This window comes from Pseudomonas sp. NPDC089569, assembly GCF_050280625.1.
Lineage (GTDB): Bacteria > Pseudomonadota > Gammaproteobacteria > Pseudomonadales > Pseudomonadaceae > Aquipseudomonas.
Genome location: NZ_JBNNVQ010000012.1, coordinates 57,672 through 106,456 on the forward strand (window position 1 = coordinate 57,672; position 48,785 = coordinate 106,456).

Below are 48,785 nucleotides of genomic sequence, written 5' to 3' on the forward strand. Positions count from 1 at the left end.
TTGCGATCTGTGCAATGGACATCGTGTGTCCTGGTGTAGCGGTGTAATAGTCGAGCAGAGTGTCTTGTAGTGATCGAGCGCGCTCCAAGTCGCCGGTTACCAATAGGTTGACCAAGCGTTCCTGTAAAACATCCATGTAAATGGCATTGTCCGTGTCATGAAGCAAGTTCAGGCTCTTGCCTATGGCCGGCCCATCGTTGGCGCGGGCTGCGAGCACTGCGATGTTTTTCAGGGCAAATAGCTTGGCTTCAGGCTCGTTAATCGACGCAGCGCTGTCGATTGCAGACATGAATTTATGAGCACGGGCACTCTCCACCGCCTTACCCGCATCAACGTATGCTTCCTCAGGTTTAAGGCACATTGTCGTCTCCAACTTGGCTCGGAGATCTGTCAGCGCCTTTGGATCGGGTACTCCTGCACCAGCCATAACCGCCCGGGTCATTTTCAAAGCCTGGTCACGCTCAGGTCCTGGCTGTACCTCCGTAACATTTTTTGCGATGAGATCGCCCAGACAGGATTTGTCAGCCTTGGAATAGCACATCGCTGTTGGTGTTGCCGTAACCCACTGTGGCTGTGAGGCACAGCCGGAGAGAATCAATACTAAGGGGCTCAGCTTCACCAGAAGGGCTTTCATTGGGCAGACCATTGTATGCGGTGGCTTGGCTTTCCTGTGGCCGAAGCCATTTCCAACACCGATACCGCAAATTCGGAATCTGATTGTTCAGAAGCACTGATTGCGAAGACGTGCGTGCCTTTGGCTAATGCATTGGCAGCCACTTGCTCTATCTTGACGCCGGACAAGCTAAACAAGCGGGCAGGAATGTATCGTTGAATGCAATACTGCTCAGCAAGCCGGGAAACACCTTCCTCCGCAGCAAGATAGATTTCATCAGGACGCCGATTTGCGAAAATCTGATCGAACAAAGCGAAGATCGATTCATCGCATACTGAACAGTCGCCAGTAAGGACAACGCGGCGTAACTGTTCGCCTTCCTCGTGACTGGCTTTGTGGAGTCGGTTATAGATCTGCTCGGCGATTTGGGTGACCAACTGAATGGTTGTCTTGCAACCTGGCTGCAACAACGAGTTGGCAAGTGCCTCCTGATTTTGAACCAACTGCATCCACATCCCCGCGCGGATCATTGGAGCTTTGATCGTCTCCCAGTCACCCCGGCGGCTTCCTTGAACAACTCCAGCAGTTTCAAACATGAAGTCATCCTGATCCGTAACCGTGAGGAGATATCGCCGGTACGAATCATCCACCCCTCTGTGCTTCTCGGACTCGATAAAGTGCATCAGGGACGGATATGTCTCAGGTAGATGACTTTCTGGACTGCGGTACCCATGGAAAGGGAGAGTCGCATACGGGTCATAAATGGCGGTGTTCATCGTCGATAACCTAACCGAGTATTCGGGCCAAACGCTCATTCAACTGAACAAGTCCAAGAGCATTTGGGCTTTCAATCGCGATATCTTGTCCTTGTTTGCGCAGGTGTGCCAGCCGATCTGGGGTCTGGAAATTCCCGGCAGCTTTGTTTTGAAAGTGCCTTGTCAGAACCTCGCGCTCACTAACACTCAACAGCTCTGGTTTGGTCCTTCCAAGTAGACGGCCTCCAAGTTCTCGAAACCTACCTTCAATGCCGCTGGCAATAATCGAAGGCCACTGGTCAATGGGCTGCTCGTGAAGGCGCTGCATCCGTAACAGGTCAGCCTGGTTGAAGTCACCTGCCCACATCCGGTGGTCAACATCTGCCGGTTGCGCGGCGAGTTCCAAAATGGGTTCATCCCTCAGCCGTGCGGCGAGATGGTCGGCAGCGCGAAGATATTCAATATTGGCCAGCACCGTTCGGATATCAACGGCTAACCGGGAAGCGTCCTTAGGCCGCACGACGCCGATTGCTGCGCAAAAGGGGGCACGGCTAAGGCTGACTCGGATTAAGGGCTTGTGAAGGTCTGTGGGGTTCACCCTGACCAGTGCCTGAAGCGACTCAACGTTAGGGTCGCTTAGAGACGACAGGTCACTTTCCAGATCTGCGACATACACAATGTCCGGGTAGGTGATGTCCACCGCCAGTGGCAAGGCCAGGATTGCGCCCCTGGGATGGGGAATCAACGGATGAACCATCAAGCACGGCTTCACACTTCGCAAATCAGAAACCTCTCCACCATCCAATCCGAGGCACGTCTTGATCGCTTCGATAGAGGAAGTCCTAATTGCGTGCTCGATGAGCTTGGGTGACGCAGCTGCCAGTTTTTCCAGCGTTTCCTTTACCAGGATCGCCCTGTTTGTTCCGTTCACTTCCGCTTCCCACATCAGGAAATGATGCATCGCGGTCATGGGCAGCGTTCGTACACTCTCCGGCCAAGGAAAATCGTCTGGGCGTAAAAGCGCGACCGCACGCAGGAGTGTCTCCACATCAAGGAAATGACTGCCCTCAGGTAACCCAATGCACGGGTAGGGGAGCAAGTTGCGGTACATCCCATACCGAATATAGGGGTCGAGCCTGGTTGAGTTTCCAAAGCCAACATGCAAGCAATCCTTCGTCATGAAATGCTTGAATCCGGTTCTGGCCCACTCAAGCTCGGTCTCGCCCAGCATCAAGTCGAGGAGCGCCAGCTCACCTTTGGCCGCTTCCTTTGGATCGACATACACGTCATCCCGAAGCTTGATAGCACTCATTAGGATTTCAGGCGCGACATCGTCAGAAACGAAAATCGAGTGGTAGCGAACAAGCTGACCCTCGGCCGCGTGTTTACCAGCTGTGATTGCGTCGTAAAAATGGATTGCGGGCATAGGAATTCCTCTACCACTAATAGTGGCGACCGAGTGATCCATTTATGCATTTTCGACTGACGACTTCGGGTGAAAAAGAAGAGGCAATTTTGAGAGGAAGCGTCGAGGGCGGTCGTTATACTCAGACCAGGATCTCGGAAGTGAACAGCGAATTGACCCAGCAACCTCTCATCCTCAACAGCCCGAGTGCAGACACTCTTGTGATGCTGGTCAGGAACAAGCGTGCTCACCTCGCTCTATTGCAGTCCGGCACATGCCCTGATGTGAACCTGTCGCTGTGTGGGGTGCAAATCGGCGGAGAGGTCTTGGGCGTGGTGGACAGTGCAGACCTGCCAACGCTACAGGAACTAGCCCTTTGCCCAGCCTGCTTAGCCGACTTCATGACCAATCATCGGGATCGGCTGCTGTCCCAGCAAACCATTACGCCTGAGCAGTCGGCCTTCGGCTGCGGCATCAGCCGCGCCTTGGCCAATCAGATGTCTCTGTTTTAAGCCTCGGGAAACATATGGGTTTGCTGTTCGCCCGATTCCAAGCTCATCAGAATCCAGTGCTTGGAAGTGGACCCACTGCGGATCAACTCCCACAACAGGCTCATCGCAGCAGTCGCCACTGTCCGATTCACCAAGCAATCCTGTGAGTTGATCGACTCAGCCGCCGAACATGATTTGGTGGTGCTGTCAGCTAATTCAGCAACCTCTGGATACACGTCGAGCACGCAGGGGAAGCGCTTACGCATAACCTCAGTCAGCCCACCAAACACTACTTGGCCGTGCCGCTGGCCGTTGCCCATATCCATCCACATAGCGTCTTTGCGCAATTTGCCCTGATAGTTGGCCAGCGCAACTCGTGCGGAGTTGACGTCTACACACGAAATGACCAAATCAGCGTTCGCCAGTGGGAAGATCGTTTGCTCACCTGGGAAACGATAAGGCAATGCCTTCCACTGAGTACCGAGGTTCAGGTTGTAGCGATTGACCAGACAGATCGACTTGTACTGGTCGATATCACAGGGCCAGAAGCGCTGACGCACAAGATTCGATTCGCGCACTACAGCATCATCAATCACCGTCACATTCAGTCCGCGTGGGTGGCCCAGTTTCAACAGCGTGAAATGGAACGTTGCGAGGCAATCAACGACTTCGCTGCCATTACCACCGGCACCGAGAACAACAACGTTGATAGCCTGATCCAGCCAGCGCTCAGGAGCAGTGAAGCGAACTTCCTTCGATTGAATTTGGGCAATCATTCTGCGCGCGCCCCTTTGTTCACTGCGACTTTCAAGGTGAATTTCGTACCGTAGTCAGCCGGGACAGGAACCAGCTTTGCAGCAGGAAACGCCTTGGCATTGCTCTCATTCAGTTTTTTATAGAGCGCTTGCAAGCCTTCATAGCTTGAGTTTCCACTGAGCACCTTTGTTCCGCCAGAGTGGGTGTTCGTACACTGGAGAACGAACTGTTCCCAACCCGGGATGCTGCCTATGGAGTTGTCCTTCGGCAACGTCACGTTGCCGACGCAAAACGTGCCATCCCTGTACATATTCCCCATAGGGACATAAAACAGCGGGGTTTCAGGTGTTGGTCGCGCCTTCCCCTTGAAGGCGTAGCAGCGTAGCGGCTTGCCCAACTGTGCGATGTATACAAGGCCCGGGATCGGGGCGTTGTACATGGCTTCTTTGAATAGAACGTCGATGCGCTGCGGCGGGGTATACCAGACCAGATGGGTTCGGCTTTTGATCAGGATTTTGGTATCCAGGAACTCTAGCGTCGATTCAGTGTTCAGCAGTATATCTACCAGTGCCTCTTTGTCGTGCTCGCTAAATGCACGCCCTGCCCCGAGCGTGTAGCGACCATCGTCCGGCGCAGCCATCACTTCATGGCTGGTCATGTCCAGTCGGCCAGACTTCGTGTTGCGATAGATCAGCAGTGCTGATGCTTCGACTTCTTGGTTAAGCATTTGGTGTCCCCTCAAGAGAAAGTTGGATCTGGCGCAAGTGCGCAAGACATTGCTGCGTTCTCTTAATTATCGGGACTGTGGTTTGTGCCACCACCTCCCGGGACTCCAAAGGCAACGCTGTGTAGATTTCCGCGCAATTCTCGGCGTAGGAGTTAAACCCTTCCTCGGCTTCATCGAACAGGCTGCTCATCCGATCATCAACGACAACCAAGATTGTCTCGAATAGTCCAATCCCCTCAGACTCCGAACCTTCAAATTGCTGACCACCGATGAAGAAATGCCGGTCAGAAAGATCAATACAGGTTTCCAACGCATCGGCCAGAGCGACCAACAGACGGCTATGTGCCGAGCCATTGTCGATTAACTCCTGAACCTGGGAGCGCATTGCTTGCATTTCGACCTTGCGATGAGCCTCGTTAGATCCTTCGCTGTAATCAAGGCGAAACGAAAAATGAGTGGCGAGTTCCGCGCTTTCAAGCAGTAGGTCACACGCTCGCTCTACTATGTCTTCATCGTGCGGGCCTTGACCTTCCATACCCAATGCATACGTTTCAAATTTGGCTTCATCGCAATCCAGATCCATGAGGTAGTCAAAAAGCTCTTCGCGGCTATAGTTTTGAATCCGTTCTTTGAGTTCCGCGTAGACCTCCCCAAGGGTATGGGTGTAGACCCCGTCCTTGCCCATCCAGCTTGCTGGCGTATGGAATGGAACGCAGTAGTGAGATAGCGCGTCTAGAGTTTTGAACAGCAGGACGTTCACTTCAACGAAGTCGCCTTCGATAGTTTCTGGCAGATTCAAATGGAAGAAATTCATCCCTGTACTTTGGATCTGGAAGGTTTGCCCAACAATCGAGGTGTGCAAGACCACATCGGTGTAGCCCACACCGTTCTCTATGACCCGCGCCAGACGTTGTTCCTTAGCGAGAAGTGAGCCAAGGGTTTCATTGCAGGTGGACAGCAGTTCAAAACCACAGTCTGTGCCTTGCGCTACAAGCGGCGCGACAGCAGATTCGTGGAGCAAACCTAACTCGATGCAAGCCAGTGTCAGGTTCGCTGCAAACGGTATGTCCACCAGTGGCTTTGCTAGCGTTACGACGCGATCCGCCGCGTCTGGGACAGCCTGTGCCAAGTTAATGTCAATTCGGCCAGCAGAGCGATTGGCCGCACGGGAGGTGACGATGTGCAACCCATAACCGTTTGGGTACAGGTTGAGTTGATTGAGGTCGGATTCGTGGAGCAATCCTCCCTTATGCGCTTCCAGACAGAACGCGCTATGTCCAACGAAGTCGACCAAATAGCCCCTGTTTTTCATGAAGTCACGGGCAACAAAGTCCTGCACTGCCTCTGAAACCAGAGGCACCGTCATTGGGCTTAGCGGGGGAGTTCCGAACCGGAAAGGAGTCCGGGTATGCTGGATTTGCGCAAGAGATTCCACAATCGCACCTGTTGGTTATGGTCTAAACAGTTGACTGGCTCGTTGTTCGGGTTGGCAGGGGCGACATCGCCGCCCGCCCAAGCCTTGAGAATTTCGAGGGGGTTAGCCCCGGTCGCCGAAGCTGGCTTGTCGAAACTCGTAGACATGCTTGTCGCCCTCCGTCACAGGCTCGATTACTTTGGCCCCAAGCAACTTGGGGAATTGACGACCGTAGTGCTTGAGCACCTGCTCAGGGGTCATCGTCGGATCGGGATCAGCCATGTCGCGGCCAGCCATGCGGAAAACGCGGGTAAGTTCCAGAATTACTGCCATGACGCTCTCCTTAGAAATGGGCCAGCGATTTCGAGCCGGTTTCAGCCGGAGCATCATCACCCGCTACTGGAGCCGAATTGCCTCCGTTGTGCGTGTCATCGTCTGAGTCCAAATCGTCATCATCGAGGCCACCGCCTTCATCATCAGAGGCAGACACAACCGGGGCAGCGACCGGCGCTTTTGCCTTGGCTGTCGCAAGTGCCGCAGCGCCGATCCGTTCGATCTCATCGAGAATGCTCAAACCCCGGGTGACGACAGCGGCTTTCTTCTTGATGTGCTCACCAAAGGCGTCCTCAACCTCATCAGCGGGGCCAGCGACCACCATTGGCTTACAGATCGCCGCACGCAAGCTCACAACCTCATCACTCGCATTGTGCGGTGTCGGTCCCAGGTTGGGCGTGTAGATCACTTTGATCTGGCCATCGCCAAGACCTTGGACTTCGATGGTCGCGCTGGTGTTAACGCTAAGAACGGACGCTACTGCCTGAAAAAATGTTGCTTTCATGGTTACTGCTCCTTGGGTCGATGGATAAATTATTGGTGCAGGGCGGTCGTGCCAGAACCGTCATGGCATTCAATTTTCATCGTGTCCGGGAGGTAACCTTCCCAACTGAACTCCGTGAACGCGAGGATCGCTTTCATGAGTTCGTCAGCCTTGCCGCCAGCGAGCTTGGCGAACTCTTTGTCACCCTTGACCTCGTCGTATTTCTTGTCGAATCCGCTGGCTTTACAGTCTGCGATTACACCGGCCTTCGTCAGCGACTTGAGATAGGACTCAGTCATCTTGAAGTACTCAACAGGGTTCATGCCTGTCGCCTTGATGGCGCACAGGGACTGCGCGCCTGCAAGGGATTTCTGGAACTGGTCTGCGCTGTCCTTGCGGAATACCGAGCACGCCGCCAGTTGAACCAAAAATGCATCCAGCTTCTCAACTGGCAACTTCGCCAGCTCAGCTTCAAAAGGTGCCCGGGAGTAGCTGGCCAGCCCATCAGGGAAGCCAACGGTTTTCTTCATGCGGTCATTGAGTTCGGCAGGCAACTCGCTGCGCATATCGAGGTACAAACTGACAATGCTGATCGCCAGCACAAATCGCTTGTCATTTTGAATTGCCACCGCCCCCATACGGGCAAACATATCGAAGGCTTCCCGGCGAATCGCACGCTTCATTTCTGGAGCCTTAGCGGACGACTTGGCGGTTGCCTTCTTGCCAGCGGCTGGAGCTGCCCCCGAAGCTGCCGGTTGCCTAGCATGCTGACTGCCAGTCGAAGTTGTGAGGGCCTTGGCACCACTGGTTTGCGAAATCAGTTCCTGGTAGTCAGCTTGACGTTCGCTGTTGCAGTTGCGGTCAAAGCAGTGGCCACCGACCGTGTGACCTTCCAGTCCCTGCTTCGTACTGACAACTGCACCATAGTTTTTGCACGACAGGCACGCAGTAATCTGCGCCGCACCAACACCGTTCTTGCCGGTCTCTTCCAGAAGGACATAGCCGTCCTTAGGCAGACTTGCATCGGTATGCACAACGCCGTAATCGGCCTGCGCCTCAATGATGCGGACTTCGATGAGTTGCGCAGTTTTTGCTTCCCAGCAAGATTGCTTCTGGCATTTGGCTCCGCCCAAACTGGCTTGGAACATGTCACCGTACAGCGCGCTGTTGGATGGACAACGCTGGCATTCGGTTGTATCGAAACGGGCGGTGCTGATATCCGAAAACATCTCAGAAAGGCGCTTCTTGGTGTCGATGACCGACATACCACGCTCAATGATTTTCCCGCAGATCAACTCCTGCTCACTATCCGTCATCGGGGCCAGAAGCTCCGCATGGCCGATCTTGATCTGGCCCTGAGTGAGGGCCTCGGCAACGACAGAGCAGCACTTGGAAAGCAACACCCGGCTATCAAGGCGAGGACGGTTCCAGCCGAGAATGCGACAGACCTCATCGTGATCGTTGGCATGATCGGCCAGCATCGTTACAGCGTGCTGTGCTTCATCGATGGGTGTGAGGTTGGAACGCTTGAGGTTTTCGATAGCAGCAGCAGAGCGCGCTTCAGCATCGGTCAATTCACGGATGATTACCGGGATGTCGTAGTGGCCCACATCAATGGAAGCCTCAAAACGAGTATTTCCCGCGACTACCTCATACGGTACGTCAGCACCTGGAATCGGGCGGATGAGGATAGATTGCATGACGCCATTGACGCGGATGCTCTCACGGATGTCATGGTAGTCAGAACGGTTACGGCTCTTGCGTGGGTCGATTTTCGGGTTGCGGCGAATCTGCGACAGCGGCACGCGCTGCTCACCACCTACGGTGGTCTCTGGCGCAACTTGAACTTGAGAAAGGTCGGTCATGGCTAAGCCTCGGGCTGTTTGGAATGAGCTAATGCTCAGGCCGAGAACCCTGTGCCAGAACCGATCAATCAAAAATTATGCAAATTCTTAGCGCCCCAGGTGAGGACTTAAATGCGTCATGTGAAAGGCTATGGCTTGCGCCCGGAACCCATGAAATCAGGGACGACAACACCGTCGAAAATCGTTACGTCAAGATGTGGAAACCCGTGGATTTTCTTCCTGACGTTGGCGAACCATTTGTTGATTCCCTCAATTTGGGTCGGAGTTAAAGCCCACCGAGCATGGAGTTTGGAAATCATCGCCTCCAAAAAATCCCGGCGGTCTTCGGCGATGTGTTGGAGCGCCTCAGAAAGCCAGTAATTGAGGCCAATGCAATGTTTGATGTTCCGCTCGCTGAAAACATTCTTCTGCTGGGCGGCGCTGCGCATTGATCCAGCTACACGCTTGCGGATAACGTCATCCAGTTCGCCGCTGGCCTGAAATGCCTCATAGGCTTCGGTAAGCAATGCTGAACGTTGGTAACGAAACCCAGACATCGCTTCATACCTCAGTCTGAGGTATTGAATTACCGCATCCAACGGAGGGAGAGGAGGGCGGGCTGGGGTAGGTGTGGAGTGGGTTGGAATCGGTTCAAAACCTGACCTCGGAGATGAATCCGACCCCGGCTCCGGCGTTGCGATGACAGAGGGATTATCTGGATCAACATCGGACACCACCAGCAGAGCCAGCCTGGCGACGTCCAGAAGACGCTCATCTGGAGGGCCAAGGTGTTTCTTTGCGCAGTTTGGCCCTGCATATGCCTCCTCGGTTCCGTCAGTGATGACGATCCCTTTTTGGCTTTTAAGCAGCCGGCCACAAAAAATGCAGCTAGCCCCAGCCCCCAGATGATCTACACGCGCGTAATGCCAATCCATTGAACAGCCCTCGTCTTGAGGCCATTGATGTTATTGGACCTTTACCATGATCGTGTAACTGCCGTCGATGGCAACAACCTTGGTTCTATCCTTTTCCACCTGGATCGTATCGGAGAAAGCCGTTGTCGAAAGGCTGACTTCCTGATTGGTACCGCACTTCAAAATCTTTCCAGGCGTGATGCCGTTGAAGTTCGAAACCTGACCAATGATTTCTACCGGCTGACTCCCATCCGCGGTCTTTGGGAGCGCGCGCAGTGTCAGCAAAAGGCCGGTCTTGTACATCCCTTCACGGCAAATTTGACGCTTGGTAGCGGGATCTTCGAAGGCAGCGTCGTACCTGTGAATAGCGCGTAGGTCCAGGACATGTTTGTCTGCGTCGACAGGGTAATTGTACGACTTAGGTGCATTGCTACCGGAGACCACAGAGACCGTCATTTTAGATGCTTCTGCACTTGCTACGAGAGGCGACAAGCACAACAACAGGGCAATCCAACGCATTTGTTTAACCTCCAAGATTTTCAGCAAACTTCAGAACGATCAGGCGGTATGCGTGATGGTCATGGAAGGTGGCGTGGTCGAGTTTCTCGTCTGGGGTCGGCTCCAACACGTCGAAATCCACTGGCACGACTTCTGAGACCCCATCCCAGGAACTGACCGCCAGGCACTCGCTGTAGCCGTTGCAAAGAACATCGGCTACGAACTTAGCTTTCCCAGCTGGGTACTTCACCTCAATAGTTTTGTGCAGACTTTCATATTGACCCAGTACGTACTGCACCAATTCGAGTGCCGTCTGCCCACTGGTGGACGAGGCGACACCGAACCCAGGCTCGAAAACAAGAACGGATCGGAATGTCATAGCGGTACCGCGCGCACAGAAACCTGGGTCTTCGCTACTGAGCCGAAGCTGTAAATCTTCTCTACACCAGATTCCTGATCAAAGCGGACGTTCAGTCGGTCCATATGGATCAAGGGATTCGGGTTTTGCATCTCCGCATCAGTCACATATGTCCGATCGACGCCGAGGCAAAAGCTCAGGTTGTTTTTGTCGAGCTTGGGTTGTGAAGCCCTCAGGAAAAATCCGGAGGGGAAGAAGAATTCGTTGCCCTGTTTCACCATACCGTTGCTGTCGATACCCACCATCATGGTGACCGTTTTCTGGAAGTCTTTCACGACCACATCGCGGCCATGTTCGGACGGAAGCTCCAGGTTGATTACTTCGCCGTATTTTTCTGGCGTTTGATTCAACACCTGGACCTCGATCTTGAACCCAGTCAGCTGACGAACCCCCGATGGTTGGAAGGTACGATCCTCACGCCAATCGGTGTCGCATTGCTCCTGTGGAAGGTTGGAGGTCTCAGTGACCTGTACGGTACCGGAATGAACTTTCGAGTCGTACTGGTAAACCGACTGGTTGAACTCTGGCTTACTTGCGCAGCCTGTGATTGCAAGGCAGAGCGCCGCAAGAGAAAAAAGTGGCTTCATGAATGTCCTTAGTCGTTGGCTGGGCTTCGGGTGGAAAGTGGTAGGGAGGTTTGATTCACGATTCTTGAAAGGTCGAGCTTCTCCAGAGCAGCGAAGACACCCGAAACCGTCAATGGTGGAACAATCCTGACTGAACGAATTGGGTCTGGGCCAATGACGGCCCCGAGACCTACACACAGGAGCACGCCGGCCGCGTCCCCAGACACCTGGTGCATTACGGATGCCGCGTCCGCGCCATCGCTAGGAAGATTCGACACGACAACCAGGTCTGGCTTGAACGAAACAAACAACTCTTTTGCGACGGCTAGGCGATTACATGCCTTCACCTCACTGAACAGCTCAGTCAAGATCTGGTGCGTGTGGAAAGCCTCAGAGGCGCTTTCTGTGATGATGAGTGCGTTGGCCATATTCGTCAGTTTTGTCCCATGATTCTCGCGATTTTAACGATCCCTCCACGAGTTACGAGCCAAAGTAAGGGCTAGAAATTCCGAGGTCTCATTTGGATTGCCGACGCTCAACTGTCTGGCAAAGTGGACTGGGAATTTAACTATTAGCAAGGCTCTGGAATTTATGAGCGACGACAAACCTGGTTCTTGGCTCGATTCGTACAGCGTTCCCGTTGTCCCCGAAGGTGAGCAATACGTGATGCTCTCTGGGCTAGCCGAATCCTACAAGCGGGCGGCTTGGGCGGAAATTTCCCAAAAGCACACCGGGTTGGCAAAACTCCTCAAAGAGCCAGCCATCAAAACCGTCATGGAAATGTTCGACGCAGATCTGTTCGTAGAAGCGTCAATGGCCCCAATGCTGCCCCCTGAGAGGCTCAAGGGGCGCAAACGGGTGGAGCCTTAGAACGGAGCGAGTAGAGTCGTTTTAAGCTCCCTGAAGCGCTTGAGGCGCTCTTCTGCGGACTCCTCAACAACCGCTTTGCAGTCATCGAAGTTGACCAAAGGGCTGTAATCCAGCTCCTTCCGGGAAATTTTTTCAGGGCGGACCAATTCGATCATGTTGCCGCCAGCGGCTCGCATCAAATGCTGGATTGCGGCTTCAATTTCCTCCTCTGAAACGCCCGTCGGAGGCTTGACCAGCAAATGGCATAAATTGTCGACTGAGAGTTGAATCTCCTCCTTGCTGGGTTTTTCTTGTTCGAGCCATTCAATTGCCTGCTGCAACGGGGTCATATCTACATCCCCACCGGTCTGCTGATGGCCATACGCAGGCTCGATATAACGGCTTGTTTCTCAGCATGACTTAACGGTTTTGCCGGGGGCGTGTCTGGATACAGCGAGCCGTAATCTGGTGCCGCATGGCTTGTAGGAGTAGCCATATTCGCTTCTGGTTTGATCACCGTTGCGTCCAGGCAGGGGAGGTCATCAAGATCGCCGCCGTGCTCCACGTAAAACTCAGTAAGAGCCTCGGCGGTCTGCCGAGTGTCGTCATTGCACACCAATTTCGAGTTCTTAACCTGCAGCACGATGGCCGCAAGAACCCGCTTTACCTCGTCCAGAGCTGGGCCTTTTTTGAGCCATGCCTGAGATCGAGCAAGAAAAGTTTCGGTCGGCTGCGGTTTCTGGGTGGTGGCAGTCATGGGGTAACTCCCATTTGAGAACGTGGAGTAGCCTGGTTTGCAATGTCTGGACTCCGTTGGGAGGTGGAATCGTGGTGGTGCGCAGATCCAATGATCCAGGCCAAGAGAGCCGAAGCGCCTAAGAACAACAGGCCAACAACCAGCTTCAAGACAGTGTCATCGATCAACCCCAGCAAACAGGCAAATGCAACGTCGAAGGGCAAGGCAGCACCGCCAAAAAACAAGACAGGGGTAATCACACGTTGCAGGGGTTTCCAGACCAAACTACACGCAGCGATCAAAATGCATGCCGGCGTTAGGGATGCATTCACTGCTAGCGCGATAGGAACTAAGGGGGTCGGCCCCTTTGTGACCAGGAGGTGGGCAACTGCCGTACAACCGATGAGGATTCCAACCAGAAACGAACTGATCGTGATTCGAGTGGTGCGGGTAGCTTTGAACATGGCTTTGCCTCGTTTGAATGTCGAGACCATTACCGCTGTCGAAGTACCGTGCCAGAAGCATCAAAATACAAGGAAGATATAAGGAAGAAGGAGAAAAGAAGGAGGAGATGAGCAGAACCAGTAAATCCGGGCCTTCCAGCCAAAAATCGTGGACCAATGCTTATTAGAGTCATGGAGTAAACCTGACTAAGCCAAGATTTTGCCTCCCTAAACGTGGGCTATTCCTCACTGTATGAGCCGAAATCGTGGAAGAAACCTGACTATAAGCGATAGTGCCGTGGAACAAACCTAACTAGCAGAAGATGGCTTGAAGGGCCAAATACTGTGGATAAGTAGGCCATAAAATCGATCGTGGACGAAACCCTACTATGATCGTGGAATAAACCTAACCACTGTATATCGGTAATATCCGCAGGTTCGACACCAGCTTCCTTGTTCCACCTGAAGCTCCAGGACAATGAACGGTGGAGTAATTCTAACGAAATTATGAGTTCACTTTGTGCCTATGGCCTAGCATTGGGACTCGCTTGAAAGCGTAGATGAAGGCGTCACTAGTGTCGAACATGGGAATCAGCAAGACCATTTGAGATCCCGGAATCACATGCCACATCACCAGCAATAAAGAGGAACAGATCCCATGGTCTGAAAGCTGAGTTGAGGAGCAGTGGGTCCAAATGTATGAAGTTAAACCATTCGCGGAAAGCCCCAGGAACTAGGGGCATCTGTGCGCGTTAACGGAGGAGGGTTGTGACAGCCAGTGTCACCCAGACACCACCTCTAAACGGGCTGTAGCACCGAAACAGCAAATCGTGGAACAAACCTGTCTAACATTTAACAGATAAAAAAAGACCCGCACTATGGCGGGTCCTGGGGTATGAGATGAATCAGTCTCGACCACTCGACACAAGCTGCTCTCGCAACGCGGCGACCTTCCGGTGGCCTTTAACAATCACACCGACGAATTCTTTATGCGGGTAGATTTGGTAGATGTAATCGATCGCGCCCTTTCCTGTGGTTTTCTTCACCGGCGTAGATTGGAAGCTAGTCAGAACTTTTTGGTCGATCAGTTGCTGCAGCGCGACATTCATCGACCGGAAGTCTTCAGGAATTCGTTTGCCTAACCCACGCGCGGTGTTCGAAAGAAATTCGACCATGGAAAATGAGTAGGGATTGGTGGGTGACGCATTCCGCCATTTCAGCGAAAGCTCGCGATTGAGAATTTTCGCCAGGCCATTGGTTAAGCGCATTGAGGTACCGTAGTGGTACAGGCGAAAGTCGCCACGCTCGATGCCCCGAGAGATCAGTGGGTGAAGAACCGCAACGCATTGTGTGGCGATGCTCTTTTCCTCTTCAGGCATGTCTTTGGCTTCGACATAGTTCTTGCTGCTTTTATTCCGACTGCGCAGATACAGGAGTGGGAGATAGTTTGACTTTATGTCAATCGTTTCCCCATCAGCGGTCCTTGTTTGAATGGTCAGGTTCGACTCGGCAAGGATGTTCAAAGCCTCACGAAGTTCTGAGTACGTGATGGTGTGCCCTTGAACCGTTAATTCTTTTTTCAATTCATAGAGAGAAAAACGGACCGAGCATTCAGTCTCGTTGAACTTCCCGGATTGGGTGCTGAACTTCCGAAGCGCCTCCTCGACACATTCTTCCCTAGAGCCCGGGTAGACGCTGACCCATTCCGTTTCCCCGGTCGCTTTTCCCTTGATCTTAATCGGACGCTCAATGTTTACGGCTTTCAGGATGACCTTGAAGGGCTCGTTATTGAGGGTACCTTCGATCTTGGTTGTCATCTCACTCACATCGCGGACGGTCTTTGAAGCCCAAGAGAACCGCGGAAGAGCATCGTAAACCGCCACAAGGTTGCTGTAGTCGGCCTCATCGAGTTTGATCTCGTAGGCCGAGAACAGCGGCAGGGTACCCAGTCCAATCGCTGCCGGCTGCATGCGGCGCGCAGTACCTCTTGCCTGGAGGGATTTCATTCTCGCTGGCAAGCCAGTTTCGGATCTGCAGATCTGGCCCTCCGAGGATTCAAAACCGGGCAGCAGTTGGGTTAGATGGTTGCTCTGGTCCATGAATAAATACCGGTTAACCCAAAAGGGACGGTGACGACACGTGGGAAATGAGTCCACCTCCAGACACAGTCCAACATTTGGCGTAACCGTGCAGAGATGATTTTGAGGTGCCGCGGGGGCAGATCTGATTTCGCGGGATCAACACGCTAGCCACCGGTGGTAACCCGTGCGATCAAGCTGATGACGCGGTAATCGCAGTCATTCATACCCGCATCGGAATCCATTACCAGATTCACGATCTTCATGAACTCAGGTGCGTGAATGGTGGCCTTATCAATCATTGCTGCCACCTCCACGTACTGGGCCGACGTGGCTTCGTCAACCTGGGTACATACGGCAAATCCATCGAGTCGAGCCTGCGCCAAACGGCGGGAGGCGGAACTCAAAACGAACTCGCCAGGCGCGGTCGAGAACTGCTCGGCGATAGAGTGCTTGACGGTATCGGCGTCTTCGATGACGACCACCTGAGAACCGGAACCCGGGGTTGAAATTTTTGCAGTTGCCGCGAATGCGATACCTGCCACTACGGCAAGGGCGAAAGCCCCAATGGCTACTTTCTTGATTTTCTTCTGCACGAGAGACATTCCAAAATCGGGTATCGCTCGAGAATAACGACTGCAAAAACGATTGCGAGTCAAAACATAGGCTAGAAATTCATCGAAATTTCACGGGAAAAATCCGTGGTGTTTTGAAGTGCAGCTCCTGGCATGGGCGGATAAGGTGGCCATGCCCAAAAAAACCGGAGCTTCACCATGCTTGTACTTACGCGCCGAATCGGCGAAGCAATCAACATCGGCGACGAAATCCAAATCACCGTATTGAGCGTGACGGGCGAAACAATTCGACTCGGAATCGACGCCCCACAGAGCGTTGCCGTTCACCGAGGTGAGGCCTATCGATCTGCCCAAGGTCTGGACCAAGTGGAGGTAAAGCGTGCGAGCTAAATACCTGGCATTCGGATTCGCCATTGCTGCATCCATGGTTGGGTGCACTTCCAGCTGGATTGAAGAGCCAAGCCAGGCGACGCTGAACCTGGTAAACGACCTTAAGCTGGAGGGCTTTAGCTGCGCCGCCGGCTTCTCGGCGATCACCTGTCGCCAAATCGACGCCTACGTTGAGAAATCAAACAAGATTTGCTCCGCGGAGAAGGGGTGCATCAAGCAGCCGTGCCACGACGTGCGGGTGCTCTATACAATCAAACAACAGCCTGGCGGACTCCCCGCTGTTGATCAGACCATGGAAAGAACTGTTACCAAGAAAATCGAAAAGAACAGTAGCTACTCAGCCGAACGAACCAGTGAGCTTGAAGAATTCTGTGCCATCGACTGAGGCCAGGAAGGCTTTCAACTGGAAGTCATTCGTCTTCTTCATTCATCCGCGCCCGGCGTGCCGTGAGAATTGCAACTGTGTCCTTGCTGGTGTCTTCGATTTTCTTGAGGGTTACCAGCAGTGCCCTGATACGGCGTTCATCGAAGTCCGAACGTTTGTCCGATGACTCTTGCAATGCGAGGTCGATCATCTCGATTACTTGTGCGCACGTGAAGGTGTCCGGGAGCTCGTCGGAACCGAGATGGCGTTTAATAAAGGTTTCGGCGTTCATAAATGCTCCGGAAATGGCCCGCACAAGGTGCGGGCCTAGCGTTTAAATACCAGCGGGTTGTTCCTCGCCCCCAAGCGCGGTAACAAGCGCCGGCAGGAAATCAGCAAAGGTAAGCATCATCAGGGTGAAGGTTGCATCGAGTTGACCCAGGGCTTCGTCACCGCCGTCGTTTGCGGCTTGGTCCTGCAGTAGGTCTTCAAATTTCAGGCGTTTGATGACCATCTTGTCATCGAGGACAAACGACAGCTTATCCTGCCAAGCCAAGGCAGTTTGAGTGACGACTTTACCAGAGCTGAGGTGCAGCTTGATTTCTTCGCTGGTCAAGTCCTGGCGCTTGCAACGCACAATGCCACCTTCCTCGTGGGTGTCACGCAGCTCACACTCATCCAGCACAAAGAAATCGTCTGCGGCCTTCTGGGTGGTGACCCACTCAGTCATGGTCGCGGTCGGGGAAATCTTCACGGTCAGTGGGCGTACCGGCAGGGTCCCAATCACTTCGCGCAAGGTCGAAAGCAGGTCTTCCGCACGCTTCGGACTGGCAGAGTTGACCAGAATCAGGCCTTGTTTCGGTGCAATGGCAGCCACAGTTGAAGAGCGGCGAATGAAGGCGCGCGGGAGGAAAGCCTGGATGATTTCATCCTTGATCTGATCGCGTTCCTTTTTGTAAACCTTGCGCATCTGTTCGGATTCGATCTCCTCGACCTTTTCCTTAACCGCGTCCCGAACAACACTTCCTGGAAGGATGCGTTCTTCTTTCTGCGCGGCGATCAACATGAAGTCGCCACTGATGTGCACCAGCGGCGCATCTTCGCCTTTGCCGAACGGTGCGATGAACCCGTAAGTGGTCGTCTCTTGGGACGCGCAGGGGCGAGCCACTTTCGTTGCCATCGCTGATTCCAGTGCCACGGCATCAACAGACAGATCTTGTGTCAATCGATAAGCAAGCAGGTTTCTGAACCACATGTGAGAGTACGCCTCGGTTTTCTGAACGAAGGCGAACAGGTTAACCAGCCTTGTACCGCTTTCAACCCATAGTGTGGTCTCGAATTACTTTGTGAAACGATCGCCAACTGGGCTCAGCGAACCAGTGATCTACAGGTCCTTGTACAGGGTGCTCACCTGGTTCTCACTAGGTTTCACCGCGCTTCCATAGCTTTCATGATTGAAAGTCCAACTAATGCCGGAAGCGTCCAGGCAGGGGGAGTACCAATCTCCCAAGCTCGAATCGTCCTTTCGGTCACTCCCCACTCCTCCCCGAGCATGCTTGGTGAAAAGCCGAAGCGCTCCCTTAGGCGCACGAATCGCGACCCAGTGATAGGTGAGCTCCAGGCACGTTGTAACCGGATTGCACCGAGCCCAATACAGGCAGCTTCCATCCACGGATTAGGCGTAGTTCTCTCCGCCTTGATAACCGATGTCCGGGCGATATCCAGCGCGTCTGCAAACTCGATTTGCGACAGTCCAAGGATATCCTTCCTGGCCGCCTTGAGATCAAAACCTGTAAACGTAGATTTTCTTGCGTCAACCATATGTATATTACCTCCGTGTCGAACCGATACTCTTACTGCTATGCCGCCACTTGCCATTGAAAAGCTGGCTCAGTTTTCCAAACTGGAATCGACCCTGGGTCAACTGCGTTCAACACATCCAAGGCTGTTGCGCAGCTGTTGAGCGGTTGGTACCAACCTCGTGCTTCCCGAACAGCTGAGCTGAGGGCGGCGCACGATTTGACTCCTGGCCCATTGACCCTCAGAAGGACATGCAGGTTTACGCCACGATCTACTGATGTCAGACCCAGGGTGAACGCAAGGCCTTCGATGTATCCACCAGTTCGAGGGTTGAAGTACGTTTGCACAACGTCTCGTCCATCAATGAAAGTGGACTCGACCTGATACCCAATATCGAGCATCAAGTCGGCGAAGACGTCGCCGGCAGCCTTGATCAGACTGATGCTGATTTCACGGACCCGCAGTTCCGCCTGGCACATCTCTAGAAAGTGTTCGAGTACGCTTTGGTTTACTGTCCTGGTCATCAGTCACTTCTCCAATGACTTCAGGGCCAAGCCCAGTGACTGAAGAACGCCTGCGGCTAACACAGACGGAGCCCCAAGATCTGGGAGCTCACGCTCGAGGCGCATTGCCAGGTACAAACGCTGTATATCGGTATCTTTTACTGTGTCAGCTGAGGAAAAGGGGAGATCCGCCGGGCACATGCTGATTGCTCCGGCATTCTTTCGAACATCGTAGAAGTTGAAGTGGATGGTTTCTGCGCCCAGGATGCATTCGACCTTAATAGCCCCATCAATGGTGGTGCGCCCGGACTTCACGGGCTCAGTCATTTTGGCGGCTTTGGTCAGTTGTTTCGCCAGCATGCAGCGTTTCACATACTCAGGGCCTATCTCCGGCATAGATGCAATTGGACCAAAACGCAGGCCTGGCTTTCGCAAGCCCTGACTATTTCCTTCACCGGCATAGAGTTCTACGTGGCCGGTGCTGATTGCAGAGTCGATCAGCACTCGCCAGTTGGTGATACCGAGACCCAGGGCGCGATCCTGAACAACCATTCGCGCCAAGGCATCGCCCACAGAACTGCCAGCCGGGACCTGACAATCAGCATCCAGCTGGACGTGCACACCAGGCTTGTTGACGTGGGCCTCGCCTGATCCGGCCAACAAAAAATCAAAACCCAATTGGGGGGTTGGGCTGTTTCGATATGAAATGTTCATGAATGCACTCCTTGGAAATTAACTCCAATTGGAAGTGCAGCGGCGGTGTGCCAGAAGGGGGGGTATAAAATTATCCGCGGTGGGATCTGAAGACTTGCACCTGATTCAACAGACCTTCGAACAGCCGTACAGTACTCCGGATGTTTACCGTTACCATCGGGAGTACCGCATACCCAGGCTCAGGGTGCAGAAGGTCAAGGGATTCATGATGCAATTGACCTGACGTTTCCTGTTTCTAGTTGATCCCTCTCGGCGATGAACGCCCTCATTTGCACCAACAAATTCGGCGGCGCACCCAGGCGCTCGAACTCTCGCAGGCCGGCTGTCAGTGAAACGTCTGTTAGCTGTGGGGCTATTTGAGACAGGAGAAACGCTGCACGCGCGCCATGGGCGTAGGCCCCTTGAGCGTCAGGCTCTGCCAATGCGCGCGCCAGCGCTTCATGCGTCAATTTGTAACGGGCCTGACCGCCGTAGGCATCAGTTACATCTGTTTGATCTGCCATTGTCCCCTCGGACTTCAATGATCATTCAAAGACCACACTCTGCCACTGAACGTCACAAGCTTCATCTCAAAACTGGAGATGGTTTTCAGGCATGTGCTGCAACGGCAGAATTCAGCTCTACAGGAGTTGAAGACTTGCTGGTAAAGGAAATCAAACTGCTGAGCACCACAAAGGAGATCCAGAGACCGCCAACGCAAAACCAATCAGGCGCCGCGGATGCGCGGTTCGTGTACGCCATGATGCTCGCCAGTGCACAGGCAAAAAAGAACAGTCCCATGACCAAAAACGAGATTCGCAGGAACGATTCTGGAACCTTCTGGAGCGGCCGCGCGCTGGCCAGCTTGGACGACCAGGTAACGATCAGCACGAATGCTACAAACGATACCCAGATGCTGCCCGTGCTGAACATTTCCACGGCGGATTTCTCGCCGGTTCGGCCAAGGACCATCTGCGTGAGCAGTGCGGAGGAGAAGGCGTAAACGCCGATTGCCAGATAAGCCAGGCGCAACAGTGGTTCGGTCATGATGGATCTCCCAAAGGATCAGTGGAGTCAATATCGGCTCCAGGTATGCAGGTCCAATCGCCTGCACACACTCTTTTAACGGGAGAAAACCAAAGTTCAAGGGCGGGAGGTATTCGATGCGAAACGTTGACTTGGGCTCAGTCCGTCGTTGGCTTGAATCCGGGAACATGCTTGATCAGCGCGTTGAGCAGATCGTCTTTGTTGAATGGTTTTGTCAGGTAGTCGGTTGCGCCAGCGAGCATGCCCTTTTTCTTGTCAAATATTCCGTCTTTCGAGGAGAGCATCACGATCGGGACGTTCTTCAAGTCAGCGTGGTTCCGGATGACCTGACTCACTTGGTAACCGTCGAGTCGAGGCATCATCACGTCGATGAAGAAGAACTGCGGACCAAAGTCCTTCGCTTTCGCCATGCAGTCGAAACCATCGTCGGCGCCCATGACCACGCATCCCGCACCGGTCAACATCGCCTCGCCACTTTTGCGAATCGTTTTCGAGTCATCGACCAGCATGACACGAAGCGGGGTTGAATCAGGCATATCGATAACCTCTTACTGTTGAATGAGTGCGGCCCTTGCGGTGGCTATGGTTGCTGATTCACAAAGAGGGCGCTAGCCAAAAGCACTGTCGATTTTCCAGTGGGATGGTTCGCACCTGGTGCAGATCTCAGTTTGCGGCTGGGAGGGAGGGCTATGGTGAAATTCGAGCAGGGATTTCGGCTTGAACGACTAAACATTCTGTATAGAGTTGTCGAGAGCCCTTTTTGTCTGACCGCGTATGCCGATGAAAAATAAAACAACTTTCCGCTTAGCACAGCAGCAGTTCACCAAAGGCCAACCCAATATCGTCATTAGTCTCAACGATTGGGCCGGCCTCAGAGCACTGGAGCTTTTGGGTGGTCACGTGAGTAGCCCAGCCGCATTGGCGAAAGCTCTGACGACCAACGGCGAGCCTGATACCCGGCACGCACTTCAAGGAGGTCGCTTACTCCGTAGACTTGAATGCTTCGGGTATGTACAACCACTACCCGGACCGGAAGGTGGTTTTGAGATCACCCCCACTGGCCGCACTGCTCTCACTCAAATGAGCTGATTAGGACCCACTGATTGTTCGGTTCAGATCGCCTATGCAACTCTCCATGCGGCCAGGGGACTGCTTATCAGCAAGGTGTTTGACACCAGCAAGGGAGCGAACTTCTTCTGCGGCAGGTTTGTAACCCATAGCCGAAGACACCGAATACCAGCAGTACGCCGTAAACTGAGGATCTGCAGCAGGAATCTTGCCCAACGAAACATTCAATGCGTACTGGTACAGTGCCTCAGCGTCACCTGACAGCCCCCTCTGCTTAAGCTCCTCTCCACCATCCCTCACACTCTGCCTTGACGATACGGACGATATGGCAACTGGGCTTTGTTCATTCGCCACGGGGCCAGCAGCCTTCGCTGTGTAGGGGCCTGGACTAAACGCCTTTGCGTATGCCTGGCTCGCCTCGGCGTCGCCGGCGTCTGCGGCTTGCTTAAGCATCTCGAGCCCGCGCTCCATTTGATTCAAGTGGGGGAGACGTTGGTTTGTGAGCGCCTGACCAAATTCACGCTGGGCCCTCACGCTCGTTTGAGCAGCCTTCGCGAGCAACTGCTCCCCGTACGCAGCATCCTTTGGCACACCGGTACCGAGCAGATACAGCCAGCCAAGTACTCGAATGGATTCAACATGGTCCATACCTGCGGCCTTGGTCAGATATCCCACGGCTGTTTCTGGGTCCTTCTTCACGCCCTCACCATTGAGGTATACGCGTGCAAGCTCGTAGAAGGCCTGGCCACTTCCCAAGAAGCCAGCTTGCTCGAGTAACCCGATCTGACTAGGAACATCCCCGGATGCGCCGACCTTGCGAGCCTCAGCCAATATTTCATCAGCAGGACCTGTAACGCCCTCTGTCGAAGCCACAGCCGGCTCTAGTGACGGGGTAGAGATCGAGGAATATGGCGCAGACCCAGCTGCAAACACTTGCACGTTGGACTCAACCACCTCCGGTTCAGTTTCCTGGGGAGGGTTGATAGCTGGCACGGCGACCGGCAGATCCTTGACCTTGGTGATTGGGGGTGGGAGTTGCTGAGGCTGCGAACGTACGACTGGTTCATCGAAAGGGTTGCCATGGTACTGCCTGTCGGTACCAGCGCAGCCCGCCGTAATCGCTGCAGCGAGTAAGCAGAGAGGAAGGCGTATGTGAATCATCTGTCGGTTCCGGTGTTCAAAGGTGCGCAAATGATTGCAGAACGTCGGAACCGATCACAGCCAAAAGCAATGCCGAAATTTCACCATGGTTTGATTGACGCACCCGCGGCCTTGAGCCCCGGGTAGTCATCGAGTGTAAGGTTGGACTCCGGCTCCGCCGCCGGCGTGACTTCAACATTTTCGACCACGCCTGCTTCCGCATTGGCGCGCATTTGATCGAGCTCCCGACTGAAGGCTTTCTCCTGAACAGTCGGTTTGGTCGTATACGGTTTACGCTCGGGCTCTGGCTTGGCGGCATAAGTCGTTACAGCATCAGGGTTGCTCTGCAGCTTCTCCTTCACCTGGGAATCCAGAAGTGCACGCAGAGCGTCTTTGTCGGGGCGGGACAGCATGTATTACTCCTTCTCCGGTTCAGGCGTCCAATCAATGGACAAGGCCTAGTGCCGACCGGTTGAAATTGAGGTTGTAAGTCGCTTCGGTAACCATGTCAGTAATCTGGGCTTCAGATGCAGCCGCAGGGACTTCGAGGTCGAAGCGAGAGAGAGTTAGATCAGAAATTTCGTCGAACTTCACGAGGGTGTCAAATTTCGCATCGGCGAGGCTCGCCTCAGCAAACCAAGTCGAAACGCGATCGGTAACGGAACCCAGAGCTACAGCATGAACGGTACGAGAGTTGAACATAGATCACCTGGTAAGTTGATTTCCGCTTTTGCGGTACCAGGAAATTAAACACCTATGGGTCCTGTGCCAGAATCCAACCGAACTTTTCGCAGTGTTCAGAGGATACTGCAGTGCTGAACAGCTCGCGCGGATTACTGAGAAAGCTCGGGGACGTTAGGAACAGCTCTTGCTCGGAACGACCAGACGCTTGGGCCGGCCTTCCATTCATCGAGCCCGGCATTGAGGCAGAACAGGTCGCTCTCACTGAACTGCCCGATACTATCCCACCGGTTGACTGTTGTCAGATCTGGGCAGGGCAGGTCACCAGCGTTCCTGGCAATCAAAATGTCGCTCATACCGTATCGACCGGTTGCCCATATCAGCCATTTGCCCGCAATCACGCAGCTGCCTGGACCGTCATTGGACAGCCAATGTTCAACGTCAACGAGTTGCTCCGCGATTGCGACCACCAGGTTGGGGTGCGCTGATTTTGAAGCAACTTGCTTGATCCATCCAGAAAGGAAAATGCATACCAGGTCCGCGGCCGCCTTAGTAAATCCACTGGGCTGCTCAAGGAAGCGTTGGACACTCTCATACAGGTTCATGTGAACAAGATCGCCAGGGCCGCTCACGGGACGAATGGCGACTGGCACACAATCATCGGCAGCAAGGATGGCGCACTGCATCGCGGGCGAGTGACTGACCACGTGGAAGAAGAGGTGGTGGTCAATCACTGCGCACGCAGAGCGTCCATAGGATTTCAGAAGTAGCGAGAGCTGGTTGACGGCAGAGAGGGACGACGAGGTCGTATTGTTTGGGTCGAAAACCGACATTCGTTCAAGCCTTGGACAAGAGTCCGGAAATTTGAGCCAGGCAACCGTATAAGAAAATGGCCGGCTATCAAAGCCACAATGGACGAAGTAAATTCCACCGTGCCTGCATTCTGATCAGAGTGCAGCCCAAATCACACCGGCAACGACGGCCGGTGCCTAGGTGTTGCCGAGGTTAATGTTCACGGAGCCCAGGCCTGCAGCATGTCCTTCGACACGTCGTCTTTGCGCATCAAAATGCATTGCGTCATTTCTGCGTTATAGAAAATCACCGCATCGCCGGATTTCAAAGCTTTTTGGACGCGGTCAATCTTCTGAACCTCCGTCGACATATCGCCGTTGTCGGTTCCCTCGCGACTAACAAAATCGGCCATCAGGTTGTGTAGGGTTTCGGGTTGCAATTCCTGGAAGGGGATCAGCATGGTCAGCACCTCTTGTATGAGGTTCCCACTCTGCACAATCCGAAACTGTGCCAGAAGGTGACCTATCGCTCGGTGCAGTGCTTTACCCAACTTCTGATGAGGTCCTGCTCGCCGGTTGCGTCCACCAGAAAGCCATAGAAAGTCTCAGCCTGGCCAGCATGAAACCCAAATCCGATTTTATCTGCCGCATTGATCTCCCACATCATGGGGTCGGTAGGGATAAAGCTCGCCAACAGATAGCTGCCGCTGATGGAAGCCTTGGCTAGCATTTGCCCAATCGGGATGAAACGCTGATTGACACGTAGGGAGTATGTGACCGTGCTTTTTGCAATCGAGGCATTCTGTGCGCCGGCATCATAAAGCGCGGAAATTTTGATGGTTTTTTGATTGGGAACGCACGTCATGATGATCTTACCTGTGCCGTTCCAGGTTTCCTGCTCGCCCCTCAAGTAGACCGAACCTGACTTACCTTCAATGCCCCACCTGGCCGGCAGTAGTCCGTTGTTAACCAGGTTGAGTGCCAAGGCGTCCCGGGCAGACAGTAGCTCCATCTGGCCTCGACCGACCTTCACCATTCTTTGAAACAGCGCGGGATCAATGTCCATGCGGATCAGGTAGGCCGTGATTGCTGCACTGAGAACCTGTGCTACATCCAGATCTGTCGCTGTGGCCGTTCGCCGATAGAACCGGTGGATTCCAAGTTGGGCCGCTGGATCTATAAATCGAAATTTCCCGCCGGCATAGGTGAGCACACAAGCACTTTGACACTTACCTGCGGCTGGTCGCCCCGGTGCCCGCCCGACCTTACCAACCGCAGTGTTGATGTTCGACCTGCGAAGCAAGTCTCCAAGATCCATACCTGCTTGAGGGTCGCCGCCTGCACTGTCCAAATACAAAATAGAGGACTGAAGCTTCCGCTCTCGGATCAATACGCTGAGTTGCGTTACCGTTTCCTCAGTGATCTCACCAGCCAGGTATACCTCGGGTTGCGAGGAGGAGCCGTCTGTATGTGTGACTGGCACAACCTGGATGTCATTGGCGGATGCGGCTGTGGCGATTAATGCCAGAGTAGCGCTGGTCAGTAGGTGTCTGAGCAACTGCACAAGCCTCGGAAAATGTGGGTCAACAGGCTGGTCGGCCGGGCAAGGAAGGATCGCTTCCAGCTGAACCCTGCAAGGCAGAGTTAGCAAGGAGAGAAATCGACGAGCGATGCCGGTAAACCCGGATGAGTGATTGGTTCTAGAATTGGTATTTTTTGAAAGTGACCCGTGTTTGGTCTATCACTTGGACCAGGTCGCCATTACGATCCTTGGTGACTTGCATCAACCGCTTTCCATTATCATCGATTGCAGTGAAGGTGCCGCCGGCGGACTTCCATTCATGGACCAACGCCGTTTGTCCATCGGCAATGATTCGATCGCGCTGAAATACGGCAATGCCCACCACCTGAGGTTCTGCGTTTGCAGTTTGAACGGTGGCTTCATACGCCCCGTAGATCTCCTCTCCGCAACCGGAAAGGAGGAGGGGAAGCAGCAGAGCCAGGCGTTTAAAATGTAATGGCATTGCGGTGTGTCCGTTGGGTTCGTCCCGGACACGCTACCGAATTGAAAACAGAGCGCCAGCCAAAGTGGGGGCTGAAAAATCCTCGTTTATGAGGAGGCCTTCCGCTTACGCTTCTGTGGTGGTCGAGGGATATCAGTCAACCCCGCTTTGACCATCCTTTTGAATTGATCCATCCGCGGCGGTGGCGGTAGAGGTAGTTCATCGGGAATGGGGAGCTCATCCCTGATGGCCATGCGCTTGAACAACTCTTGGTAGGCCTCGACGTAACTTTTCTTGCCGATGTAAACACGAATGGTCCGCTGGCCAGGAGCTTGATCACTCCCCCAGTAAAAGCGTCCGTCGAGGTTTTTGGAAACGATCAGTGAGATGCCTGATACCGGTTTTCTGAGCACCTTTGAACTGCGTTTACCTGGCTGGATTCCAAGCTTGGCCTCCGTATCGTCACGCCACTGTTTGGCCATGCGAAGCGCTTCTTCCTGAGAGCCAAGTTCAGCAATCCGGAAGGATGCGTGGTAGCGCTTCGCGGTAGGCCCCCGACCCTGTTGAATCATCGGGCGGTACCCAAGCAGGACCTCGTCCTTATCATTTAAGGGGTTGATCCTACGCATTTCGTAGGCTTCATCGGATTGCCATAGCTTTGAGCGAGTGTGTGCCGGCGGGGCATCGCGTCCAGGTGGAAGAGGGACGGGCTCAATTTCCTTTACCGAAAGTAAGTAATCAGTGCGGATGTACAGGAGGTCTATCGAGCCAACTGGGCGCAACTCGGGCCCAAGGCCATCCACATCAAGATGACGCAAAACTTTTCCAGAATCCATTTGGACTTCGCGATCTCATAACGATTAGTACAAACAGGTCGAAGCAGCTGTGCTGGCTAAGATCTTGTTTGCCATTCCCTGCGCGAATTCATGCAGGCCGAACAGGTTGCACCATGTAAGGGCGCAGGTTGCGGGGCCATAATAAAGCGCTTTGTGGCTTCTGTAACGTGCCTAAAGTCTACAAGGCCACTTCTTGTTGTTGAATTACACGCATCAGGTTATAGAGGCGATGTGCCAGATCACGACGGCTGTCCGCGGTAAGCACAGAGCCATCGCCGTACAAAGCCTTACTGATGAGCGCGACATCATTCATCTGCTGAATGTCGACAAAAAATCCTTTGAGTGGCTCTTCCGGCATTCTCCCGGTTGGCTGCTCAAACAATGGCCGCCAATCAGTGACCTCACCGGTGAGGTCCCATCGATTGGAGCAGCAGCTGATCCAGCGACCTGGTTCATGAGGAAAGTCGTCATCGGCACCCTGGCGCTCAAACCGCACCGGTACCTGGCGACCAGAACGCAGAGCTCCCATCAGGTCGATTGATTGAGGCCAGCCGTACTCGTTTTTAAAAGTGACCGGCATGAAGAGGGAAACTGGGGTCCAGGACATTTATGTCGGTGCCTATTTGCTATCTGTGGATGGGACCATCATCCGGTTTCCTGGGTGTGCCACCATCAACTGGCCAGGATTTCCCCAATGATTTTGCTAACCCGTGAGTGCAGCGTTGGATCGCCGGCAAGGGTCAGTGGAAGAATCAGTTTTTTCTCTGCGGCGTAAAGCTTTGCAAAGGTGGGGGAGAGTTCGCTCAGGTTGTGGAGATTGTGAACGGCGTCGGCGAGACGTAGCGTTTGCCCTGCTGGCGATGCCTTCGCCAAATGTGCTCGATCAATGGCCTTGCGAGTCTTCCGATTCCCATCCTCGGGTGTGCTCGGGTTGGAAACTTCGAGTACGTACTGAAGCACAATCTCTCCAAGCTCTCTTCTGATGACCAGTATCCGCTGTGCGCGAATAGGCTCAGGTACTTCAAGGACATCATGTAGTAGAGCCGCGGCAACGAGTTCCCAGGTGTGATGGGGAACCGACCGAATGATCGCGGCAACCGCCCGGGGGTGTTCGATGTACGGCTCCAGTGTGTACTTGCGCTGCTCCTCTTTGTGCCACTCAGCCGCAAGCGCATCGGCTTTCTCAATCTGCTGCTCAGACATCTGCTACCTCACCACCGGGGTCAATGGTCTAAGACCAACTTGAATCAAATAGTCGATGATCCTGGGTGGGTACTGATCCATGGGGTAGCTCAATTTTTCAAGGAAAATGAAATCAAAGCTTACGCATCAAAATGCAGATTGCGCAGTGGCAGCTTTGGGATAGGGGGATCTGAATGTCACTCAGTTGCTTCCCGGCGGTTTCACCTTGAATTGCCCCATCATGTGGAACCGCTGCAAATGATTCCATCACCTGATCTGCCAGGTGGTCAATCCAGCGTTTGTGCGGATTCAGGTAATTGCTCACTGTGTTCGAGCTTCCCAAGGTCACCTCCAGTTCAATACGCCTCATCATAACGATGGGAACATGAACTGCTAGACCTGGCCCGGGCGAAACGCGATTGATGCTGCAGAGCAACGCGCGCCAAGCGAGTCGGATCACAGGAACCCATTCAAAATTTTTCATGGGTGCCATAAAGAAAAAACCCCCACAGCCCCAATAAGGCTGTGAGGGTATCCCCTGTCGAATTAGTCAAATTCACGGTCGAACACCAACGTAAACAGCGCGCGGGTCGACGCGTCATAGTCAAGCAGCGAGCTGCTGCTGCGCATACTTGAGCTCTATAGTTTGGAATTCACTAAGCATCTCGGTCCACGTCAGGTGACCATTTTGGTGGGCCTGAATGTGAGCAAGACGCTCGCAACCTTTTTTCCACTCGGTTGTGGCTGACATCTTGTCGAGAGTGTCCCTGGCAGCAACACGGGTGTAGCCAGCCTTGAACGCTTCAAGAACTGCCTCGTCGAGGGTGTCAACGGTGTAATGGGTCATCCATCCAATTGCGCGGAATCCCGAATATCGGAATCGGCCGGGCTCGGATGCATCCGGCAAGATCAACGCAAATGAATCCCCCGACTCATTCGCAACGATCATGCCCACGCCGACCTCATCGAGCTCGGCGTAGAGGGCCTGGAGTTTTTCCTGCCTTACCTGAATTTCCCGGATCAGGCTAAAGCGGGGTGAATCCACATCCTCTTTATTGTTCAGGTCTAAACCCAAAAACTCGCTGGTGACCAAGACTTGGTCAGCGAAGTAATTCCGAAAATTTTTGCATTTGCTCATGGGTAATCTCCAAGCTGGAGAGCATCCATGCCAGGGCATTGGATGCCCTGGTAGGGGTGAGTACTTCAAGGTCAATCGTAAAAGGGCGCGCTGGAAAGCGCAGCGACCGAGTCAATCAGCCTTGAGGTGGCATAACCCTGCTTGCCTTACGATTTGCGTCCCAACTGATGCAGACGAAAGGGCGTTTGGCAACCGTTACTGGATTGCAAAGGTCGGCCATCATCTGTTCTTGAGCTGCCCAACGAGCTTCCATTTTGGTCATCACGGCGTTCATGCCGAGGACAAACAACGCGGCAGCAACGGCAACAAGAAGGCAGAAGGTTTTGGTCGACATTTCGGTATTACGTTTGCTGTTGTTCATAAAGACCTCTCGCCAGTCGAGCACTGGGAATAGTTTGTACGCCTGGTGCTCGAAGGCCAGGCAGATGAGGGGTAGACCTGCATCAGCCGGGCCTAGGCCTGGTGAAATCAAGCCTTACCGGAGGTTACGAATAGCGGATAGGTTGGATCGCTCAAACCACATCGTCCAATGCCGCTCGAAGAGCAACGATTAGGGCAACGCGTTTTGATGGATCGAATTGCGACGGGTCAAGGAGGTGCCAAGCTAGCGAGCTAACGAGGTACCACACGACTGGAAGTCGTGTTCTGCGCAATTTGAATTTCCTCGCAAGCAAGGGTTTACCCAAGAGCAATGATGTCAAAGCTCCAAGCCAAGCGCTCATTCCGTACGGAAGTAAAAACACCAAGCCTGGACGGCAAGTTGTAATCACTTACCGTCTGGGAGCACCTTTCAAGAAGGGCAATGTGATCGACAGCAAACCGAAGTCGCGCGATCGAGATGTGCAGAAAAGACCGAAGTCCATTCTGCGAATTTGACTAATCCAACAGTATCTCCCCACAGATCTAACCTGAAGTGTCAGGTGAAATCGCAAGGCCCTCAAAATCACGGTAGAAAGACTATCGAGATAGAAAGGGTGCCATCAATCAGAGATTGGGCATAGAACGGGACCTTTTTAGCACCCCAGCCTAGACAGTTCAACCCATAATCAGGTCCGGATTTCCGCGATCTCCTCCTCACGGTTGAGCATGAAAAACGGTGAGTGGGCATCCACCCCATGCTTGCCAATACTCCAGCCCTCAATTGCGGCAATGTCCTCCCACTGGACAAACAGGCCGTAGGACGCCCAGCCATCTTCCGGTTGGTCCATGGCGTGAAGTCGGCCATGTTCATCGATCCGAATCATCACATTGGGGGTGAAAGCATCGAGCGTGAAACGATGGTTCATGCGCGGACAGGCACTGCACACTCCACCTCCAGTGCAAAGGGCGAAGCTTCCGCTCCATTGCGCCAGAGGTGTGTTCTGAGACTCGCGCAAAGTTGCATAGCTCCGAGGTCTAAGTGCGCAGCGAGGCTGCGGGTCGAGCGAATCAACACGCAGGCGGTTCCGGCCTAGCCCGTCTGGACCGTTCGGGTTGAAGGCGTTTGCTTCGAGATAAATAGGCAAGGGGTCGGCTCCGTCTCTGAATGGAGTGCCTATTCTCGCCAACTGAAGCCGTGCCAGAAGGATCTGCCTGGCCTGGGAAAACCAGACCTCACTAACGCGTGCACTTCTGGCAGACAAGCTTAAAATCAGAATCCGGTCATCAAACTGCAGCCGGTCATGAGCACAGAACCAAACCTCCTACGTCGCCACCTGTTGGCTGCGGCGATCGCCAGCCCGATAGCACTACTTGCCGCGCCAGCAATTGCTAGCGCTTCACAAGCTAACCCGTCGAGAAAGCGGGATTGGCGGGCGGTGATCCTTGATCGTGATCGCTATCTTTACCTGGAGCGCCCGCAGGCACAGGAAAGAGCTTCGTTCTGCTACTACCGCAGGGATCAAGGCTGGGATCAACGCGGTTACGCCATCGCTTGCACGTTGCTGCGCGACGTTGAGTCGAAGCGCACCGTCAGTATGGACCCCCGCCTAATTGACCTTTTGTACATTATTCAGGCTTGGCTCAGGCTGAATAACTACCCGTACCAGATCCTGGTAAATAGCGGCTTTAGAACGGCCGCCTACAACGCTTCCCTCGAAGGTGCGGCAAAGAACTCCCAGCACATTCAAGCAAGAGCCGCTGATATCCGAATTCCGGGATTGGCAACTGAGCAACTCGCAAAACTGGCGAAAGCCATCGGTGTCGGCGGTGTTGGAGTCTACCCAAACAAAGGCTTGGGCTTCATTCATGTGGACATTGGAAAGGTCAGGTCCTGGCGAGTGGCATTGCTGGAGTCCGATCAGGAAGACTGGCTGGCGAGGTACTCCGAACCGGAAATTGAACAGGCGCTATCCGTATGGGATGCGCCTGAGGCAGGCAGGATTATCTACACCTGAAGCTCAAATCTGCCGAATCTGAATTTCAACCCGACGGTTCTGGGCACGGCCTGCTGGAGTGTCGTTTCTCGCCACTGGCATTGCCGATCCGACACCACGCACAGCGATAGCCCGGCCGTCGACACCTGATGCACTGAGGAACTGGGCCACCGACTGAGCCCGGGATAAGCTCAACAGCTGATTCAGCGTTCTGCTCCCGGTTGCATCGCTGTGCCCAGTGATGTCAACCCGGATGTTCGGTTGCGACTTCACGGCATCCGCAACACTCTTCAGGCCCCGGAACGACGTGCTTTCCAGTTCGGCGGAACCGGTCGCGAAAGCAATATCGGCAGGGGCCTGAATCGTTAACATACCGCGCCCGGTTGTCGGATCGATCTTCTGCGTGACTTCCATGCCGGTGCCTTTAAGGTCCGCCTTCAGTTGTTCTGCACTGCGATCCATGTAATAGCCAGTACCGCCGCCGATAGCAGCGCCAGTAGCGGCACCGATCAGAAAGGACTCTGGGCTTCGGCCGATCGCCACGCCCACGATACCGCCAGCGACCGATCCGATACCGGCACCGATTGCCGTGCGGCTTAGCTCACGCTCACCAGTTTGTGGATTGATGGCGCAGCCAGAGACAACGGCGAGGGAGAGAGCGAGTAGTGCGACTTTGAGCAGATTGAACATTGGAAGACTCCTTGTTTGGTTGAAACAAGTGTCGGTCCCACAACGTTGTGCCAGAAGCGGTGAGGGAAGAGGCGGCGTAAATTTAACTTAGTGAGGATTGCACCACGATTCGTGGCAAACGGCGGGGGTTGGATTCCCCGCCCGCGGCGGCGGGCTGTCAGAGAATACAAGCTGTCGCGCGTGAGCCAAGACTGCAGCAACACACTGCCTGCATGTCACAAGAACCGGCCTGTCAGCCTTCTCCTTCCATCTGCGCGTAACCAGACATAGAGCCTAGTGACCACTTCATGCCCAGGAATGGTGTATCCCAGGCGTTCGACATCTGAACCGTCAGTGATAGTGAGGATTGGCTCACGATTACCGGATTCGGGTATCAAGCAGAGTGCATCTATGGGCATGGTCTTGAGGAGGGACTGACCGGAGAGGTTCTTCCACGCACCCAGATCCATTTTGGCGACTCCCAGAATCGAACTACGACGGCGCGGTTGCCAGGTACTGAGTTGCCATAGAGGAATCGCGTCTGAACTGGCAGATTCTTGCGTAGCTGGCCGCCGGCGATCGGCAGCAGGTCCAGTGGTGGATATGACGGATTCACGCAGCCGACTTCCCGCTGAGTAAGGAACTGCGCACCAACTGCTGCGCCTCTTCCCATTGTTCGCGGTTGAGTTTCTTGCGTTGGGCCGGGGAGTCGAACCGATTGAATGGATAACGCTGATCGGCGTACAGCTTATAGCGGCCGAGATTGATGGTGCCCGCGTCAAGATTGATCGAAGTGACCCACCACACCTGCATTCCATCATGGCGTGGCATCAGACCATCGTTATCCTCGCCAACAAGCAATACCGCGATACCTGCAGCAACACGGATGTCCGCCTGCACATCGCTATTGGACGTTCCAGCACGCGCCGCCTTCATCGGCTTAACACCATGGGTGTTTTCCCACATCTGCGCGTAGCTGCCACCGGACAGGCATGCCTGCCGGTAGAACGACTCATCGAGCGGACGGAATACACCGACCGATGACGTGATGGAAAACGCACGCAACTGGGCTGCGTCCTCGGGCATGAACGCCATCTTCGTTTTGATGGCTGTCATCAGCAGGTCATTCATCGTGGCAGACCGAACTCGATCGCCGATTGACTTGGCGATACCGTTTTCCGCAGCCTGCAAGAAGGACACACCGGCAGAAACGTTCGAATTATTCATGATTCATCTCCTGGATCGGGCGCCGACTTTCATGCGTAAGCGGGATAGATGTTTGGATTAAGCTGACCGGTCACTTCAAAACTGCCTTCGTGCGAATACACATTGCAGTCAAGGCCATAGGGGAACGAATGCCCAGCCTTCACAATGCGAATGCGCCAGTTACCACCGCTGGTGTCCTGGGTATTGAAAACTGTCCCCTCGACTTGGGCCTTGAGACCGGATTGGTCGAATGGAGTGAACTTCACGCGGTCCAAGGGTTGGACAGGACACAACCCTCTGAGAGTAAGTTGAGTGGCGTCGATCGAAGGCGTCTGAGTTTGCATGGTGTGGCTCCTGAGTAGATTGAGCCATCTTCCAGTGTGTGGAGTTGTGCCAGAAGCCGCGGCTGAGGCTGCCGGATTGAAATGGGCGATCTGCCCAGGGTTGGAATCAGTTGCGATGACGTTTTGTGACTGTGCTCATGCTGGCAGCCACGCTGCTCGAATTCATCTAACCATGTCAGGCTGAGATGTGAGTGCCGCCAGCCAAGTGCAAAAGGGGAGATTGGGTCGGGAATCAACGTGGTCAAAACACAACCTGCTGCGCACCCAAATCAGTAATTGAAGTGCCTGCTTCAACAAAGCCGGTAAGTGCCTGATACTGGACCCACTGGATCAAGTCAGAGGGAAGTGAGACGCCAAATCTTGCATCCGCCGAGATATAAATTATCGCGGCGTTGGGATTGAACCCCCTAAGAGCTTTCAGTCCCTTAGGCGGTATTGCTGGGGCCGTAGGCCCCCCCATCATTGGTTTTCGTCCCTGAAAACCGATATGCGTTCTTGGGCTCGTTCAACAAAAGAAAACCCAGCAGGCGTGGACAGCCAGTCGAAAAAGCCGAACGCCATTTCGCTGTCCTGGCAATTCCCGATCGTTAGGATTTCGTTCGGTGAAGGGTGCCAAAAGTCGACGTCATCGCCATCAGCGACGGCATCGATGGCGCTCAAAATATGCGTCTGTCCTTCAGCGGTGCCCAGCCATTGGGCCAGAGTTGAAGCGATCGTAAGCAAGCGCTCGCTCGAATCTCCAGCCGGGTAGATCTCCCCGGGCACACCCGCGGCGATGAGCACACTTTGCCAAGCCTCAGAATAAATCTTCTCAGCGAAGTTCGCCGCGTCACTGAGTCGTGCAGCGTGGATTCCATAGGATTTACCGATATCCGTGGCTCGCATCAAAAAGCCACCAAATAGTGCTCCGGGCCTACTTTAACTGGCGAGACGCGCTCCATCATCCACGTCTGACGCATCAACTGCCCATCAATGATCTTCCAATCTTTACCCAGCAAACTGGTCATTGCGCGCTCTGAGTACTTAGCAATTTCCGCTGGTGTGGGAACACCTGGCAGGCCACCCGCAAGCCGCATATCTAGTTGCTTACGGTATTCATCGATCTTTTGCCGGCCAGCTGCCTGGTGGAAACGTGAGTGGGCGGTTAACCCCTTGCTCGAATGCTCATACAGGTAAAGGTCTACCATCTCAGCTTCGGAAAGGCTGACGGCATTATCCAGCCAACGAGCCCACTCAGCTGCTCGAGCATCACACTCTGCCTGTACGAGTTCTGGAGTGGTCAGGCGCTGGACGTCCTTTCGGTGCCAGCAAACTAACGAGGCTGTTGTCTCGGTGGCAGCCACCGTGCATCCCCATACACGCCAAACAAAACCAAGCTCTTGCCACCCAGGGTAGGTCACCAGCATCTCCTGCGTCCCTTTGCCAGTGAGAACGGTCCACACATCTTGGCGAATGAGCACAGCATCAGTGGAGTGCCAGTCGACGTCCCAAGGCTCGTCAAACAGCTCATGTCTGTGGTCACTCTCGACCACGTCATGCCATGGATAGCTACTGGCAAGTGGGGGAGGGATGATTAGCGGGTCCTTTCCCTCCTTCATTCGCTGATAAAGGCTGCTCTTGGAGAGGAGATGGTTTTCTTGTGCGCCAGCCAAAGCAACCACTGCACGATAGCGCTCAAGAATAAGGTCGGTAGAAGGCAATGCTTGGGACATGGAGAGGTGCCTGGGGTCTGTTTCCGCCATTTTCCTTGCCTTGTGCTGTGCCACAAGCGAAAACACACCCTGGTTTTTCACGGTCGGTTTGACGCGCCGCAGTTCGGGCAGGTGTGCCAAAACTGGAATTCGGAAAGGAACCGCCGGCAGCCGCTACAGGTGTGGCGCGGTTTGATGACAGAACGTTGAACCAGAGCAATGTCGGTACCAATCAGCGCATCTGCAATGCTCAACTCAAGCTGGTGTGCGACCTTGCGGGCCTTACCGTCGATGTAAGCTTTCGGCCAGATCGTTCGGCAAAATTCCCGATCAACGCTGCCATACCGATTCAGCGAGTCGGCAAGGCTGACAACCTGTGCCCGGCCAAGGTTGGCATCAAAGCCACCGTCCGCAGTTTCCCAATACAGATCATTCCCATCCCATTTGCCCACCAGTTGGATGTAGCAGGGCGTGTCGGAAGTCAGAATGGTCAAGTCCTGCTCGCGAACGTATTGGCAGTCCACAGCGGTTTGAGCTTTGGGGTAAACGTATTCGGTCGGCCAGGGAATGAACGCCTCACGCTCCTGGTGTCGAGCGACTGCCTCTTCCTGGGTGAAGATTTTGGCCGCATCCAGATCAGAGGTGTAGTTGCTGTTCCCCCACCAAGTAATTCGGGTTCCCAGCTTGGCTTCGGAGTTCTGTAGATAAAATCCGGTCATCCCTACGTGTCCATTGTGTGTTGCGCGCCGCAGCGGCGAACAAGCGATTCATGTTCGTCTCCCCCTTGAGTGTTCACCGCAAAGGGGAGCATTGTCGGCTCAGTGATGAACTGCAAGGCTTCGAGGTCTTGTCCGATTGCGCCCCCGGGTGCGTCGGTACTCGTTGCGAAAGCCGCCGTGATTGGTTTCCCAAAGCTTGGTTGCCAAGCCGCGCAGCGCCCGGGTCAGTTGTTCAGATCCGACGCCTGGCATCAAAGCCCGCGCCTGGGCCTTGAGGTCATCCACAGTTTGGATCGCCCCTGTGCGCGACAACCGGAAAAGGTTCGCAACCACTTCCACGTCCTCAAGTAAATCCATGTTCGATAAGCTCCGTGATTTCGCTTTCCATGTTCTCGCGAGCTCGATGCTCCCAAAGCTCTTGAATTTGGCAATGGACGAATACTTTCGACTTTGCCAAGAAATGCTTTAGAACCCCAATACGCCCCTCCACAAATCGCTCATCTGGGATGGCGGCGTATTCCCTCCGAACAGCCCGGGTGTAACGCACATATTCGGGCCACGGTAAGGCAAGCACTGAGAGATCAATGTCCACTAAAAGCCCGGCGTCGTCCGGTTGGGCACAACAGGTGTGCTGGGTTGCCATAATGAGCTGACGCACCTGGTCAACACGACTCCGAAGCCCTGCTTGGGCCAACATCATTTCTGCCACTTCTGCACTGCGTTCCTCGTTGTCGTTGCGCAGAGGATCGTAGGCCGCGTCGTGCAGCCAAATCGAAAGCTCGACCGCCGCTGGATCAGTTGCAAGCGACTTGAACATGTCAAAGTTAGTGAGGCACGCCACGATGTGCTTGGCCGTGTGATAGCGCCGGTGCGGCTCGGCATACAGGCAGGTCAGCAACTCAAAACCAGCCCCTGGTGGGTTAGCACCTAATGCCTGCCAAAGGGTATTCCAACGGGTGCGATCCAGTAGCGGTGCTCTCATTGCATATTCCAAAGTTAGGAATTCTTACTGCTCGCCAGTCAACACGTTGCCGGCAGCGTCGTAGAACGCAGTGTGATTGACCACATTTCGCTCGCCGTCAGCGTAGGCGTTCCTCCAGATCACTTCCGGAATCTGGATCTCAAGCTTCTCTGCCACCCGGCGGAAGTAAGAGAGTTCTTTAGGATGCCCAACATCGTAGAGGTTGCTGTACACGACCCCCTCATCATCATCGGCCAACTTTTCGGTGTCAGCTTTCAGCACCACCATATAGAAACCCTTCATTGGCCGGTCCCATCCTATCTGGATGCGCACGCGGCATTGGGTTTGCGTGTGGAAAGTAGAGAAAATATGTTGGCTCAAGAGTGCCTCCTGTTTGGTGGTCCCAGACTACAGCGCGCGCTCAGTCTCGCAAGCCAAAGCGGGCTTGGAATCGCCGAAGCTACTTGCCGTCGCTACGGCACCGGCGACGAATGCCAGAACCAGCGCCCCCCATCCGAAGCAAACAGTTATGGACTCTTCTACAGCGCCGCCGTAGGCCAAGGTAAAACCTTGCAACACGACTGCGCCAAGGGCCAACGCAACAACAACCAGAGTGCTAACGAATTTCGACATGGGAAGCTCCTGTAATGATGTCCCATTCTCTGCGGCACTGGCTGTGCCAGAAGCACTGCGAGCGGACGACGGGGGGAGAATCAGGCCGCTTTGAAGGGAGGAGCGGAGGCGACGGCGGCCAGGCCCAACGCTTCAATGCGAAGCATCAGCCGTTTTTCCCAGTCAGCCTCCGATTTATCGGCCAGGATCTGTTTCATCTGCCCAATCAACTCGCCGACGCTCATCAATTCACCCGCTTGGAAATTCCAGTCATTAGCATCGACCAGGGAAAAAGCGGTCACGCTGCCATCAGCGTGTTGAGAGCGAGGAATCACAGGAGACTTTTGCCAAGGGTCCTCGCGGTAGAACAGGAGCCCACCCATTTCAATCTCATACGTTGACGCCCCCATAAGTCCGCGGCTCCAAAGCGCATCAACCAACAGAAGAATTTGTTCAGGAGAGGCTTTGGTAAGCGTGGTTGTCCCGTTGTAAACGCGGCCTTTGCCGTCAAAGTTGGCAACCGGGTAAACACCATGCGATGTGCTCATCCAGATCGTTCCAGAGGATTTCATCAGTTCAGCGCGCTCGATGATGCGCGGGAGAGTGGTGCTGATTTCCACATCTGCTTTGTGGTACTCAGCACCGAGGACGAAAGTGTGCGGTTTGTTCAGTTGGTACAGACCCATGATGAGCTCCTGCTCGGTTTCGATGGGTCCATTGTGTTCGGGCTGGTTTGTGCCACCAGCGACTCGCGCTATTTCGAAACGTGAATGGCGTATACAGCCACTGGAGTAGGGCCAAAATGTTTGTGGGTCAGTACGATTTTTTCGAACCCGCGCCACGGCCTGAAGAACTCACGCGAAGCATCACCCTTCTTTGGGTAGCCCCAGGCAATACGCACCAGATCATAGGTACGGCCTTCAAGGCGCTTTCGCCAGTACTCTGTCTGCAGCCTGTACTCGAAGGGCTTTCGATCCTCGCGGATTTCGTGGAAGTATTCCCCCATCAGGTTGAGGTTGAGAATTCTCATGCCGAACCCTCAAATGGGATAGGAACGAGGTCGCCTTTCAGGTAGAGCGGATGGCCCGGAAAGCCAGCCTTAGTCACCTTTAAGCAGTGGAGCTGCGGAATCGCCTGGGCGACCGCAAGGTGCCGCCCCAAATGAGCGCCGTCATTCCCCCAGGCCGCGACAACAACACCTGCAGCGCTTGTGAAAACGTGAAAGTGCTGATCGTTGTCTGGTCCAACCGGGTCCACGGCTGCAAGCATGTCGGCCGGGTCAGTGGCGCGAAAGGCAAAAAGATTGAGCATCACCATGCCGGCGTAACCCCAGGCTTTCGCAAATTTTATACAGCGACTGATCGTGGGATCATCGATAGTTTCGTCTGCAGTAGACGGGTTCAGGCCAATAAAGCACACGTAACCGCTACCGGTTTCCCAGCTGCGCCACAGCGCGTAGCGGAAGGTTCGGCAGTCCGAAAAAAGTGCTCCGGACGCGGATGGGAATGGCAGCGTCGTGGTGGGGGGGAACAACTGCATAGTGGTCATACGTATCCTCAAATAAGCACTCGCGTGTTTACCTAGCGCTCATCACCCCAAACCTTCCAAGCCAGAACCCTAAGGTTGGCAATGAGAAGGCCACAACCGACGGCCATGTAATCAGAGGTGTTACCAATAAGCATGGCGATCGTTGCCGTTGGGATAATCGACAAGATGATAATGAGCACCAGGCCCTGGTAGCTACGAAGCCAAAAGTACTTGTCCCCTAGTTTCATGTTGCATCCTCGCAAATGAACACATTCGGTACGCGACACTTTCCGACGTAGTAAAAGTCATGGATCTGAGCTGAAAAGAATAGCGAACTCGCATTCTACACGCGAATCGCCACCGCCCAGTTTCGGACGACAGAAGTACAGGCGATCCGTGATTTTCAACCCGAGCGGGTAATAGGAAACCTGTAACGAGTGCTGCCCAACGTCCTGAGCTTTCTTCAATTTCGAATGCACAAAAATGAAGAAAACCAGTCAGAGGGCAGCTTCTCAATGGCTATCAGAATCGCGATAGCCAGCGCACAACGTTGTCATGGATTGTGGTCGCCTTATCCATTTCGGGCTGAGCAAGTTCACTGAGGAACGGGCTAGATTCAACAAAGAGGCGACGAAGCTCACCCTGAAGAATCGATGCGCTGACTTTGCAACTAGCAAGCAAAGGCGCCTCGTTACTCGCAATTGCCCGGTCACACTCACCTTCATCAATACAATCCAAGGCAATGCTGCGGGCCTCTTCCTCGAGTTCAGCTCGGCGCGCTTGTACGGCGATGATTTGCTCCTTTAAATTGGAGATTCTTTCATCAGCTTCCTCAATTTTCTGAGCAATACCTGTGGCAATCTCATTTTTGGGGAGAAGTTTTCTGAGCCAGTGCTTCATTGCAGGTTCCCTATGAAAATTCGTCGAAGTCCCTGGCTTTGATGGAGCCAGAGTTCAATCCCATCTTTTGCCATGTCGCTGTGTGCCACCATCGGCATTTACAAAGCCAACGGATTTATTTCTTGAACAAGATCACGACCCTCTCAGCTGTGCTCCTTGCAGAGTCGAGGGGCAGGCCGAAACCGGAACGATGTCGACTATGACCACTCGGATCAAATCTTCTGCATGAATGATGGACGTGCGCCACCACACAGTTGGGCAAAGCTGTCGATCATGCCCTGAGCGTCATTAACGTCGATGGTGAAGCTGGCCTTTATGTCGGTACCAGCTTTTTGGTAACTGAAGCCGACTGTCCGGGCCGCGCGAAACTTCGCCAGCTGCTCTGCCGTTGGCTCGAACGTCACGTAGGAGAAGCCATTTTTCAGGTGCTCACCCATCTGGGCATTGGCAACCTCGTAGGACTGACCATCAACAGTGAGTGCAAAGCGGTTCATAGTGCTCAGCATGTTTGTGTCGTACCAGGCTTTGAAGAACGCCGCCATCGAGACACCACTGTGGGAATTGCAACTCATGCCCAGACGTCCGGTTCCGCTGACCTTGGCCTGCTGGCCCATCAGGTATACCAATCCCTTTTCGCCTTTGATCTCCCAAGTCGCAGGGAGCGCGCCAGCATTAACCAAATCCATTTCGTAGGCTTCAAGCGGCGTCAGGTAGATCATTTCGCTTGGCGTGGCCCGCGCCGCAATTTCCATCACGCGAAGATCGATGCCGAGGTTGCTCAGGTGATTGGCCAAGAGGGTTGAAGTGATCTGGCCGGTGGCGATATCGGTGTTCCCGGCCACTCCGCTCGCCAGAAAAAACTGATGCAAGCCCAGCTTTGAGTCGCCATCCATCAACCGGAAAACGCCGCCGGCGAAAGAGAAGGGGCAGGCACTTTCGCAATAGCCAGGGCTCGGATTGGTCTTGGGGCCGTTCCAAACTCCGATCCGGGTTGAAAACCCACGCTCTCGGATCAGTGCGCCAAGCTCCATGGCGGCAATAAGGTCGCCGCCATGCGAATTGAAGTAGATGAACCCTACTTTCCGGTCGTTGAGGAATCCGTGCTTGCGAAAGGCCTCGACCGTGGGCCGGTGGATGTAGCCATTGATGAACACTTCAGGGATATCGCCTGCATCCTTTGGTTGGATGAAGGTTATCGTGGCAGGAACCAGGCGCTTGTCTTGAATGGCCGGCTCTGCTGCGAGGGCCATCCCTGACACCAATAGCCCCAGGGCTAGAGTCAGTGTGCGGAACATCGGTGTTCGCCTTATTCTGTCAAATCGTTAAGTGAATGATGACATTCAACGTCAGCAGGACGCATGCCAGAACCACCTCCAGAAATTCACTTACAGCGGCGACTGGGTAACGTTGAGCGGGATACCAGGAACTATCGCTGACATGGCGTCGGAAAGCCGCTTCCACTCCTTGTTAAGGCCTGAGCGACTAACCACCCATCGAAGCCCCACATACGCGAGCCCTGACGGCTTATGCTGACTGATCCAAGATAGATTCGATGTATCTCGTACGAACAACGTCCCACTGAATATCCCCAGCGAGATCTGCGACCGGGTTTTGTCACATACCGTCTCAAAGGAATGGTCGGCATAGATGGCTAAGTGGATTTCCACCGTGTCCTGTTCGGGTTCTCGGTGTGGCCAAAGCTCAGAAAACAAAACCCAATCACAGGCCGAGGCGAAGGGTGGGGACAGTACAGCGATACCTTCGCAGGAGAACCTGGGAACTGAAAGATCCTGCTCAAGCAGATGAACACTGCGAGGTATCTGGATTTGATCTCGAACTGAGGAGTCGAATCGAATCACCTTCATTGACTTAATGCCTTCGCCGGGATGCTGACCCGCCATCCTTCATCCATCACGTCGACCATCCGGCTCCGTATCAGGCCTAGGGCCTGCAAACCTTTTCGGATCAGCCGGTACTGGCGGGTGAAGTCGTTGCGATCGATCGACCATTGAATGGCCGCAAACCCCGTGTCCTGCAAGGGCGACTCGGGTTTAAGCCAGTGCAATAGCAAGGGATCAAGCACGAGCAGCGTGCCAGGCCCAACGGGTACGCTGACCACGAGTCCGGGAGAAACCATGGTTTCAAAACAGTGCTGTGCATTCACTGCCAAGGTAACGAAAACTGAGCCCTTCCATGCAGGGTCATTATGAGGTGCGGCCTGGAAGCAGCAAATCCAGTCTGCAAGGGGCTCCAGCGGGATTGGCAAATCTCTCAAGCCTGTCCTGCACACGTCAATCTCCGAAACTTGCGACATGGCATTAACGTCCGGTGGGACCGGCAAGAAATCCATTGCTGCTGGATCAAGGTTGATCGCCCGAAGCAGTTTTGGCAGTGCCTGGTCGTTTGCAGACCTCATATTTCAGTCCTGAGTTGAAGAATGAAAGCCCTCGATCATACTGAAGGCCTGTTGTGCTTATCGGGCAATCCGGCGGACAGGCCGCCGGTGATGGGTCCATTTTGGCAGGGTACTTCCATGCCAGATAACAATCACCCTCGGCCAGCGGTGCCGGTAACAGTGAGCTGGTCAAGCAACCGAAGGCCAGTGGTCTGCACGAACGTCGCGTAGTCCATGGGCTTCTCAACGTTCACCGGTTTGTTGTCCAGCACATAAGCCCAGGCGCGGTTCGACGATGCGTCGTAAACGAGTTTGTACAGCCGGGTTGGCTTCCATACCTTGTTTGGCCCGATGGTTTCGAACCCCTTGTCGAACAGTGGCCCTGTAAAGACGAACACGTCGCCGCCGGCGCGCTGTACAAACTTCCGAACATCAGATTCGATTTTCGACCAGGCCCCACGGTTATTTTCAGGCGACTGTCCAACCATGTTTGACAGAGCAAATGATTGGGCCATCGCTCTCTCCGAGGGCTGGTCACTTGCAGGCGATTGATGACCTCGATCAACCTGTGGGATTTGCCTGCTGAAGTCCGAGAGTTCAGCCCTTCCTGCCTTTGGAATTCGGGGATCTGGGTAGAAGTTATTGGTACGTTGCTCCCCCTTGGCGTCGCGCAATTGAGCGGCATTCAGCCGCTCAGCGACCATCAAGGGCGTTCGCGAGGTCATGGAATAAACAACCGCAAAGTTGTCAGAGCACAATGCCAACGGCTGCATCTTGGCCGAGACGCTGGCGATGTTGAATGGTTTGCCGCCTGGGAACTGGTCAGTACAGGCATCGAACGTCGGTTGTTTCTGTTTGGCCGAGTACAGCGAAAGCGCCTGCTCTTCGCTAATGGTACCGGAGCGATACTGCTGCTTTTCATGGGGTAGAGCGTGCTTCACCAGGTCGAGAAAACCCTGGGCTTGAACAGCGCCAGAACAAATCAGGGCCAGGGTCGTCAGGGCAGCAGCAAGTGTGCGTCGGGTCATGCAGTAATCCTTGAAGATTTCGAGGTGAATGTTTGAGGCTTAGGCCAGGGTTAGAAAAATGTGAACTGGGACTGCTGGGGGATCTGGAACGTCGGAATGATGATTTGGCTCTCATCGTCGCTGCCGTTGAATGCGCCGCCCTTGGTATGTTTCAGAGCCGTCAGCTCTTCGTACCGTTCGATGATGCTCGATGCGTTGGTGTGCTTGATGTTCAGGCCGATACCGGCGGCGACTTCGAGGCGAATCTCCGCGAGTAGCCCGGCTTCTTGAATGGTTGGCATGCAGTTAGGCCAGCCAGCGGAGAAGAGCAGGTGCTTGGGAATACCGGCTTCCAACATTTTTCGCCGGGCTGATGTCCGTTTTGCGATCTCCAGGCGGTCGGTGATCTCACTGTTGAGCAGGTCTGGGCGAACGTCGCCAAGCCATTTGTTGCTTTGGAAGGCGAAAGTCGAGTCGACCTCCAGCTCAACCATCTCGCGATAGATCGCGTGGTTGTCCGGGCAGGTGGTGGCTTGGTAGAGGTCGCTAGCCGAACTCATAATGCACATGGCGCAGGAGACCCGAGTCATGCCATATCGGGTGTATGCCTCGTGCGGCGTCAAACCTCGCCCTGCAATTGCAGCAAAAACCTCCTCAACGCTCCAGTCGATGATTGCGTTCCATACATAGGCGTCGAATCCCTTACGTGCAGACTGCGGTTCGTGCTTAGCAACAGGCATTTTTGCGCGGTTCGCACTTTCCTGGCGACGGATGCCGGTGGCGTTGATGATGTCGTGCTGTGGAAAGTGTTTTTTCAGTTCGCTTCGGATTACTGCCGTTTTAAGTTCTGATGTGCAGAAGCGCATAGACGGTGTGCTCCACGGCAGGATCAACTGAACGCAAGAAAGGTCGAGATAACGCGCCTGGTTGTTCTGCCAGCGCAGCAACCAGCGGTCCATCATGTCGCCAGCTCTGCGGCGGACTACCAGCAAATCCCATCCCAGTGCCTTCGCCAACTCCTCGCACTTAGGGCCGCTCGCACGCCATTCCACACGGCCAAGGTCCGCATGTATTAGAGTCCGTGGTCCAGTGTGACCGATACGTTCTAGGTGATCATCGGTGGCAATGGCCAATGCTTCTGAGTCCTTGCCTCCCGACACGCCTACGGCCACCACTGCGTTACGAGCCAGCAGGGTATCGATTTCTGCAGTGGTCGCGATTGGAGGGTTGGTGTTCATTTTGACGATCCTGAGTCCATACGTTGATGTCGCCATTTTCCTCTGGTGCTTGTGTGCCAGAAGGGGGGAGGTACATCCGTCGCCAGGCTCATCAGTTGATTTCAGCATCGAGCGTCATGCAATTAGCGCAAGCCGACCGGTCCTCGTAGATTGGCCAGTGTTGGTCCACTATTAGCGCCGGGGCACCACATTCCCCACAGTTGAGGATGAAGGCATCTCGCTTCCGAGCGTCGGACTTCAACATCCGCTCGTAGGAAAGGAAATCAACAGTGGCCAGGCACTCGTCGTCGCCCTGGACAACAAATCCGTCGGAGATGCGTGGGGAGGTGTAGTAGGCATGACCGGCAAGCTCGGTCAGTGCTTCATTGAATAAGCACAACGCTTTCTCGTCGTCAGGTTCCATCAATGGCCCCAAGAAAGCAGCGATCCGCGGCCCGGTGTCCTGCGTCCAGTGCGTATACCCGTCGAATAGCCGGAAGACAGTTCCCTGCACCAGTTCGATTGCCAGCGTTGGGCCAGGATCTGTACAGGTCTCATCCTGCGCAAAGAGGGTGGTGGTGCCTTCGTTCAAACAAAGGCCGTAGAGGTAACCGGTGTTGTCGGAATGACGGCCTATGTTGGTGTTCCAGCCATAGAGTTGCAACTGGTCGGGCAGGTACGAAGTTCCGTTCACTTGGCGTTTGGGATCATCATTAGCCGCAAGCGTCGCCGCCACTGCCACCGCTTCGCGAACAAAGCGGTGAGTGGTGAGTGCCTCAGGGATGGCGAGTGAGGCGACTACAGCCAGTCCGGACTCCTTCATCATCCGTTGAGGGGCTGGTGATCTGTGAGGGAATTGTCCAGCAACCGAGAAAGGCGCTCACTGCCGATTTCATTTGCAAGGCTCTTGATCGTCTCTTGAGCCAGGGCGCGCACGGTGCTTACGCCGGCACTGACTTCACCCACTTGTGCTTGAAGAGTGGCCAGCTTGCAGCCGGTTTCGTAGAGGCTCACGACCAGGCGGCGGTTATCTGGATTGGTGAGTTTGTCGGGCTCAGGGTGTACGGCCAGGTTGAACTCGCGATCGCCAATGCGGTGCTTGAACAGGTCAAACCGTTCTACCGACATCTGTTGGCCCTGCTGCCCGGTGATCAAACACATCGATTGCGGCATCTTTAATCCCTCATTTTGGTCCCGAATTGACCGATCCTTAACGTGCACCCTGAGGGCGCATCAATTGGCCTTAAAAGGCTCTTTTTACAGCGGGTTCTGCGGTGATGCTGGTGGGAATACGAAAACGCGATGCAGGAGCGGGGGTGGGTTTTGGGTTTCCAATACCTGCTTCGCTTGAGCTTCGTCGAAAAGCGCGCTGGCCGCTTTGCCCTCGTGGATGGCGAAGTAACCCAGGGGCTCCATCCAGGCAAACTCTGCTTCAGTCAGTGCCGAACGCTCTTTGTGGTACCAGAGGAAGGCGCAATAAGCGGCGATGTCCCGAACGTCACCTTTCAAAACATGTCGAACCAGCTCCTCACGGCATTGATCCATCCAATCAGCATCTACCCAGATCGTTGCCCCACCGCGCTTCACTTCAGAGGCGAATAGCTTTTCTGCGAACGCGCCCATGAACCCCGATACCAGTTCCTGAGTCAGCGGGTGGAGGTCTGCCGGAATAGCCGCAGAAATCAGCTTCTGGCCAGGTTTGAGGTGTTCCGATTGTGTGATGCCGGCCTGCAGCTTTTCCGCCAGGCGCTTGCGCAAGCCGAATGGTGCGGGGCCAAGGGCTTCAAGACACTCGCGGGCAGTCTCTTGGTCGATTAGAACCTGGTGCGGATTGATTGCAGCGCTTGCCATATTCAACAGCGCGTTCAGCTCGAGTGCGGATAGTGGCACTGGTTGATCGCCGGCATTGCTAACTCTGTCACGCAGTCGTTCAATTGCTTCTGGTGTCATGTGGGGCTCCCGTAGTCCTTATTCCTATTTTCCGTGATCACAAGGCCTTCGCACGCCAAAACCTGCCCTGAAATTTCTGGCTAAGTCCATTTATGGCGTGTGATGCCAGCGCTAATTCACCTGCTTGAAACCCTCTTTGTACTGCTGGAGGCGACGCAGGCGCTCCTCCCTGATTGCCAAACCGATGGCAGGACCTTTAAGGCCACGCTCGACATAAGGCTTCGCCTGAACTGCCTGGGCGACGTCTGCCGCGCGAAGAATGTATTCGCCCTGCGGATAGTCCCGGTCTTCAAAGCCCAGTCTGCCGCGAGCATCCATTTCGCATGCTGCGACGAAGTTGGCCAGTTGCTCCGGTCGCCGAAAGGCATCCAGTCGACTCATCAACCCCAAAAGGGTTTTCGGGCGTAAATCGAATGCTCGATGTGCATTGGTATGCAGCTCGCACACGGCTTTCGCAAGGTAGGCGCAGTCAGTCGGCACTTTGAATCGGGTATTGACCGCTTTCACGAGACTCACCCCCGCACCTTCATGTCCATGGTGGGCCGGCAGTGATTCGACAGGAGAAAGCCCTTTGCCCAGATCATGGGTAAGTGCGGCCCAGCGGACGCTCAAGGGTTGTTCATAGCGACATGCCTGGCGCAAAACCATCAGAACATGATCGCCGGTGTCTATCTCGGGGTGGTGCTCTGCAGGCTGCTCTATACCAAACAGAGCAGCCAGTTCAGGCATTACTGCTTTGAGTGCTCCACATTCTCGTAGCACCTGGATGAAAACGTCTGCGCAGGGCTCCATCAAAGCGCGGGCGATTTCCTTCCACATTCGCTCAGCCGTTTGGTCAGCCAATTGGCCAGACTCCGCAATTTCGCGCATCAAGACTATCGTTTCAGGAGCAACGGTGAATCCGAGGGGGGCGTATCGTGCAGCAAACCTTGCTACCCGCAGCACTCGGACAGGGTCTTCTGCAAAGGCGGGAGCAACATGGCGCAATAGGCGAGCATCCAAGTCGCCTTGGCCACCATAGGGGTCGATGATTACCCCCCATTGATCTTCTGCCATCGAATTGATCGTCAGGTCGCGGCGCGCCAGATCTTCCTCCAGCGTGACTTCGGGGCTGGCATGAAAAGAGAGCGGCCGATCGCCACCAGTGTTCTGCCGCTCCGTCCTTGCCAGTGCGTACTCGTCGCCTGTAACAGGGTGCAGAAATACAGGGAAGTCCGTTCCAACCGGTTGGTAACCTTGACTCAACATTACTTCAACGGTTGAGCCGACAACGACCCAGTCAACGTCGTTTACCTCTCGGCCGAGCAGGCGATCACGTACCGCCCCGCCTACCTTGAAAATCTCCATTGGTACTCCTTTGGCCTAATCGTGGCCCAATCCTGACTATTACTCTGTGAGGTTTTCAGCGAGGAAGACGTGTGGGGCCCGGCGTTTTGCAGCCTCTTTGCCAAGCCGTACATATTCGAAGAGATTATGTTTTTCTACGTCGTAACGTTCGATGTCAGGATCGACCAAGCACATGGCTACGGCCTGGCGGCGAGATTGGTCATCAGGGGTGCTGGCCAGAATCAGATCCCTTTTCCAGAGTGCGTCCTGTGCGTCATCCCATCGAACAATCTCGTAGGTGAGGCCGACGGATGCGGGAACGCCTTTGTCTAAGGCGCTGGCCCAGGTAGCCGAACGTTCCACCCAGTCCAG

67 protein-coding genes (1 of these 67 only partly in view) are annotated in these 48,785 nt (G+C 54.3%); 5 read left to right on the forward strand and 62 right to left on the reverse strand.

Annotated elements, in window-relative coordinates; all coding sequences use genetic code 11:
• From ACQKP2_RS08365 to ACQKP2_RS08375, 3 genes are all read right to left on the reverse strand, one after another.
• A protein-coding gene (locus ACQKP2_RS08365; protein ID WP_427575797.1) for a hypothetical protein crosses the window boundary here: on the reverse strand, nucleotides 1–634 show its 5' portion. The gene continues 350 nt to the left of window position 1, outside the view; only the first 634 of its 984 coding nucleotides appear in the window; the start codon lies at nucleotides 632–634; its stop codon lies off the left edge, out of view.
• Complete coding sequence (locus ACQKP2_RS08370) at nucleotides 631–1,209, reverse strand: hypothetical protein (RefSeq protein ID WP_427575798.1); 579 nt, start codon at nucleotides 1,207–1,209, stop codon at nucleotides 631–633. Before ACQKP2_RS08370 ends, ACQKP2_RS08365 begins: the two co-directional genes overlap by 4 nt.
• A 190-nt stretch (nucleotides 1,210–1,399) precedes the next feature.
• Nucleotides 1,400–2,794, reverse strand: a complete 1,395-nt coding sequence (locus ACQKP2_RS08375) for a hypothetical protein (protein ID WP_427575799.1) — start codon at nucleotides 2,792–2,794, stop codon at nucleotides 1,400–1,402.
• A 44-nt stretch (nucleotides 2,795–2,838) separates the two neighbouring features.
• Here ACQKP2_RS08375 and ACQKP2_RS08380 point away from each other — a divergent pair, with 44 nt between their 5' ends.
• On the forward strand, nucleotides 2,839–3,285 hold the full coding sequence (locus tag ACQKP2_RS08380) for a hypothetical protein (protein WP_427575800.1): 447 nt from the start codon (nucleotides 2,839–2,841) through the stop codon (nucleotides 3,283–3,285).
• On the opposite strand, the gene ACQKP2_RS08385 is transcribed toward ACQKP2_RS08380, so the two are convergent.
• The 10 genes from ACQKP2_RS08385 to ACQKP2_RS08430 all read right to left on the reverse strand — a co-directional run bounded on the left by ACQKP2_RS08385 (nucleotide 3,282) and on the right by ACQKP2_RS08430 (nucleotide 11,239).
• A complete protein-coding gene (locus ACQKP2_RS08385; RefSeq protein WP_427575801.1) occupies nucleotides 3,282–4,040 on the reverse strand; it encodes a PRTRC system ThiF family protein in 759 nt (252 codons plus the stop codon). The two genes, ACQKP2_RS08380 and ACQKP2_RS08385, sit on opposite strands and share 4 nt — an antisense overlap.
• A complete protein-coding gene (locus ACQKP2_RS08390) occupies nucleotides 4,037–4,747 on the reverse strand; it encodes a PRTRC system protein B (protein ID WP_427575802.1) in 711 nt (236 codons plus the stop codon). Before ACQKP2_RS08390 ends, ACQKP2_RS08385 begins: the two co-directional genes overlap by 4 nt.
• Entirely contained in the window at nucleotides 4,740–6,113 is a 1,374-nt protein-coding gene (locus ACQKP2_RS08395; protein WP_427575803.1) for a hypothetical protein, read from the reverse strand. The genes ACQKP2_RS08390 and ACQKP2_RS08395 overlap by 8 nt, the downstream gene beginning before the upstream one ends.
• 171 nt (nucleotides 6,114–6,284) lie before the next feature.
• Nucleotides 6,285–6,494: a PRTRC system protein C gene (locus ACQKP2_RS08400; RefSeq protein WP_277539077.1), complete on the reverse strand. Its 210-nt coding sequence runs from the start codon at nucleotides 6,492–6,494 to the stop codon at nucleotides 6,285–6,287.
• 10 nt (nucleotides 6,495–6,504) lie between these two features.
• Nucleotides 6,505–6,999: a PRTRC system protein E gene (locus ACQKP2_RS08405; RefSeq protein WP_427575804.1), complete on the reverse strand. Its 495-nt coding sequence runs from the start codon at nucleotides 6,997–6,999 to the stop codon at nucleotides 6,505–6,507.
• A gap of 29 nt (nucleotides 7,000–7,028) precedes the next feature.
• Nucleotides 7,029–8,843 carry a PRTRC system ParB family protein gene (locus ACQKP2_RS08410; protein WP_427575805.1) on the reverse strand — a complete coding sequence of 605 codons (1,815 nt, stop codon included), beginning with the start codon at nucleotides 8,841–8,843 and terminating at the stop codon, nucleotides 7,029–7,031.
• Between the two features lie 128 nt (nucleotides 8,844–8,971).
• Nucleotides 8,972–9,757 carry a hypothetical protein gene (locus ACQKP2_RS08415; protein ID WP_427575806.1) on the reverse strand — a complete coding sequence of 262 codons (786 nt, stop codon included), beginning with the start codon at nucleotides 9,755–9,757 and terminating at the stop codon, nucleotides 8,972–8,974.
• Between the two features lie 30 nt (nucleotides 9,758–9,787).
• Nucleotides 9,788–10,255 carry a hypothetical protein gene (locus ACQKP2_RS08420; RefSeq protein ID WP_427575807.1) on the reverse strand — a complete coding sequence of 156 codons (468 nt, stop codon included), beginning with the start codon at nucleotides 10,253–10,255 and terminating at the stop codon, nucleotides 9,788–9,790.
• Between the two features lie 4 nt (nucleotides 10,256–10,259).
• A complete protein-coding gene (locus ACQKP2_RS08425; RefSeq protein WP_427575808.1) occupies nucleotides 10,260–10,613 on the reverse strand; it encodes a hypothetical protein in 354 nt (117 codons plus the stop codon).
• Nucleotides 10,610–11,239, reverse strand: coding sequence for a hypothetical protein (locus ACQKP2_RS08430; RefSeq protein ID WP_427575809.1), 630 nt, complete (start codon nucleotides 11,237–11,239; stop codon nucleotides 10,610–10,612). Before ACQKP2_RS08430 ends, ACQKP2_RS08425 begins: the two co-directional genes overlap by 4 nt.
• Nucleotides 11,240–11,809: 570 nt before the next feature.
• Between ACQKP2_RS08430 and ACQKP2_RS08435 the strand changes: the two genes are divergently transcribed.
• Nucleotides 11,810–12,088 carry a hypothetical protein gene (locus ACQKP2_RS08435; protein WP_427575810.1) on the forward strand — a complete coding sequence of 93 codons (279 nt, stop codon included), beginning with the start codon at nucleotides 11,810–11,812 and terminating at the stop codon, nucleotides 12,086–12,088.
• On the opposite strand, the gene ACQKP2_RS08440 is transcribed toward ACQKP2_RS08435, so the two are convergent.
• The 4 genes from ACQKP2_RS08440 to ACQKP2_RS08455 form a co-directional block, all read right to left on the reverse strand.
• Nucleotides 12,085–12,417 (reverse strand): hypothetical protein, encoded by a 333-nt coding sequence (locus ACQKP2_RS08440; RefSeq protein ID WP_427575811.1) that lies wholly within the window; start codon nucleotides 12,415–12,417, stop codon nucleotides 12,085–12,087. The genes ACQKP2_RS08435 and ACQKP2_RS08440 overlap by 4 nt on opposite strands.
• 2 nt (nucleotides 12,418–12,419) lie before the next feature.
• A complete protein-coding gene (locus tag ACQKP2_RS08445) occupies nucleotides 12,420–12,824 on the reverse strand; it encodes a hypothetical protein (protein WP_427575812.1) in 405 nt (134 codons plus the stop codon).
• 1,327 nt (nucleotides 12,825–14,151) lie between these two features.
• Complete coding sequence (locus ACQKP2_RS08450; protein WP_427575813.1) at nucleotides 14,152–15,345, reverse strand: replication protein; 1,194 nt, start codon at nucleotides 15,343–15,345, stop codon at nucleotides 14,152–14,154.
• Between the two features lie 146 nt (nucleotides 15,346–15,491).
• A complete protein-coding gene (locus ACQKP2_RS08455; protein ID WP_427575814.1) occupies nucleotides 15,492–15,920 on the reverse strand; it encodes a hypothetical protein in 429 nt (142 codons plus the stop codon).
• A gap of 177 nt (nucleotides 15,921–16,097) precedes the next feature.
• Here ACQKP2_RS08455 and csrA point away from each other — a divergent pair, with 177 nt between their 5' ends.
• Together csrA and ACQKP2_RS08465 are read left to right on the forward strand one after the other, a co-directional pair.
• On the forward strand, nucleotides 16,098–16,289 hold the full coding sequence (gene csrA, locus ACQKP2_RS08460) for a carbon storage regulator CsrA (RefSeq protein ID WP_427575815.1): 192 nt from the start codon (nucleotides 16,098–16,100) through the stop codon (nucleotides 16,287–16,289).
• Nucleotides 16,279–16,674, forward strand: coding sequence for a hypothetical protein (locus ACQKP2_RS08465; RefSeq protein WP_427575816.1), 396 nt, complete (start codon nucleotides 16,279–16,281; stop codon nucleotides 16,672–16,674). Before csrA ends, ACQKP2_RS08465 begins: the two co-directional genes overlap by 11 nt.
• Before the next feature lie 25 nt (nucleotides 16,675–16,699).
• Here the strand turns inward: ACQKP2_RS08465 and ACQKP2_RS08470 are convergent, their stop codons facing one another.
• The 22 genes from ACQKP2_RS08470 to ACQKP2_RS08575 all read right to left on the reverse strand — a co-directional run bounded on the left by ACQKP2_RS08470 (nucleotide 16,700) and on the right by ACQKP2_RS08575 (nucleotide 30,821).
• Complete coding sequence (locus ACQKP2_RS08470) at nucleotides 16,700–16,945, reverse strand: hypothetical protein (protein ID WP_427575817.1); 246 nt, start codon at nucleotides 16,943–16,945, stop codon at nucleotides 16,700–16,702.
• Between the two features lie 42 nt (nucleotides 16,946–16,987).
• Nucleotides 16,988–17,908: a recombination-associated protein RdgC gene (gene rdgC, locus ACQKP2_RS08475; protein ID WP_427575818.1), complete on the reverse strand. Its 921-nt coding sequence runs from the start codon at nucleotides 17,906–17,908 to the stop codon at nucleotides 16,988–16,990.
• A 173-nt stretch (nucleotides 17,909–18,081) separates the two neighbouring features.
• Entirely contained in the window at nucleotides 18,082–18,474 is a 393-nt protein-coding gene (locus tag ACQKP2_RS08480; protein ID WP_427575819.1) for a hypothetical protein, read from the reverse strand.
• 38 nt (nucleotides 18,475–18,512) lie between these two features.
• Nucleotides 18,513–18,977: a hypothetical protein gene (locus tag ACQKP2_RS08485; protein WP_427575820.1), complete on the reverse strand. Its 465-nt coding sequence runs from the start codon at nucleotides 18,975–18,977 to the stop codon at nucleotides 18,513–18,515.
• Nucleotides 18,978–18,980: 3 nt separating this feature from the next.
• A complete protein-coding gene (locus ACQKP2_RS08490; protein WP_427575821.1) occupies nucleotides 18,981–19,670 on the reverse strand; it encodes a hypothetical protein in 690 nt (229 codons plus the stop codon).
• Nucleotides 19,671–19,873: 203 nt separating this feature from the next.
• Nucleotides 19,874–20,173 (reverse strand): hypothetical protein, encoded by a 300-nt coding sequence (locus ACQKP2_RS08495; protein ID WP_427575822.1) that lies wholly within the window; start codon nucleotides 20,171–20,173, stop codon nucleotides 19,874–19,876.
• 85 nt (nucleotides 20,174–20,258) lie between these two features.
• Nucleotides 20,259–20,696, reverse strand: a complete 438-nt coding sequence (locus tag ACQKP2_RS08500) for a hypothetical protein (protein WP_427575823.1) — start codon at nucleotides 20,694–20,696, stop codon at nucleotides 20,259–20,261.
• 137 nt (nucleotides 20,697–20,833) lie between these two features.
• Nucleotides 20,834–21,232 carry a response regulator gene (locus tag ACQKP2_RS08505; RefSeq protein ID WP_427575824.1) on the reverse strand — a complete coding sequence of 133 codons (399 nt, stop codon included), beginning with the start codon at nucleotides 21,230–21,232 and terminating at the stop codon, nucleotides 20,834–20,836.
• A 553-nt stretch (nucleotides 21,233–21,785) separates the two neighbouring features.
• Nucleotides 21,786–22,925, reverse strand: coding sequence for a tetratricopeptide repeat protein (locus ACQKP2_RS08510; protein ID WP_427575825.1), 1,140 nt, complete (start codon nucleotides 22,923–22,925; stop codon nucleotides 21,786–21,788).
• A gap of 80 nt (nucleotides 22,926–23,005) precedes the next feature.
• Nucleotides 23,006–23,317, reverse strand: coding sequence for a hypothetical protein (locus ACQKP2_RS08515; RefSeq protein WP_427575826.1), 312 nt, complete (start codon nucleotides 23,315–23,317; stop codon nucleotides 23,006–23,008).
• 31 nt (nucleotides 23,318–23,348) lie between these two features.
• Nucleotides 23,349–23,606 carry a hypothetical protein gene (locus ACQKP2_RS08520; RefSeq protein WP_427575827.1) on the reverse strand — a complete coding sequence of 86 codons (258 nt, stop codon included), beginning with the start codon at nucleotides 23,604–23,606 and terminating at the stop codon, nucleotides 23,349–23,351.
• Nucleotides 23,607–23,737: 131 nt separating this feature from the next.
• Nucleotides 23,738–24,418 (reverse strand): hypothetical protein, encoded by a 681-nt coding sequence (locus tag ACQKP2_RS08525; protein ID WP_427575828.1) that lies wholly within the window; start codon nucleotides 24,416–24,418, stop codon nucleotides 23,738–23,740.
• A gap of 179 nt (nucleotides 24,419–24,597) precedes the next feature.
• Nucleotides 24,598–24,837 carry a YheU family protein gene (locus ACQKP2_RS08530; RefSeq protein WP_427575829.1) on the reverse strand — a complete coding sequence of 80 codons (240 nt, stop codon included), beginning with the start codon at nucleotides 24,835–24,837 and terminating at the stop codon, nucleotides 24,598–24,600.
• Nucleotides 24,838–24,899: 62 nt separating this feature from the next.
• Entirely contained in the window at nucleotides 24,900–25,940 is a 1,041-nt protein-coding gene (locus ACQKP2_RS08535) for a hypothetical protein (protein WP_427575830.1), read from the reverse strand.
• A gap of 136 nt (nucleotides 25,941–26,076) precedes the next feature.
• Nucleotides 26,077–26,400: a hypothetical protein gene (locus tag ACQKP2_RS08540; protein WP_427575831.1), complete on the reverse strand. Its 324-nt coding sequence runs from the start codon at nucleotides 26,398–26,400 to the stop codon at nucleotides 26,077–26,079.
• A gap of 86 nt (nucleotides 26,401–26,486) precedes the next feature.
• Nucleotides 26,487–27,215, reverse strand: coding sequence for a hypothetical protein (locus ACQKP2_RS08545; protein WP_427575832.1), 729 nt, complete (start codon nucleotides 27,213–27,215; stop codon nucleotides 26,487–26,489).
• A gap of 178 nt (nucleotides 27,216–27,393) precedes the next feature.
• On the reverse strand, nucleotides 27,394–27,822 hold the full coding sequence (locus tag ACQKP2_RS08550) for a hypothetical protein (RefSeq protein WP_427575833.1): 429 nt from the start codon (nucleotides 27,820–27,822) through the stop codon (nucleotides 27,394–27,396).
• A 65-nt stretch (nucleotides 27,823–27,887) separates the two neighbouring features.
• Nucleotides 27,888–28,418 carry an HD domain-containing protein gene (locus tag ACQKP2_RS08555; protein ID WP_427575834.1) on the reverse strand — a complete coding sequence of 177 codons (531 nt, stop codon included), beginning with the start codon at nucleotides 28,416–28,418 and terminating at the stop codon, nucleotides 27,888–27,890.
• Nucleotides 28,419–28,530: 112 nt separating this feature from the next.
• Complete coding sequence (locus ACQKP2_RS08560; protein WP_427575835.1) at nucleotides 28,531–28,881, reverse strand: hypothetical protein; 351 nt, start codon at nucleotides 28,879–28,881, stop codon at nucleotides 28,531–28,533.
• A gap of 120 nt (nucleotides 28,882–29,001) precedes the next feature.
• Nucleotides 29,002–29,535, reverse strand: coding sequence for a hypothetical protein (locus tag ACQKP2_RS08565; protein WP_427575836.1), 534 nt, complete (start codon nucleotides 29,533–29,535; stop codon nucleotides 29,002–29,004).
• Between the two features lie 115 nt (nucleotides 29,536–29,650).
• Entirely contained in the window at nucleotides 29,651–29,896 is a 246-nt protein-coding gene (locus ACQKP2_RS08570; RefSeq protein WP_427575837.1) for a hypothetical protein, read from the reverse strand.
• A gap of 685 nt (nucleotides 29,897–30,581) precedes the next feature.
• The gene (locus ACQKP2_RS08575) at nucleotides 30,582–30,821 is read right to left on the reverse strand and encodes a hypothetical protein (RefSeq protein WP_427575838.1); all 240 of its coding nucleotides are present in this window, start codon (nucleotides 30,819–30,821) and stop codon (nucleotides 30,582–30,584) included.
• Nucleotides 30,822–31,196: 375 nt separating this feature from the next.
• On the opposite strand from ACQKP2_RS08575, the gene ACQKP2_RS08580 reads away from it, so the two are divergent.
• A complete protein-coding gene (locus ACQKP2_RS08580; RefSeq protein WP_427575839.1) occupies nucleotides 31,197–31,910 on the forward strand; it encodes a YcbK family protein in 714 nt (237 codons plus the stop codon).
• Between the two features lie 3 nt (nucleotides 31,911–31,913).
• On the opposite strand, the gene ACQKP2_RS08585 is transcribed toward ACQKP2_RS08580, so the two are convergent.
• From ACQKP2_RS08585 to ACQKP2_RS08695, 23 genes are all read right to left on the reverse strand, one after another.
• The gene (locus ACQKP2_RS08585; RefSeq protein WP_427575840.1) at nucleotides 31,914–32,579 is read right to left on the reverse strand and encodes an OmpA family protein; all 666 of its coding nucleotides are present in this window, start codon (nucleotides 32,577–32,579) and stop codon (nucleotides 31,914–31,916) included.
• A gap of 591 nt (nucleotides 32,580–33,170) precedes the next feature.
• Complete coding sequence (locus ACQKP2_RS08590) at nucleotides 33,171–33,785, reverse strand: hypothetical protein (protein WP_427575841.1); 615 nt, start codon at nucleotides 33,783–33,785, stop codon at nucleotides 33,171–33,173.
• A gap of 29 nt (nucleotides 33,786–33,814) precedes the next feature.
• Complete coding sequence (locus tag ACQKP2_RS08595) at nucleotides 33,815–34,108, reverse strand: hypothetical protein (RefSeq protein ID WP_427575842.1); 294 nt, start codon at nucleotides 34,106–34,108, stop codon at nucleotides 33,815–33,817.
• Nucleotides 34,109–34,567: 459 nt separating this feature from the next.
• Nucleotides 34,568–34,993: a hypothetical protein gene (locus ACQKP2_RS08600; RefSeq protein WP_427575843.1), complete on the reverse strand. Its 426-nt coding sequence runs from the start codon at nucleotides 34,991–34,993 to the stop codon at nucleotides 34,568–34,570.
• Complete coding sequence (locus tag ACQKP2_RS08605; RefSeq protein ID WP_427575844.1) at nucleotides 34,993–35,820, reverse strand: hypothetical protein; 828 nt, start codon at nucleotides 35,818–35,820, stop codon at nucleotides 34,993–34,995. The genes ACQKP2_RS08600 and ACQKP2_RS08605 overlap by 1 nt, the downstream gene beginning before the upstream one ends.
• Before the next feature lie 77 nt (nucleotides 35,821–35,897).
• On the reverse strand, nucleotides 35,898–36,518 hold the full coding sequence (locus ACQKP2_RS08610; RefSeq protein ID WP_427575845.1) for a hypothetical protein: 621 nt from the start codon (nucleotides 36,516–36,518) through the stop codon (nucleotides 35,898–35,900).
• Nucleotides 36,519–36,617: 99 nt separating this feature from the next.
• Nucleotides 36,618–36,875 carry a hypothetical protein gene (locus ACQKP2_RS08615; protein ID WP_427575846.1) on the reverse strand — a complete coding sequence of 86 codons (258 nt, stop codon included), beginning with the start codon at nucleotides 36,873–36,875 and terminating at the stop codon, nucleotides 36,618–36,620.
• On the reverse strand, nucleotides 36,862–37,500 hold the full coding sequence (locus ACQKP2_RS08620) for an HD domain-containing protein (protein ID WP_427575847.1): 639 nt from the start codon (nucleotides 37,498–37,500) through the stop codon (nucleotides 36,862–36,864). The genes ACQKP2_RS08615 and ACQKP2_RS08620 overlap by 14 nt, the downstream gene beginning before the upstream one ends.
• 24 nt (nucleotides 37,501–37,524) lie before the next feature.
• Nucleotides 37,525–37,860 (reverse strand): hypothetical protein, encoded by a 336-nt coding sequence (locus ACQKP2_RS08625; RefSeq protein ID WP_427575848.1) that lies wholly within the window; start codon nucleotides 37,858–37,860, stop codon nucleotides 37,525–37,527.
• A 27-nt stretch (nucleotides 37,861–37,887) separates the two neighbouring features.
• Entirely contained in the window at nucleotides 37,888–38,112 is a 225-nt protein-coding gene (locus ACQKP2_RS08630) for a hypothetical protein (RefSeq protein WP_427575849.1), read from the reverse strand.
• 80 nt (nucleotides 38,113–38,192) lie between these two features.
• Entirely contained in the window at nucleotides 38,193–38,777 is a 585-nt protein-coding gene (locus tag ACQKP2_RS08635) for a hypothetical protein (protein WP_427575850.1), read from the reverse strand.
• Nucleotides 38,778–38,845: 68 nt separating this feature from the next.
• The gene (locus tag ACQKP2_RS08640) at nucleotides 38,846–39,121 is read right to left on the reverse strand and encodes an ASCH domain-containing protein (protein WP_427575851.1); all 276 of its coding nucleotides are present in this window, start codon (nucleotides 39,119–39,121) and stop codon (nucleotides 38,846–38,848) included.
• Nucleotides 39,118–39,639 carry a DUF1643 domain-containing protein gene (locus ACQKP2_RS08645; RefSeq protein WP_427575852.1) on the reverse strand — a complete coding sequence of 174 codons (522 nt, stop codon included), beginning with the start codon at nucleotides 39,637–39,639 and terminating at the stop codon, nucleotides 39,118–39,120. Before ACQKP2_RS08645 ends, ACQKP2_RS08640 begins: the two co-directional genes overlap by 4 nt.
• Before the next feature lie 501 nt (nucleotides 39,640–40,140).
• Entirely contained in the window at nucleotides 40,141–40,518 is a 378-nt protein-coding gene (locus ACQKP2_RS08650) for a hypothetical protein (protein WP_427575853.1), read from the reverse strand.
• Between the two features lie 212 nt (nucleotides 40,519–40,730).
• Nucleotides 40,731–41,813, reverse strand: coding sequence for a hypothetical protein (locus ACQKP2_RS08655; protein WP_427575854.1), 1,083 nt, complete (start codon nucleotides 41,811–41,813; stop codon nucleotides 40,731–40,733).
• A gap of 566 nt (nucleotides 41,814–42,379) precedes the next feature.
• The gene (locus ACQKP2_RS08660; RefSeq protein WP_427575855.1) at nucleotides 42,380–42,934 is read right to left on the reverse strand and encodes a hypothetical protein; all 555 of its coding nucleotides are present in this window, start codon (nucleotides 42,932–42,934) and stop codon (nucleotides 42,380–42,382) included.
• A 131-nt stretch (nucleotides 42,935–43,065) separates the two neighbouring features.
• Entirely contained in the window at nucleotides 43,066–43,941 is an 876-nt protein-coding gene (locus ACQKP2_RS08665; RefSeq protein ID WP_427575856.1) for a DNA/RNA non-specific endonuclease, read from the reverse strand.
• Between the two features lie 50 nt (nucleotides 43,942–43,991).
• Entirely contained in the window at nucleotides 43,992–45,158 is a 1,167-nt protein-coding gene (locus tag ACQKP2_RS08670; protein ID WP_427575857.1) for a phosphoadenosine phosphosulfate reductase family protein, read from the reverse strand.
• A 91-nt stretch (nucleotides 45,159–45,249) separates the two neighbouring features.
• Entirely contained in the window at nucleotides 45,250–45,963 is a 714-nt protein-coding gene (locus ACQKP2_RS08675) for a hypothetical protein (RefSeq protein ID WP_427575858.1), read from the reverse strand.
• Nucleotides 45,960–46,310 carry a hypothetical protein gene (locus ACQKP2_RS08680; protein WP_427575859.1) on the reverse strand — a complete coding sequence of 117 codons (351 nt, stop codon included), beginning with the start codon at nucleotides 46,308–46,310 and terminating at the stop codon, nucleotides 45,960–45,962. The genes ACQKP2_RS08675 and ACQKP2_RS08680 overlap by 4 nt, the downstream gene beginning before the upstream one ends.
• Before the next feature lie 84 nt (nucleotides 46,311–46,394).
• Nucleotides 46,395–47,087 (reverse strand): hypothetical protein, encoded by a 693-nt coding sequence (locus ACQKP2_RS08685; RefSeq protein ID WP_427575860.1) that lies wholly within the window; start codon nucleotides 47,085–47,087, stop codon nucleotides 46,395–46,397.
• 111 nt (nucleotides 47,088–47,198) lie between these two features.
• Nucleotides 47,199–48,434, reverse strand: a complete 1,236-nt coding sequence (locus ACQKP2_RS08690; RefSeq protein WP_427575861.1) for a multifunctional CCA addition/repair protein — start codon at nucleotides 48,432–48,434, stop codon at nucleotides 47,199–47,201.
• A 39-nt stretch (nucleotides 48,435–48,473) separates the two neighbouring features.
• The coding region (locus ACQKP2_RS08695) for a hypothetical protein (protein WP_427575862.1) at nucleotides 48,474–48,785 on the reverse strand (312 nt) is incomplete at its 5' end.

Bases quoted from the DNA above. Each gene is read 5' to 3' on its own strand.
- ACQKP2_RS08670 (WP_427575857.1), bottom strand. From the start codon at position 45,158: ATGAACACCAACCCTCCAATCGCGACCACTGCAGAAATCGATACCCTG.
- ACQKP2_RS08635 (WP_427575850.1), bottom strand. From the start codon at position 38,777: ATGGGTCTGTACCAACTGAACAAACCGCACACTTTCGTCCTCGGTGCT.
- ACQKP2_RS08425 (WP_427575808.1), bottom strand. From the start codon at position 10,613: ATGACATTCCGATCCGTTCTTGTTTTCGAGCCTGGGTTCGGTGTCGCC.
- ACQKP2_RS08435 (WP_427575810.1), top strand. From the start codon at position 11,810: ATGAGCGACGACAAACCTGGTTCTTGGCTCGATTCGTACAGCGTTCCC.
- ACQKP2_RS08480 (WP_427575819.1), bottom strand. From the start codon at position 18,474: ATGGTTGACGCAAGAAAATCTACGTTTACAGGTTTTGATCTCAAGGCG.
- ACQKP2_RS08495 (WP_427575822.1), bottom strand. From the start codon at position 20,173: ATGGCAGATCAAACAGATGTAACTGATGCCTACGGCGGTCAGGCCCGT.
- ACQKP2_RS08585 (WP_427575840.1), bottom strand. From the start codon at position 32,579: ATGTTCAATCTGCTCAAAGTCGCACTACTCGCTCTCTCCCTCGCCGTT.
- ACQKP2_RS08500 (WP_427575823.1), bottom strand. From the start codon at position 20,696: ATGACCGAACCACTGTTGCGCCTGGCTTATCTGGCAATCGGCGTTTAC.
- ACQKP2_RS08430 (WP_427575809.1), bottom strand. From the start codon at position 11,239: ATGAAGCCACTTTTTTCTCTTGCGGCGCTCTGCCTTGCAATCACAGGC.
- ACQKP2_RS08540 (WP_427575831.1), bottom strand. From the start codon at position 26,400: ATGCCATTACATTTTAAACGCCTGGCTCTGCTGCTTCCCCTCCTCCTT.
- ACQKP2_RS08385 (WP_427575801.1), bottom strand. From the start codon at position 4,040: ATGATTGCCCAAATTCAATCGAAGGAAGTTCGCTTCACTGCTCCTGAG.
- ACQKP2_RS08615 (WP_427575846.1), bottom strand. From the start codon at position 36,875: ATGGATTTACTTGAGGACGTGGAAGTGGTTGCGAACCTTTTCCGGTTG.
- ACQKP2_RS08580 (WP_427575839.1), top strand. From the start codon at position 31,197: ATGAGCACAGAACCAAACCTCCTACGTCGCCACCTGTTGGCTGCGGCG.
- ACQKP2_RS08565 (WP_427575836.1), bottom strand. From the start codon at position 29,535: ATGAGCAAATGCAAAAATTTTCGGAATTACTTCGCTGACCAAGTCTTG.
- ACQKP2_RS08525 (WP_427575828.1), bottom strand. From the start codon at position 24,418: ATGTCGGTTTTCGACCCAAACAATACGACCTCGTCGTCCCTCTCTGCC.
- ACQKP2_RS08440 (WP_427575811.1), bottom strand. From the start codon at position 12,417: ATGACCCCGTTGCAGCAGGCAATTGAATGGCTCGAACAAGAAAAACCC.
- ACQKP2_RS08545 (WP_427575832.1), bottom strand. From the start codon at position 27,215: ATGGATTCTGGAAAAGTTTTGCGTCATCTTGATGTGGATGGCCTTGGG.
- ACQKP2_RS08420 (WP_427575807.1), bottom strand. From the start codon at position 10,255: ATGCGTTGGATTGCCCTGTTGTTGTGCTTGTCGCCTCTCGTAGCAAGT.
- ACQKP2_RS08450 (WP_427575813.1), bottom strand. From the start codon at position 15,345: ATGGACCAGAGCAACCATCTAACCCAACTGCTGCCCGGTTTTGAATCC.
- ACQKP2_RS08505 (WP_427575824.1), bottom strand. From the start codon at position 21,232: ATGCCTGATTCAACCCCGCTTCGTGTCATGCTGGTCGATGACTCGAAA.
- ACQKP2_RS08680 (WP_427575859.1), bottom strand. From the start codon at position 46,310: ATGCCGCAATCGATGTGTTTGATCACCGGGCAGCAGGGCCAACAGATG.
- ACQKP2_RS08490 (WP_427575821.1), bottom strand. From the start codon at position 19,670: ATGAACATTTCATATCGAAACAGCCCAACCCCCCAATTGGGTTTTGAT.
- ACQKP2_RS08370 (WP_427575798.1), bottom strand. From the start codon at position 1,209: ATGTTTGAAACTGCTGGAGTTGTTCAAGGAAGCCGCCGGGGTGACTGG.
- ACQKP2_RS08405 (WP_427575804.1), bottom strand. From the start codon at position 6,999: ATGAAAGCAACATTTTTTCAGGCAGTAGCGTCCGTTCTTAGCGTTAAC.
- ACQKP2_RS08590 (WP_427575841.1), bottom strand. From the start codon at position 33,785: ATGAATAATTCGAACGTTTCTGCCGGTGTGTCCTTCTTGCAGGCTGCG.
- ACQKP2_RS08610 (WP_427575845.1), bottom strand. From the start codon at position 36,518: ATGACCGGATTTTATCTACAGAACTCCGAAGCCAAGCTGGGAACCCGA.
- ACQKP2_RS08575 (WP_427575838.1), bottom strand. From the start codon at position 30,821: ATGAACCATCGTTTCACGCTCGATGCTTTCACCCCCAATGTGATGATT.
- ACQKP2_RS08400 (WP_277539077.1), bottom strand. From the start codon at position 6,494: ATGGCAGTAATTCTGGAACTTACCCGCGTTTTCCGCATGGCTGGCCGC.
- ACQKP2_RS08655 (WP_427575854.1), bottom strand. From the start codon at position 41,813: ATGTTCCGCACACTGACTCTAGCCCTGGGGCTATTGGTGTCAGGGATG.
- ACQKP2_RS08470 (WP_427575817.1), bottom strand. From the start codon at position 16,945: ATGAACGCCGAAACCTTTATTAAACGCCATCTCGGTTCCGACGAGCTC.
- ACQKP2_RS08595 (WP_427575842.1), bottom strand. From the start codon at position 34,108: ATGCAAACTCAGACGCCTTCGATCGACGCCACTCAACTTACTCTCAGA.
- ACQKP2_RS08630 (WP_427575849.1), bottom strand. From the start codon at position 38,112: ATGTCGAAATTCGTTAGCACTCTGGTTGTTGTTGCGTTGGCCCTTGGC.
- ACQKP2_RS08690 (WP_427575861.1), bottom strand. From the start codon at position 48,434: ATGGAGATTTTCAAGGTAGGCGGGGCGGTACGTGATCGCCTGCTCGGC.
- ACQKP2_RS08600 (WP_427575843.1), bottom strand. From the start codon at position 34,993: ATGCGAGCCACGGATATCGGTAAATCCTATGGAATCCACGCTGCACGA.
- ACQKP2_RS08530 (WP_427575829.1), bottom strand. From the start codon at position 24,837: ATGCTGATCCCCTTCCAGGAATTGCAACCCGAAACCCTACACAACCTG.
- ACQKP2_RS08685 (WP_427575860.1), bottom strand. From the start codon at position 47,087: ATGACACCAGAAGCAATTGAACGACTGCGTGACAGAGTTAGCAATGCC.
- ACQKP2_RS08395 (WP_427575803.1), bottom strand. From the start codon at position 6,113: ATGACGGTGCCTCTGGTTTCAGAGGCAGTGCAGGACTTTGTTGCCCGT.
- ACQKP2_RS08445 (WP_427575812.1), bottom strand. From the start codon at position 12,824: ATGACTGCCACCACCCAGAAACCGCAGCCGACCGAAACTTTTCTTGCT.
- ACQKP2_RS08665 (WP_427575856.1), bottom strand. From the start codon at position 43,941: ATGACCCGACGCACACTTGCTGCTGCCCTGACGACCCTGGCCCTGATT.
- ACQKP2_RS08650 (WP_427575853.1), bottom strand. From the start codon at position 40,518: ATGAAGCACTGGCTCAGAAAACTTCTCCCCAAAAATGAGATTGCCACA.
- ACQKP2_RS08410 (WP_427575805.1), bottom strand. From the start codon at position 8,843: ATGACCGACCTTTCTCAAGTTCAAGTTGCGCCAGAGACCACCGTAGGT.
- ACQKP2_RS08390 (WP_427575802.1), bottom strand. From the start codon at position 4,747: ATGCTTAACCAAGAAGTCGAAGCATCAGCACTGCTGATCTATCGCAAC.
- ACQKP2_RS08485 (WP_427575820.1), bottom strand. From the start codon at position 18,977: ATGACCAGGACAGTAAACCAAAGCGTACTCGAACACTTTCTAGAGATG.
- ACQKP2_RS08520 (WP_427575827.1), bottom strand. From the start codon at position 23,606: ATGTTCAACTCTCGTACCGTTCATGCTGTAGCTCTGGGTTCCGTTACC.
- ACQKP2_RS08605 (WP_427575844.1), bottom strand. From the start codon at position 35,820: ATGTCCCAAGCATTGCCTTCTACCGACCTTATTCTTGAGCGCTATCGT.
- ACQKP2_RS08570 (WP_427575837.1), bottom strand. From the start codon at position 29,896: ATGAACAACAGCAAACGTAATACCGAAATGTCGACCAAAACCTTCTGC.
- ACQKP2_RS08620 (WP_427575847.1), bottom strand. From the start codon at position 37,500: ATGAGAGCACCGCTACTGGATCGCACCCGTTGGAATACCCTTTGGCAG.
- ACQKP2_RS08380 (WP_427575800.1), top strand. From the start codon at position 2,839: ATGCATTTTCGACTGACGACTTCGGGTGAAAAAGAAGAGGCAATTTTG.
- ACQKP2_RS08515 (WP_427575826.1), bottom strand. From the start codon at position 23,317: ATGCTGTCCCGCCCCGACAAAGACGCTCTGCGTGCACTTCTGGATTCC.
- ACQKP2_RS08415 (WP_427575806.1), bottom strand. From the start codon at position 9,757: ATGGATTGGCATTACGCGCGTGTAGATCATCTGGGGGCTGGGGCTAGC.
- ACQKP2_RS08560 (WP_427575835.1), bottom strand. From the start codon at position 28,881: ATGAAAAATTTTGAATGGGTTCCTGTGATCCGACTCGCTTGGCGCGCG.
- ACQKP2_RS08550 (WP_427575833.1), bottom strand. From the start codon at position 27,822: ATGTCCTGGACCCCAGTTTCCCTCTTCATGCCGGTCACTTTTAAAAAC.
- ACQKP2_RS08375 (WP_427575799.1), bottom strand. From the start codon at position 2,794: ATGCCCGCAATCCATTTTTACGACGCAATCACAGCTGGTAAACACGCG.
- ACQKP2_RS08510 (WP_427575825.1), bottom strand. From the start codon at position 22,925: ATGATTCACATACGCCTTCCTCTCTGCTTACTCGCTGCAGCGATTACG.
- csrA (WP_427575815.1), top strand. From the start codon at position 16,098: ATGCTTGTACTTACGCGCCGAATCGGCGAAGCAATCAACATCGGCGAC.
- ACQKP2_RS08675 (WP_427575858.1), bottom strand. From the start codon at position 45,963: ATGATGAAGGAGTCCGGACTGGCTGTAGTCGCCTCACTCGCCATCCCT.
- ACQKP2_RS08555 (WP_427575834.1), bottom strand. From the start codon at position 28,418: ATGTCTGAGCAGCAGATTGAGAAAGCCGATGCGCTTGCGGCTGAGTGG.
- rdgC (WP_427575818.1), bottom strand. From the start codon at position 17,908: ATGTGGTTCAGAAACCTGCTTGCTTATCGATTGACACAAGATCTGTCT.
- ACQKP2_RS08645 (WP_427575852.1), bottom strand. From the start codon at position 39,639: ATGACCACTATGCAGTTGTTCCCCCCCACCACGACGCTGCCATTCCCA.
- ACQKP2_RS08660 (WP_427575855.1), bottom strand. From the start codon at position 42,934: ATGAGGTCTGCAAACGACCAGGCACTGCCAAAACTGCTTCGGGCGATC.
- ACQKP2_RS08640 (WP_427575851.1), bottom strand. From the start codon at position 39,121: ATGAGAATTCTCAACCTCAACCTGATGGGGGAATACTTCCACGAAATC.